Below are 57,671 nucleotides of genomic sequence, written 5' to 3'. Positions count from 1 at the left end.
GCCTACGGCAACCACTTCACCCATGTCTGGTTTTTCAGCTGCGGCGCCCGGCAGAACGATGCCGGAGGCGGTTTTTTCTTCAGCCTCGAGGCGCTTGATAACAACACGATCGTGCAGAGGACGAATTGCCATTTGACTCTCCTAATAGCAGTGGCTGTTGAAAGATGATTACCTATCAATTCAGCGATAGCGGACAGGTGCATTAGCACTCTGCCCTGACGAGTGCTAATCATAGGGACGGCATAGCCGCTTTTCAAGAGGGGGTGCCGCAAGATTTTGTCAGCGGCATGGTGCTGGCATGGCCCTGACAAACGAAAAACCCCTCTTGCCAGGCAAGAGGGGTTGGGTAATACAGCGCGAAGCCGCGCAGGGCTTACCAGACTTGCAGGTAGGACAGCATGCCTTCTGCGGCCTGACGGCCTTCGAATACCGCGCGCACCACCAGATCGGCACCGCGCACCTGGTCGCCACCGGCGAAGATTTTCGGGTTGCTGGTCTGGTGCTTGAAGTGGCCATTGGCCGGGGCCACGGTACGGCCCTGTGCATTGCTGGCAATGCCCTGGCGCTCGAACCAGCTGGCAGCTTCTACCTGGAAGCCGAAGGCGACGATGACGTGGTCGCACTCGATCACTTCTTCGCTGCCAGGCACGATTTCGGCATTACGACGGCCTTTAGCGTCTGGCGCACCCAGGCGGGTTTCGGCCAGTTTCAGGCGCAAGCTGCCATCGGCGGCCTGCTCTACGCCCATAGGCTGGCGGTTCCACAGGAACGCCACGCCCTCTTCCTTGGCGTTGGCCACCTCGCGCTTGGAACCCGGCATATTGGCCTCGTCACGGCGATAGGCGCAGATCACCTTGCTGGCGCCCTGGCGGATGGAGGTGCGGTTGCAGTCCATGGCGGTGTCACCACCACCCAGCACCACTACACGCTTGCCCGCCATGGACAGCGGTGCATCGCCAGCTGGCAGGGTATCCAGGCACTGGCGCACGTTGTTGATCAGGAACGGTAGCGCTTCCAGTACGCCCGGCAGGTTTTCACCTTCAAACCCGCCCTTCATGTACTTGTAGGCGCCCATGCCCATGAATACGGCGTCGTACTGCGCCAGCAGGTCTTCGATTTCCACATCGCGGCCGATTTCGGTATTGAGGCGGAACTCGACGCCCATGCCTTCCATGATCTCGCGGCGACGCTTCACCACGCTCTTTTCCAGCTTGAACTCGGGGATGCCGAAGGTGAGCAGGCCGCCGATTTCTTCGTAGCGGTCAAACACCACCGGGCGCACGCCATTGCGTACCAGCACGTCGGCACAGGCCAAGCCAGCCGGGCCGGCGCCGATGATGGCCACTTTTTTGTCAGTCCACACCACTTTGGACATATCCGGGCGCCAGCCGGCTTTGTAGGCTTCATCGGTGATGAATTTTTCTACACTACCGATGGTCACGGCGCCAAAGCCACCCTGCTCCAGCGTGCACGCGCCTTCGCACAAACGGTCTTGCGGGCACACGCGGCCGCAGATTTCCGGCAGGCTATTGGTCTTGTGCGACATCTCGGCCGCCTCAAACAGCTTGCCTTCCTTCACCAGCTTCAGCCAGTTGGGGATGTAGTTGTGCACCGGGCATTCCCACTCGCAGTAGGGGTTGCCACAGGACAGGCAGCGGCCTGCCTGCTCACCCGCGTCTACCGCGTGCAGCGGGGTATAAATCTCTTTGAATTCGATCTTGCGCACGGCAACTTCTACTTTGTCGCCCGGGTTGCGCGAGAGCTTCATGAACTGGAAAACGTCACCCATGATCACTTGTCCTTTGCCCCTGCGGCCAACGTTGGCCGCAAGGTGCTTTTATTGCTATCAAGGGGCGGACCAACCCGCCCGTCCCTATCAGTCTTTCAGCAGGCTTTCCAGCTTGGCCGCTTTAGGCTTCACCAGCCAGAAGTAGTCGACGTAATCGTCGAAGTTCTCCAGCATGGCGCGGCCGGTTTCCGAGCCGGTCAGCTCCACGTGCTTGGCGATTTTCTCCAGCAGGTAGGCGCGGTACATGCCCATCGCTTCACCGTTGATCAGGTTGATATCCACCAGCTCGTTGTTGAAACGGTAGGCAAACTTCTCGGCACGGTCGTACACGAAGGCAAAGCCCCCGGTCATGCCGGCACCAAAGTTGTAGCCTGTCTCGCCCAGCACAATCACGCTACCGCCGGTCATGTATTCGCAGCAGTGGTCGCCCGCGCCTTCGATCACCGCCAGGGCGCCGGAGTTACGCACGGCAAAGCGCTCGCCCGCCACACCCGCTGCAAACAGCTGGCCACCGGTGGCGCCGTACAGGCAGGTGTTACCGATGATGATGGACTCGTCCGACTGGTACGCAGCGCCTTTTGGCGGGTAGATGGTCACGCGGCCACCCGCCATGCCTTTGCCCACGTAGTCGTTGGCATCGCCTTCCAGCTCCAGGTGCAGGCCCGGCGCGTTCCACACGCCAAAGCTCTGGCCGGCGGAGCCGGTGAACTTCACCTTGAGGCAGCCAAACGGCAGACCGGCTGCACCGTGTACACGGGCGATTTCGCCAGACAGGCGGGCGCCAATGGAGCGGTGAATGTTCTCGATCGGGTAGTTCAACTCCAGCATCTGCTTGTTGTTGATCGCCGGCAGTGCATCTACCAGGATCTGCTCGGCCAGCTCGCCCTTGTCGAAGGACGGGTTGGAGTCGCTCACGCAGAAGCGTGGCACGCTGTCCGGCACGGTGCCTTGCGACAGCAGCGGCGACAGGTCCAGACGCTGCTGCTTGCTGGTCTTGCCGTCCTGCAGGGTGAGCATCTCCATGCGGCCGATCAGCTCTTCCATATTGCGCACGCCCAGCTTGGCCATCCACTCGCGGGTTTCCTGTGCGATGAACAGGAAGTAGTTCATCACCATTTCCGGCAGACCGATGAAGTACTTGGAACGCAGCTTCACTTCCTGGGTGGCCACGCCGGTGGCGCAGTTATTCAGGTGGCAGATACGCAGGAACTTGCAGCCCAGCGCGACCATCGGGCCGGTACCAAAGCCGAAGCTCTCGGCACCCATGATGGCCGCCTTGATCACGTCCAAGCCGGTTTTCAGACCACCGTCGGTTTGTACCCGTACGCGGCCGCGCAGGCCGTTGGCACGCAGTACCTGCTGTGCCTCGGTCAGGCCCAGCTCCCACGGGCTACCGGCGTATTTCACGCTGGTTAGCGGGCTGGCACCGGTACCACCGTCGTAACCGGAGATGGTAATCAGGTCGGCATAGGCCTTGGCCACACCGGCGGCAATGGTGCCCACGCCTGGCTCGGCCACCAGTTTTACCGACACCAGCGCTTTAGGGTTCACTTGCTTCAAATCGAAAATCAGCTGGGCCAGATCTTCGATGGAGTAAATATCGTGGTGCGGCGGCGGCGAGATCAGGCTGATACCTGGCTTGGAGCAACGCAGCTTGGCAATCAGCGGGGACACTTTGTCGCCCGGTAGTTGGCCGCCTTCGCCTGGTTTGGCACCCTGGGCTACCTTGATCTGCAGTACCTCGGCGTTCACCAGATAGTGCGGCGTTACGCCGAAACGGCCGGACGCCACCTGCTTGATCTTGGACATCTTCTCGGTGCCGTAACGCGCCGGGTCTTCGCCACCTTCGCCGGAGTTCGAGCGGCCACCCAGGCGGTTCATGGCGGTCGCCATGGCTTCGTGCGCTTCTGGCGACAGCGCGCCCAGCGACATACCGGCAGAGTCAAAGCGCTTGAGGATGCTTTCCACCGGCTCTACTTCGTCGATGGCAATCGGTGTCACGCCTTCAAAATTCAGCTGCATCAGGTCGCGGAACATGGCCACAGGGCGGGTGTTCACCAGCTCGGCGTACTGTTTGTAAGCGTCGTAGTCGGTGTTCTGTACCGCTTTTTGCAGCGTCATCACCACGTCCGGGTTGTAGGCGTGGTATTCCTCACCGTGCACGTATTTCAGCAGGCCACCGTGGGTCACCGGGCGCATCGGGTTGAATGCCAGGCGCGACAGCAGCTTCTGGTCTTCTTCGAAGTCCTCGAAGCTGGCGCCGGAAATACGCGACACCGTCCCCTTCAGGCACAGCTTCACCAGGTCTTCATGCAAGCCGATGCCTTCGAACAACTGGGCACCACGGTAGCTGGCGATGGTGGAAATACCCATCTTGGACAGCACTTTCATCAGGCCCTTGTTGATGCCTTTGCGATAATGCTGCAGCGCCTCGTTCACGCGCAGGCTCACGTCACCGGTGGCCACCAGGTCCACGATAGTCTGGTAAGCCAGGTACGGGTAAACGGCGGTCGCACCGTAGCCCAGCAGACAGGCCATCTGGTGCGGGTCACGCACGGTGCCGGTTTCGGCAATGATGTTGGACTTGCAGCGCAGGCCGGCGTCGATCAGCGCGTGATGCACCGCGCCAACGGCAAACAGTGCCGGGATCGGCAGGCGGTTGGCCGCAATGGTGCGGTCGGACAGCACCACAATAACGGTACCTTCCTGTACAGCTTCCACCACGTGCGCGGCCAGGCGCTCGATGGCCTGTTGCAGTGTGCGTTCAGCCGGGTCGAAACACAGGTCGAAAGTGGTGGCTTTAAGGTACGGCTCGGTACGCGTGGTGATGCGGATGAACTTCTCGCGCGACAACACCGGGCTGCGCACTTCCAGGCGCTTGGCGTGCTCGGCGGTTTCCTCGAACATATTGCGCTCGGGGCCGAATACGGTGTTCAGCGACATCACGATGGCTTCGCGGATCGGGTCGATCGGCGGGTTGGTCACCTGGGCAAACTGCTGGCGCAGGTAGTCAAACGGCGAACGTACCTTCTGGCTGAGCACGGCCATCGGGGTGTCATCGCCCATGGAGCCCACGGCTTCCTGGCCGTCTTCTGCCAGCACGCGCAGGATCTGGTCGCGCTCTTCAAAGCTGATGTTGAACAGCTTCTGGTAGGTCAGCAGCTGGTCTTTCGGCCACGCTTCCAGACCGGCATCGTCCTCGATGGACAGCTCCAGGCGCGAGCCGGCGTCCTTGATCCACTGGCGGTACGGTTTGGCCGACTTCAGCTGTGCATCGATGTCTTCCGGGTACAGGATCTCGCCGGTTTGCAGGTCGGCAGCAAACAGCTGGCCCGGCTTCACGCGGCCTTTTTTCACCACGTCTTCCGGCTTGTAGTCCCAGACGCCCACTTCGGAAGCGATGGTAAGGATATTGTCTTTGGTCAGCACCCAGCGCGCCGGGCGCAGGCCGTTACGGTCCAGCATACAGCCGGCGTAGCGGCCGTCGGTCAGTACGATACCGGCCGGGCCGTCCCAGGGCTCCATGTGCATGGAGTTGAATTCGTAGAAGGCACGCAGGTCTTTATCGGTGGAGTCCACGTTCTGCCATGCCGGCGGCACCAACAGGCGCAGCGCACGGAATAGCGGAATGCCGCCCATCAGCAGGCCTTCCAGCATATTGTCCAGGCTCATGGAGTCGGAGCCGTCGGTTTGCACGATAGGGCGAATGGCGTCCATATCGATGTGCGGCGAGGTCATGATGCGTTCGCGCGCACGGGCCCAGTTGCGGTTACCCTGAACGGTGTTGATCTCGCCGTTGTGCGCCAGGAAGCGGAACGGCTGCGCCAGCTTCCACTGCGGCCAGGTATTGGTGGAGAAGCGCTGATGGAATACCGCCAGGCTGGACTCGAAACGCGGGTCGGACAAGTCCAGATAGAACTTGTGCAGGTTATCCGGCGTGACCAGGCCCTTGTAAGACAGGGTGTGCGGCGACAGCGTCGGCAGATAAAAATAAGGGTCGTCTGCCTTGTTGGCTTTTTCAGCCTGGCGACGACCCATATACAGGCGGCGTTGGAACGACAGCTCGTCCATGCCGAAGGGGCAGTTTACAAATACCTGGTAGAAGCTAGGCAACGATGCCATGGCCTGCTCGCCACAGGCGCCGATATCGATAGGCACCTCGCGGAAGCCGGCCACCTCCAGGCCCTGGGCTTCCAGGAATTCTTTCAGCCGGTTGCGGCTACGCTCGCCCTGGGCGGCATCCGGGTGGGCAAACACCAGGCCTGCGGCGTACACTGCCTTCAAGGCAAAACCGGCTTCGGCGGCGACTTCACGCAGAAAGCCGTCCGGCTTGCGGAACAGCAAGCCACAGCCGTCACCCGATTTGCCATCGGCAGCGACCGCGCCGCGGTGGGTGAGTTTGGCCAAGGATGATATGGCGGTATTGACCAGCCAGTGCGAAGGCTTGTCGTCCAGTTGGGCGATCAGGCCGAAACCACAGCTGTCTTGTTCGAAATCCGGGCTGTATAAAGTGCCCTCCAGCCAGCGCTGTCTGTCCATCTTTTGTCCCTGCTTATAATGTGATGCGAATGTTTCGATTCTAAGGTCAAGAATGCTGACCCTGCAACCGCTTTTTGTGCGACGCATTATCATTTAATAAACAAAGACTTATTGTAATTTTACCACTACAGAATACGGGATTACCCGCACGTCACTTTACAATTTAGAGACACCAACATTCAAAAAAACGACTTGCCTGGCTGATGGCCGGACCCCTACAAAATAATGGATTTTTAATACTGTCAGACAATAAACAAATGGCATCGCATCATACCGCATCCACACAGGACACACTGTTCCGCCAGCTGGCTGAACAGGCACTGGCGCGCTCGGCTGGCGCACCGTTGGTGGCAGGTAACCAGATCGACGTGCTGTTTGATTCCGAGGCCAATTTCCAGGCCTGGTGGGACAGTATTGCCAGCGCCAGGGACAGCATCCTGATCGAGATGTATTTGTTTGCCGACGACGAATTCGGCCAGCAACTGCGCGGCTTGCTGCTGGAGCGTCTGGCGCAAGGCGTGCGGGTCTATGTGCTGTACGACTGGCTGGGCTGCTGGCGCGAACACTACCGCGGCTTCTTCACTCCCCTGCTAGCGGCTGGCGCACAGGTACGCGCCTGGCAAGCCCCCGGCTGGCGCAGTGGCCTGAGCCTGCTGGGGCGCGATCATCGCAAGCTGATTGTGGTGGATGGCGATACGGCGTTTATCGGCGGATTGTGCATCAGCTCGCACTGGCAAGACTGGCGCGACACGGGGCTACGCCTGCGCGGCCCGCTATTGGGTGACGCCATCGCCGCCTTTGCCGATAGCTGGGCGGCCTGCGGCGAGCCCTTGCCCAGCTTGGCGGCCAACCTTGAGCCAGCGGGTCAGGTGAGCGCACGGCTGATCGCCACCACCCCGTCTACCGCCAAGCTGATGCGGCTGGACCTGCTGATTGCCGGCTTCGCCCGTGAGCGGCTGTGGCTGACCGATGCCTACTTCATGGGCACCAGCGCCTACCTGAGCGCACTGTGCAACGCCGCCCACGATGGCGTGGACGTGCGCCTGCTGGTACCGCGCAGCAGCGATATCGGCTGGATCGCCACCGTCTCGCGCACGCTGTACCGCCCGCTACTAGAAGCCGGTGTGCGCGTGTTCGAATGGAACGGGCCCATGATCCATGCCAAGACCGCCGTGGCAGATGGCCGCTGGGCACGCATTGGCTCCACCAACCTGAATATTTCCAGCTGGCTGGCCAACCGCGAGCTGGACGTAGCGATAGAAGACCACAGCCTGGCCGCGCAGATGGAAACGCGCTTTTTGCAGGACATCGACAACGCTACCGAGGTCGTGCTGAGCGGCACGCACAAGCGGCCAGCCCTGGCCAAACCCCGTCAGCAAGGCCCGCGCCTGCCGCTACGCCAGCACGCAGCCGCCAGCGCCGCAGCTGCGGCCCGCCAGGCCGCACGGCTGGGGGATGCGCTGGATAGCGCCATCCGCGGTACACGCAGTGTGGAAGACAGCGAAGCCAGGGCTTTTGCCAGCATTGCCCTGGTGCTGATAGCGTTGGCCGCAGCCGTCCTGTGGGCTCCCTATCTGGTTGCCCTACCGCTGGCGCTGCTGCTCTTGCTGGCCAGCGGCAGTATTCTGCTGCGCGCCGCGCCCCGGCTGTGGAAAAAGCGCCGCCCCCCCGCCAGCCCGCCCCCGGCGGACACCGACAGCACCGGCTAGCAAACGCTTGTTCCGGCAAGGTTTTTGATCAAATCACACAGCCACCCACCTACCTTGCACGCGCAGACAAAAACTTTTTCTGCCTGTAATACTGCCGTGCAACATAAACGCCCACAATGCCGCTACAATGCGCGCTTTCTTGGGTTATTCGAAGGTGTTTTCCGTTGCGGCCAACCTCATCCAGGCCACCCGGACGACAACACCCTAAGCCGGCAGACGTGAAGGAGGCGAGCCTCCCAGTGCGGACCGCGGTGCAAAGCGCCCCTTTGTTCCGTCGTGCAGTGCATGGCGGATAAACAATCGCGCCTCAAGGCCAGCCATCCAGGGCGGCGGCATCTCGTCGTACGTACAGAACTGTGCCCCAACGCGCACCGAGTGACACTTCCGGCCCCGCCGCGAAGGCCAGCATTGGCGTTACAGGTGCTCAGGACCGCGCCGCCGCACCCGGCGTGGTTCACGCTCTGCCCAAGCAGCCTCACGGCAGCCTGATGTGTCCGAGTTAACAGCAACAAGGACTCAGGTATGCGTTTTCACTTTCCCATCGTCATCATCGACGAGGACTTCCGCTCCGAGAACACCAGTGGTTCCGGTATTCGTGAACTGGCCGCCGCCATCGAAGCCGAGGGCATGAGCGTCATTGGCTACACCAGCTATGGCGACCTCACCTCGTTCGCACAGCAGCAAAGCCGTGCTGCCGGTTTTATCCTGTCCATCGATGACGAGGAATTCCACACCGACGACTCGGCCGAAACCGCGCTGGGCGGCCTGTACGGCTTTGTCGCGGAAATCCGCCGCCGCAACCCGGATATCCCGGTGTACCTGTACGGCGAAACCCGCACCGCACGCCACATTCCCAACGACATCCTGCGCGAGCTGCATGGCTTCATCCACATGCACGAAGACACGCCGGAGTTCGTGGCACGCCACATCATCCGCGAAGCCAAATCCTACCTGGACAGCCTGGCGCCACCGTTCTTCCGTGCGCTGGTGAACTACGCCTACGACGGCTCCTACAGCTGGCACTGCCCTGGCCACTCCGGCGGCGTGGCCTTCCTGAAAAGCCCGGTAGGCCAGATGTTCCACCAGTTCTTTGGCGAAAACATGCTGCGCGCCGACGTGTGCAACGCGGTAGACGAACTCGGCCAGCTGCTGGACCACACCGGCCCGGTAGCCGCCTCCGAACGCAACGCCGCGCGTATTTTCAGCAGTGACCACCTGTTCTTCGTCACCAACGGCACCTCCACCAGTAACAAGATCGTGTGGCACAGCACCGTGGCCGCCGGCGACATCGTGCTGGTAGACCGCAACTGCCATAAATCCAACCTGCACGCCATCATGATGACCGGTGCCATCCCGGTGTTCCTGATGCCCACGCGCAACCATTACGGCATCATCGGCCCGATTCCGAAAAGCGAGTTCTCGCTGGACAGCATCCGCGCCAAGATTGCGGCCAACCCTTTCGCCCGCGAAGCGCTGGCCAAGAACCCGAACGCCAAGCCGCGCATCCTGACCATTACCCAATCCACCTACGACGGCATTCTGTACAACGTGGAAGAGATCAAGGGCATCCTGGATGGTGAAGTGGACACCCTGCACTTCGACGAAGCCTGGCTGCCCCACGCCAGCTTCCACGACTTCTACGGCGACTTCCACGCCATCGGCGAAGGCCGCCCGCGCTGCAAGGAATCGATGATCTTCTCCACCCAGTCCACCCACAAACTGCTGGCCGGCATTTCGCAAGCCTCGCAGATCCTGGTACAGGACCCGGAGAACCGCAAGCTGGACACCATGAGCTTCAACGAAGCCTACCTGATGCACACCTCCACCAGCCCGCAGTACGCCATTATCGCCAGCTGCGACGTCGCCGCCGCCATGATGGAACAGCCAGGTGGCCAGGCGCTGGTAGAAGAATCGCTGGTAGAAGCCCTGGACTTCCGCCGCGCCATGCGCAAGGTAGACGAAGAATACGGCGACGACTGGTGGTTCCGCGTGTGGGGCCCGGATGCGCTGTCTGATGACGGCATCTGCGACCCGATCGACTGGACGCTGAAACCGGAAGACAGCTGGCACGGCTTTGCCGGCATCGAAGACGGCTTCAACATGCTGGACCCGATCAAGGCAACCCTGCTGACCCCGGGCCTGTCGCTGGACGGCAGCTTTGAAGAGCTGGGCATCCCGGCCGCCATCGTTACCAAATACCTGACCGAACACGGTGTGGTGGTGGAAAAAACCGGCCTGTACAGCTTCTTCATCATGTTTACCATCGGCATTACCAAAGGCCGCTGGAACACGCTGATCTCGCTGCTGCAGCAGTTCAAGGACGACTTCGACAAAAACCAGCCGCTGTGGCGCGTGATGCCGGAATTTGTCGCCAAGTACCCGCAGTACGAGCGCGTGGGCCTGAAAGACCTGTGCCTGAAGATTCACAGCCTGTACCGCGAGCACGATATCGCCCGCCTCACCACCGAAATCTACCTGTCGGATATGGAGCCGGCCATGCGCCCGGCAGATGCGTTTGCCAAGATGGCGCACCGCGAGATCGAGCGCGTGCCGGTAGACCAGCTGGAAGGCCGCGTCACCGCCGTGCTGCTCACCCCGTACCCGCCAGGTATCCCGCTGCTGATTCCGGGCGAAGTGTTCAACACCACCATCGTCGACTACCTGCGCTTTGTACAAGCCTTCAATAGCCAGCTGCCCGGCTTTGAAACCGACGTACACGGCCTGGTAGCCACCCTGGTAGACGGCCAGAAAGTCTATTGCGTGGATTGCGTCAAGGCAGGCTAAGCCGACAGGCGTACAATCAAGGCGTGCAGGCTTAGGCCTGCGCGCTTTTTTATTTTCCCCGGTTTTATTGACCCCGGCCCTACGCTAGATGCTGATTCGCCTGCTGACCCTCTTGCTGTTCTGCGCCCCACCCGCCCAAGCCCAAGCCGTGCTACAAGCCTATAGCGTGCTATACCCACCCTTGCACATGGGCAACGCTGCCGGGCAGAAACCCGGCGTAGCCGACGAGATGGTACAACGCGCCGCCAGCCTGGCCGGCATGAAAGCAGAGATCAGCACCCTGCCCTGGCGGCGCGCCCAGCTCATGGCTAGCCAGCAGCGCAATGCCTGTGTTTTCCCGCTAAGCCGCCTGCCTGCGCGAGAAAAGCAGTACCAGTGGGTGGGGCTGATTCTCCCCGGGCAAGTCCGCCTGTACGGCTGGGCGGGCAATGCCCGCCTGGCTAGCCCCCAAGCGGCCGCCGATGCACGCATTACCGTACTGGCAGGCTCATCGGCAGAAATCCGTCTGCAGCAACTACGGCTACCTTACAGCACCACCAATGTGGTGAATGATGGCCTGCGCCTGTTGCAGCTGGGCCAGGCTGACTACTGGGCAGTCCACGATGTGGTGGCACGCTACGAAGCCCGGCTGGTGGGTTTCCCGCTGAAGGCTGTGGCGACACTGGGCGAAGCCGATTCCTGGCTGGCGTGCCACCGGGACTATCCCACGGCGCAACGACAAGCACTACAGCAAGCCTTTAGCCGACTGAATGCACAGGGAGAAGCCGGGCAGATTCTGCAAAACTATCTGGGGCACGATGCGCAGGGCACAGAGTGATACGCACGCTGTTGCGGTTGAACCCTCTTAATCTTCCACCAGCCGTGCAAATGCCTGATGGTGAGTACCGTTTTGCACCAGCTTGCGGTAGTGATAGCGCAGGGTATTCACATGCTCGTAGGGGGTCTTTTTGCTGGCGGCCAGATATAGCGACAGCGTCATCGGTAACGGATACAGCTGCCGGAACTGGCCACAGTCCAGCTTTTGCTGGCGGCAATAGGTTTGCAGGGCAATACGGCTGACCGGTACCGCATCGACCATGCCCCTGCGCAGTTTGAGCATGTTCACGTCGTGATTCTCGGACAGGTCGAGCCCGCCCTCCGAGCTGGGCGTCAGCTCGGTAAAACCGTTGGCCTTGAACCAGTCCAGCCGCACATCCTTATTGATGACGCCGATACGCAGCTGCCGGGCTTGCGCCAGAGACACCACCTGCAGGTTCTGGCGGCCCGCCATGCCATAAAGGTGGACAGGCAGGTCCACCAGTTCACCGATCCAGTGAAAGCGGTGCTCGCGCTCCGGCGTGCGTGCCAAAGCGTAAATCAGCACATTGGGTGCATGCTGGGCCAGCGCCATGCTGCGCGCCCACGGGTAGACACGGTGGGTATAGGGTAGGCCCGCAGCCTGCATGAGTTTATCGATAAAGGGCAAAGCCGGGCCTGCCAGCTCGCCGTTCACCCAATACGTGAAAGGCGGGGCGTCTTCAGTCACCACCACCATGCCAGGCAAGCTGGTGGCACACGCCAGCTGCATCGGCAACCATGCCGCCAATACCCACCTCTGCCATACACGCTTCATGGCCTTGCCGCCCTGTTCAATATTTATTCATTATTGAATCAAGGCGGCATTTAAGCCAAATTACTTATTGCTTACGCCAACGCCTGCGCCAGGTCGGCCAGGATGTCGTCAATATCCTCAATACCGATGGACAGGCGCAGCTGCCCTTCACGAATACCCAGCGCCGCCTTCTGCTCGGGCGGCATACCACCGTGCGACATGGTGTAGCTATGGTTTACCAGCGATTCGACCCCGCCCAGTGACTCGGCCAGCATGAACAGCTGCAAACGGCTGGCCACGCAGCTGGCAGCTTCACGGCTGTTGTCTCTCAGGTACACGGTGACGATGCCACCAAAACGGCGCATTTGGCGTTTGGCCAACGCGTGGCCCGGGTGATCGACCAGGCCGGGGAAGAAGACTTTTTCGATCGCCGGGTGCTGCTGCAAATAGGCCGCAACACGCTCGGCGTTATCGCAATGGCGCTCCATACGCAGTGCCAGCGTCTTGATGCCGCGCAGGGTCAGGAAGCAGTCTTGCGGGCCGGGCACGGCACCGGCAGCGTTCTGGATAAACTTGATCGCCTTGAACAGCGCCTCGTCGTTCACCGCCACCAAGCCCAACAGTACATCGGAATGGCCACCCAAGTATTTGGTGGCCGAGTGCACCACGATATCGGCACCTTGCTGCAGCGGGTTTTGCAGGTAAGGCGTGGCAAAGGTGTTGTCTACGGCCACCTTGGCACCGTGCGCGTGGGCAATGGCCGACAACGCCGCCACGTCTACCAGGTTCAGCAGCGGGTTGGTGGGAGTTTCCAGCCACACCAGACGGGTTTGCGGGCTGATCGCCGCCTGCAGGTTGGCCGCATCGCTCAGGTCGGCAAAGGTCACCTTGATGCCCAGCGGCTGCATGACCTTGTCCAGAATGCGGTAGGCGCCGCCGTACAGGTCGGCTACCGCAATCACTTCATCACCCGGCTGCAGCGTGGCGCGCAGCACGGCGTCCACCGCGGCCATGCCGCTGGCGAAGGCCAGGCCGTGCTGTGCTTCTTCGAGCGCCGCCAGGTTGGCCTCCAGCGCCGCCCGCGTTGGTGTGCCGGTACGGGCGTAGGCAAAATCCAGCTGCTCGCCTACCGCATCGTGCGCAAAGGCCGAGGTCTGGTAAATGGGCGGCATCAGCGCACGGTTGTGCTGGTGGCAGTCAAACCCGGCGTGTATGGCCTTGGTAGCAAATTTCATGGTCTGTTTCCCTTGCGGCCAACCCTGGCCGGTATCTGTCTGCCAGCCTGCACGCGCAGCGCACGCAGGCTGCGTACAGGCTTAACGTTGGTAAGCTTTGGCGTAATGTTGCTCCACGCGCTTTTGTACGCGCTCGAACAGCGCGCTCAGCACCCAGTAGATCGCCGCGGCCATCAGGTACAGCGGCAGCGGCTGGAAGGTCTGCGCGATCATGTCTTTGGTGGCCATCATCAGCTCGGACACGGTAATGACCGACACCAGCGAGGTGTCCTTGATCAGCGAAATCAGGCTGTTGGCCAGGCTGGGCACCGCTAGGCGTATGCCTTGTGGTGCAATGATATGCCGCATGCTCTGCCACCAGCTCAGGCCCAGCGACTGCGCCGCGTCCCACTGCCCCTTATCCACCCCGGCAATGGCACCGCGCAGGCTTTCCGACAGGTAAGCCGCCACGTTTAGCGTCAAGGCCAGTACGCCAGCGGTGACCGGCTCGAATTCGATACCTACCGACGGCAGGCCATAATAGATGACAAAAATCTGCACCAGCAGCGGCGTACCGCGCATAGCGCTCACGTAAAACGCTACCAGCGGTGCCAGCAGCGGCACGCGAGCCAGGCGCACCATGGCCACCACAAAGCCCAATGTCAAACCCAGCACCATGGCGCTAAGGGCAAAGAACACCGTTAGCCCAGCCCCTTTTAGCAGCACGGGCAGCGCCTCTTGCGCCAGACTCAACCATTCCATTTTCGCTCTCCAAAACACAAACGCCCCCGCACACGGCAGGGGCGTGATATTCAAGCTGCAGGATTATCGCGCAGCTGGTGCTTTCGATACATCAATACCGAACCACTTCACCGAAATTTTCTTGAACGAGCCGTCTTTGTGCAGCGCGTTAAGGGCATTGTCGATGGCGGCCTTGAACTTGGGGTTACCTTTGGCAAACGGGATGCCCATCTGCGTGGTGCCACCTACCGGCGCACCGGCTTTCAGCGGCAGCTTGGCTTCTTTCAGCGCAAACGGAATCAGCAGGCTGTCGTTCACTGCCGCATCCACACGGCCCAGCGCCAGATCCTGGAAAATTTCCGCGGCGGACGGGTAGAACTTGGACTCGATACCACCCTGCGCTTTCACCATGTCGGCGTAGTTGCTGCCCTGGGTCACGCCCATTTTCTTGCCGGCCAGGTCGGCCAGACTCTTGAAGCTGCGTTTTTCGTCCTTGCGTACGATCAGCTGTGCGCTGGAAATGGTGTACGGCTGCGAGAAGTCGAACACTTCCTTGCGCTTGTCGGTAATCGACACCTGGTTCAGCACCACGTCGAACTTGCCGCCCTGCAGACCAGCCAGCAGGCCGCTCCATTCACCGGTGGTGAACTCCGGCTTCAACTTCAGCTTTTGTGCCAGCGCATTGCCCAGTTCCACTTCAAAGCCGGTCAGCTTCTGGTCTTTGTCCTTGAAGTTGAATGGCGGGTAGGTGCCTTCCAGCGCGATTTTCAGCGTGCCGCGTTGCTGTACGGTATCCAGCAGGTCTGCAGCGTAAACGTTGGCCGCAAAGCCGATCAGTGTCAGAGCGAACAGGGTTTTTTTCATGATTTTATTCCTTATGGCTATTGATTTAGCAATCAATACAATGAAACGAACTATAACAAACCCGACTTTTTGACTCCAGCATTCGCTTGGAACAATTACCGATAAGTAAATGAAAAAACCGGCCAACAGGCCGGTCTTGAAGGGGCGGACAGTGCTTACACGTTGAACAGGAAGTTCAGCACGTCACCGTCTTGCACCACGTATTCTTTGCCTTCTGCACGCATCTTGCCGGCTTCCTTGGCCTTGGCTTCGCCACCCAGGGTGATGAAGTCATTGAAGGCGATGGTTTGTGCGCGGATGAAGCCACGCTCGAAGTCGGTATGGATCACGCCGGCGGCTTGCGGAGCGGTATCGCCAACACGGATGGTCCAGGCGCGGACTTCTTTCACGCCAGCAGTAAAGTAGGTTTGCAGGCCCAGCAGCTTGTAGCCAGTGCGGATCAGGCGGTCCAGGCCAGGCTCTTCCAGGCCCATTTCAGCCAGGAATTCGGCTTTATCCGCGTCGTCCAGGTCGGCAATTTCGCTCTCGATAGCGGCACACAGCGCCACGACCGGCGCGCCTTCGGCAGCGGCCAGGGCGGTGAGCTTGTCCAGATGCGGGTTGTTCTGGAAGCCGTCTTCAGCCACGTTGGCCACGTACATGGCCGGCTTGATGGTGAGCAGACACAGCGGCTTCAGCAGCGCCTTGTCTTCGTCGTCCAGCTTGAAGCTGCGCAGCGGTTTGCCTTCGTTCAGGTGCGGCAGCACTTTTTCCAGCACGGCTACCAGCTTCTGCGCGTCCTTATCGCCGGATTTGGCTTTTTTGCCGTCACGGGCGATGGCTTTTTCGACCGAGGCCAGGTCGGCCAGTGCCAGCTCGGTGCCGATGGTTTCGATATCGGAGATCGGGTCGACCTTACCGGCCACGTGCACGATATTGTCGTCGTCAAAGCAACGCACCACGTTCACGATGGCGTCGGTTTCGCGGATATTGGCCAAGAACTTGTTACCCAGGCCTTCACCTTTAGAGGCGCCCGCTACCAGGCCGGCGATGTCGACAAACTCGACGATGGCAGGCTGGATTTTCTGCGGGTTGATGATGGCGGCCAGCTGCTGCAGGCGCGGATCCGGCACTTCCACGATGCCCACGTTCGGCTCGATGGTGCAGAACGGGTAGTTGGCCGCTTCGATACCGGCTTTGGTCAGCGCGTTAAACAGGGTGGATTTGCCTACGTTGGGCAGGCCGACAATACCGCATTTCAGACTCATGGTGATTCCTCGAAATATCCGGCCTGCCACCGGGGCAGGCATACACCGCGTGATTGTATCACCCGGTGCCGTGTTCTTTGTTTCCGGCCGCTTGCGGCCAACCTTGGCCGCGCTTTACTTGGCGGCGGTGTGTAGCGTTTTCATGGCGGCAGGCATGTCGCCGGCGATGGCTTGCGCCATGACCTGCATGGCCTTGGCGATAGCGTCGTCGATGGCTTGCTGCTCTTCGGCGCGGGCTTTTTTCAGCACGAAGTTGGCCACTTCGTTGCGGTCGCCCGGGTGGCCAATGCCGATTCGCAGGCGCCAGAAGTTGGGCGAGCCGAGCTTGGCAATGATGTCTTTCAGCCCGTTGTGGCCGCCATGTCCCCCGCCCTGCTTGAAACGTGCGGCGCCGGGCGGCAGGTCCAGCTCGTCGTGCACCACCAGGATTTCCTCTGGCGCGATCTTGTAAAAGCGTGCCAGTGCGCCCACGGCCTGGCCGGACAGGTTCATGTAGGTCATGGGTTTGAGCAGCCACAGGTCGCCGCCGGGCAGTACCGCGCGGGCCACTTCGCCAAAGTATTTGCCTTCGGCACGCAAAGCGGCCTTGTGCTGCCAGGCCAGCTCGTCCACCAGCCAGAAGCCGGCGTTGTGACGGGTTTTTTCGTATTCGGCGCCGGGGTTGCCCAGGCCGACCACCAGACGGATGGCTGTCATTTCCTGTATTCCATGAAAAAGGCCCGCTGCAGGTTTAGCCGCAACGAGCCCAGTACCGTTACCGCCAGGCGGCACGGCTTAATCTATTACACGCGAGCGAAGTCGATGTGCAGAACCAGTTGCTTGAACGGGTGCATCTGGAAAGCAGCGATTTTTACTTGCTCTTTCTGACCGTCGATAACCAGTTCCAGTACTTCATTGTGGAACGCTTCGTTTTTCAGCGCGTAGTACATAGTGTTGTGATCCAGGGTGATGGATACAGCGTCTTTACCAGCGCCGTATACAACAGCCGGGGTCTGACCAGCGATACGCAGGCGGCGGCTCGCACCAGTACCTTCTTGTACGCGCTTGGTAGCGATAACTTCGATTGCCATGTGAAATACTCCAGTTAGCTTTTCAGCTTCATTTAAGTCTCCAGCCCACCGCGACCAGCGGGCTGAACGTTTACGGCAGGCAGGCGCCCGACGAAACCAGATCCTCATTGAAGAGGTAGGACACCGATTCTTCGTTGTTGATGCGACGCAGGGTTTCTGCGATCAGGCCACCAATGGATACCACGCGGATGCGGCTGCACTGTTTGGCCTGGGCCGACAGCGGAATGGTATCGGTGATGACAACTTCGTCGATGTCCGAATTATTGATGCGATCCACAGCCTGCCCGGAGAACACGGCGTGGGAAGCGTAAGCCAGTACACGCTGGGCGCCACGCTCTTTCAGGGCGGAAGCAGCCTTGCACAGGGTATTGGCGGTGTCGATCATGTCGTCCACGATCAGGCAGGTACGGCCTTGCACTTCACCGATGATGTTCATCACCTCGGCCACGTTGGCTTTCGGGCGACGCTTGTCGATGATGGCCAGATCGGTATTCAGCGCCTTGGCCACGGCACGGGCACGTACCACGCCGCCCACGTCCGGGCTGACCACGATCAGGTCGTCAAAACGCTGGCTGCGAATGTCTTTCAGCAGTACCGGGGTAGCGTAAACGTTGTCCACCGGCATGTCGAAAAAGCCCTGGATCTGGTCGGCGTGCAGGTCGACGGTCAGTACACGGTCTACACCGGCACTAGTCAGCATGTTGGCCACCAGCTTGGCGGTAATCGGTACACGGGCGGAACGCGGGCGACGATCCTGACGGGCGTAACCGAAGTACGGAATCGCCGCAGTAATCCGGCCGGCAGAGGCGCGCTTGAGCGCGTCGGCCATGGTCAGGATTTCCATCAGGTTATCGTTGGTTGGGGCACAGGTCGGCTGCAGGATGAATACGTCGCGACCGCGCACGTTTTCCAGCAACTCTACTGCCACTTCACCATCACTGAACTTGCCCACATCGGCACGGCCGAGGGAAATATCGAGGTGTTTCACCACGTTTTGTGCAAGTTCCGGGTTCGCTGTCCCGGTGAAGACCATCAAACTGTCGTATGCCGCCATAACTGGAATGCCTTAGGATCGGTAGATAAAGAAAAAGCGTGTAAGAAATACTTACACGCTCTTTTTCTCACTTCACTCTGGAAGCTTGGCTGAGGAGGAAGGATTCGAACCTTCGCATGCCGGAATCAAAATCCGGTGCCTTAACCAACTTGGCGACTCCCCAGTATTCTTTGTTATGCAGGATAATGGCTGAGGAGGAAGGATTCGAACCTTCGCATGCCGGAATCAAAATCCGGTGCCTTAACCAACTTGGCGACTCCCCAGTATCCTTGCTATTCCCCGTCTGCAACCGGATGCGCTTTTAACCCCTTAGCAACATACACAGTCATTTCACCAGACAAAGAGTGGAATACTTTATTTGCTTGATCTTCATTTGCCAGCTCCAGAAACACACATGCTCCTGAACCTGTCATCAGCGGCGAACCGTATTCACTTAAACGATTCAAAACCTGTTTTACCGCTGGATATATTTCTGCTACGACTGGCTGCAAATCGTTTTGTTTTTGCGTCGCGCCAGACAGGCTTCGCATTATGGAGAACGAAGCTTTGCCTGTCAACAACCTTTGTGAAAATTCTTGGAATACCGGCCCGGTCGCCACGTGAACAGGTGGTTTGCATACCACATACCAGGCATCCGGTAGTGCCAACTCGGTGAGCTGTTCGCCAATACCGGTAGCGCGGGCGTTTTTGCCAAAAATGAATACCGGCACATCGGCACCCAGCTGTACACCCAGCTGCATCAGCGCTTCGCGGCTCAGGCCGCAGCCCCACAGGCGGTTTAGTGCCAGCAGCACCGTGGCCGCATCGGATGAGCCCCCACCCAGGCCTCCGCCCATCGGGATGCGCTTGTGGACACGCAGCGTGGCACCCAGCGGGCTGCCGCTGGCTTGCTGCAGCAAGCGGGCGGCCCGTACGGTGAGGTCGCTGTCGGTCGGCACATCGGGCATGGGGTTAAGCAGCTCGATCACGCCATCGTCGCGCACGGCAATGTCGATGGTGTCACACAGGTCAATGAAACGGAAATCGGTATCCAGCAGATGGTAGCCGTCTTCACGCTTGCCGGTAATCAGCAGCGTCAGGTTGAGCTTGGCGGGTGCGGGAAAGGTATGAAAGGTCTGGGCTTGCATGATGACTCAGGGTTGCGGTGCCGGCTGCCATTGCCAGCGGGAAAAAACCAGGCGGATGCTCATGCCTTCGCGCTCCAGCTCCAGCCTGCGGGGCAGCTGGGTGTCGGCGTCACGGGTATTGCGAATCAGCCAGCCTTGCTGCTGCAGGCGGCCGTCGTCTGCATAACGGGCGGGCCAGCCGGGTGCGGCATGGCCACGCACCCACCAGGCCAGGTTGGACAGCGGCAGCGGCCAACCCAGGGTGGCTTCGGTCAGCGTTTCTACGTCGGCGGCGTGTTGTTCGCGGCCATTGGCTTTCAGTGTTACCCCCTGCGCCGTACGCGTGAGGCTGGCAACCGTGGTGCCGATGGGGGTTTTTACATCCAGCTGGTCGCCGCCGGGCGCGTGCTGCCAGTCAAAGCTGGCTACTTCACCTTTACCCTGATAGTTCACCGCCAGACGGCCACTGGTTTCAAAAGGTTCATCCCGCAGGTTGGCCGCAGGGGCTTGCATGCTGCTGTTGACTTCCGGGGTGCTGGCGCAACCGGCCAGCAGAAGAAGGCCGGCGACTAGCCAGCCATACTGATACTTCATGGTTTCAGTCTGTTCAGGGTTTCGGTAAGAATCGGGTGGTCAGGGCTGCTCTGGCGGGCTTTTTCCCAAATGGCACGGGCTTCGTCCTTGCGCCCCAGGCTCCACAGCACCTCGCCCAGGTGGGCGGCCACTTCGGCATCCGGCAGGCGGGCATAGGAATCCTGCAGCGGTTTCAGTGCTTGCTGGGCATGGCCTTGGCGGAACAGTACCCAACCCAGGCTGTCGAGCACCATGGCGTTATCCGGCTCGGCTTTCAGCGCTTGCTCGATATACCCCTGCGCCTCTTTGAGCTGGCGCCCCTGGTTGGCCAGAATATAGCCCAGCGCGTTCAGTGCCTGCGCGTCGTCCGGGCGGGCTTTCAGGATAGTGCGCAGGTCTTGCTCGGCATCCGCTACCCTGCCCAGCGATTCCAGCAGCAATGCGCGCTCGTACAGCACGTCAGCCTGGCCAGGCAGTATCTTCAATGCCGCATCCAGTAGCGCGACGGCCTGTTCCGGCTGTTTGGCATCTTTGGCCATGCGCGCCTGCGCCAGGCTGATGCGCACGGTGTTTTGCGGGTTGGCTGCCAGCGGGGCCAGGCTATCGATTGCTTGCTGCCACTGCCCGGCTTCCGATTGCAGCTGCGCCAGGCGCACGCGGGCTGGCAGCAGGTTGTCGCCCGCACTTACCTGCGCATACCAGCTTTGGGCCTGGGCGGGCTGTTTACGTTCTTCTGCCAGCTGACCCAGTACATAGCGCAGCTCGTTCGGGTCGTTGAAACCGGCGCTCAGCGCGGCTTCCAGATATTGCCGTGCCTGCTCCAGCTTGCCATTCTGAAACGCCAGCAAGCCGGCCAGGTGCAGCACGCCGGGGTGCTGGCCATAGCGTGGCAACAGGGTCTGCGCGTAGGTTTCGGCTTCGGCGTAGCGCTTTTCACCGGCCAGCAGGCGGATGTAGTTCATGCACAGCTCGACGCTGGCTTGCGGGCGGCGGGCCAGCTCGGCTTTGAGAAAATCAATCGCCGCGGCCGGGCTCTGGCGGCGCAGGCGCTCCAGCTGCCACATCACCGGCAGATCCCACTGCGGGGCAATCTGTGCCAGACGCGCCAGCTCGGCGTCTACCGCATCTTGCTTGCCGGCCTCGGCGGCAACCGCCAGGTGGGCAAAGCGCGCTTCGGGCAAGTCGGGGTAGCGTGCGGCCAGCTCATTGACCAGCTGTTCGGTACCGGCTTTATCGGTCTGGCGTGCGGCCAACCTGGCCAGCTGTACAAAAATGGCGCCAGCACGCTTGGGCTGCTGCGCCAGCATGCTTTCCAGCAGACCGCGGCTTTCAGCCAGCTTGCCGCTGCGCAGCAGGGTGATAAAAAACTGCTCACGGGCCACTTCGTCCGCCGGGTCCAGCGCCAGCCACAGGCTCAGCGCGGCGCTGGCGGTATTGATCTGCCCGGCAAACAGGGCAAATTCGGAGGCGCGGCGGGCCAGGCGCGGGTCCTGGGTGGTACGGGCCAGGCTCAGATAGGTGTCAGCCGCCTGGGCGGCGCCGCCGCGCTGGGCAGAGATTTCAGCCAGCAGGATGCCGTACAGCCATTCCGGCTGCAGCTGCAGCTTGGGGATGGCCGGGTTGTCGGCGTCGGCCAGGGCTTTGGGTTCGTCGTCCTGCTCGGCTACCGGCGCTACGGCGGCAGGCTGGCTAGCCGCGAGTTGCAGGGGGGCTTGCGAGGCGCAGGCAGCCAGTGCCAGCGGCGTGAGTACGGCTACTAGTCTCAGAAGTGCGTTCATGCTGGGCCCAGACATCGATTCAGGCAGGTAGAATACCACGCCATCCAGTTTATTCATGCAGCGCGCAAGGACAGTCATTCATGCCCGAATTGCCAGAAGTCGAAACCACCTGTCGCGGCATCAGCCCGCAGCTCGCCGGCGCCACGCTGCGCGCGGTAGTGATACGCGAGCCACGGCTGCGCTGGCCGATTCCGCCGGAGCTGCCCGCGCTGCTGGCCGGGCGCACGGTGCGCAGCGTGAGCCGACGCGCCAAATACCTGCTGATCGATTTTGACCACGGCACGCTGATCGTGCACCTGGGCATGTCCGGCAGCCTGCGCTTTGTGCCACCCGGCACCACGCCGGAAAAGCACGATCATGTAGACATCGACCTGGGGCAAACAGTTCTGCGCTACCGCGACCCGCGCCGCTTTGGCGCCATGCTGTGGCAGCAGGGGCCGGCCATGGCCCACCCGCTGCTGGCCAGCATGGGGCCGGAGCCGCTGTCGGATGCCTTTGACGGCACGGTGCTGTACGAGGCTACCCGCCGCAAGGGCAGCGCCATCAAGCTGGTGATCATGGACAATCACGTGGTGGTGGGCGTGGGCAATATCTACGCCAACGAGTCGCTGTTCTACGCCGGCATCCACCCGGCGCGTGCGGCCAACAGCCTGAGCCGCGAGGAATGCCAGAGCCTGGCTATGCAGATCAAGCAGGTACTGGCCCGCGCCATCGACGCCGGTGGCAGCAGCCTGCGCGACTTCATGGATGCCAAGGGCAAGCCGGGTTACTTCCAGCAAAGCTACAAGGTCTATGGCAGAGCCGGCCTGACGTGTCATGATTGCGGCTCGCTGATTGGCGAGCTACGCCAAGGGCAGCGCAGCAGCTGCTTCTGCCCGCATTGCCAACCCCTCTGACACGGACCCATACGTGCACGCCCCTACCGCCCTACCCGTTCGCGCGCTCCGCCTGGCGCGCCTGGCCCTGCATGTGTTCCGCGGCGTTGTTGCCGTGGGCACCCGTTACCCCCGGCTATCCCAACCCGCCCGCGCGGTGATTACCCAGCGCTGGTCGCGCCAGCTGCTGCACATCCTGGCCATCAAGGTCAAAGTTAGCGGTACGCCGCCTGGCGTGTACCCGGCCCACACCCTGGTGGTGGCCAACCATGTGTCGTGGCTGGATATTTTTGCGCTGAACAGCGTGACGGTATCGCGCTTTGTGGCCAAGAAAGAGCTGCGCGACTGGCCGGTAGCGGGCTTTCTGGTCAAAAACGCCGGCACGCTGTTTATCGACCGCGCCAATCGCCGCGATGCCAGCCGCGTTAACCAGCAGCTGGCGAAAGCGCTACAGGATGGTGGCTGCATGGCGGTGTTTCCCGAAGCCACCACCTCGGATGGGCGCAGCATGTTGCCGTTCAAGGCGTCACTGTTCGAGGCTGCCCGCCTGGCCGGCGCCACTGTGCAGCCGGTCGCCATACGCTTTACCACCCCGAGCGGGCAGTTTTGCGATGCCGCCGCCTACGCTGGCGATACCACCTTCTGGCAAAGCCTGCGCCAGATTCTGCGTACCCGCGCCATGGTGGTAGAGCTGCACTACGCCGAGCCCATCCCGCAGGGCACCACTGCAGAGCAAACCCGCTTTGCGCTATCCGAAACGTCACGCCAGCGCATTGCCGGCGCACTGGGCTTGCCAGAACCCGCCTCGGACTGCTGACAAAGTATCCTTCAAGGTTTTACCGGCCCCGGCCAAGCCGGGCCGCTTCCACGTAAGCCCTTGCATCCGCAGTCTTGCTGTTGACAGGATACCCTCCGGCCCGACAGGGCAAGCCTGACACCCCGCCAGGCGGGGCTATTGGGGTTTTCCGCAATGCGGAAACACCCAATTCAGCCCGCCGCCCTGCCAGTGCATGATCGACCCAGAGATAGCCGGTGCTGCCTGCAGCGCCGCCATAACACACGAGAGGTCGATATGTCGGGTAAACCGTTTTACAAAACCCTGTATTTCCAGGTCATTGTTGCCATTGTTCTGGGCGTGATGCTGGGCCATTTCATGCCCGAGCTGGGCGCCAAACTGAAGCCGCTAGGCGATGGCTTCATCAAACTGGTGAAAATGATGATCGCCCCGATCATCTTCTGCACCATCGTGGTCGGCATTGCCGGCATGGAAGACATGAAAAAGGTTGGCCGCGTGGGCGGCAAAGCCTTGTTGTACTTTGAAGTAGTCACCACCCTGGCACTGGCCATCGGCCTGCTGGTGGTGAACTTCGTGCAACCCGGTAGCGGCATGAACGTGGACCCGACCACGCTGGATACCGGTGCCATTGCCAAGTACACCGAAAAAGCTGCCGGCCAGAGCACGGTAGACTTCATCCTGCACATCATCCCGCAAAGCGCCGTCGGTGCCTTTGCCGAGGGCGAAATCCTGCAAGTGCTGCTGTTCTCGGTACTGTTTGGTGCCGGCCTGTCGATGATGGGCGAGCAGGGCAAACCGGTGCTGGGCTTCTTTGAAAAAGTGTCGCACGTACTGTTTGCCATGATCGGCTTCATCATGAAGCTGGCCCCGATCGGCGCCTTTGGTGCCATGGCCTTCACCATTGGCAAATACGGTGTCAGCAGCCTGGTACAGCTGGCCTCGCTGATGGGTACTTTCTACCTGACCTGCGTGCTGTTCGTGGGCCTGGTACTGGGCAGCATCGCCCGCTTCTACGGCTTTAGCGTGTGGAAGCTGATCAAGTACATCAGAGAAGAGCTGATGATCGTACTGGGTACCTCGTCGTCCGAATCGGCCCTGCCGCGCCTGATGGTGAAGCTGGAGCAGCTGGGCTGCGCCAAGCCGGTAGTCGGCCTGGTGGTACCGACCGGTTACTCGTTTAACCTGGACGGCACCTCGATCTACCTGACCATGGCAGCCATCTTTATCGCCCAGGCCTGCAATATCGACCTGACGCTGACCCAAGAGCTGACCATCCTGGGCGTGCTGCTGCTCACCTCCAAAGGCGCTGCAGGCGTGACCGGTTCCGGCTTTATTACCCTGGCCGCCACCCTGGCGGTGGTACCGGAGATTCCGGTAGCCGGCCTGGCGCTGATTCTGGGTATCGACCGCTTCATGTCCGAAGCCCGCGCCATCACCAACCTGATCGGTAACGCCGTGGCCACCGTCGTGGTAGCCAAGTGGGAAAACTCGCTGGATACCGAGCAGATGGCCCGCGAGCTGGCCAACCCGACGCCGATCAACCACGGCGCACCGGTAGAGGCCCCGCACCTGGCACGCGAAGTGTCCAAAGAGCTGAGCTAAGCCCAGCGCAGCGTACTGTCAGCAAAAAGCCCCGGCACAGACACCGGGGCTTCAGGCTGCTGACAATATTCAGGCCAATGCTTTACCGGACCCGGCAAAGCCGGGCCGCGCCACATAAGCCTTTGCGTCCGCAGCCTTCCTGTTACAGGGCAAAGCCAGTTTGCCTAGCAAACCGGCTTTGCCGTCCATCTCAAGCCCCGGTGCAGACACCGGGGCTTTTTGGCGTCTGATGCTGCGCCAAAGGTTGGCCGCAGGCTGCGTGCGGCCAACCTTAGCGGCTGATCTCGCGGTAGGCCTGGCACGGCAGCGAGAACACCGCACGGTCTTCCAGCCGCACCGCGGTAAGGCTGCCGCCCCACAGGCAACCACTGTCGATAGCCAGCACGTCGTCTTCCAGATGCAGGCCCAGCGCCGACCAGTGGCCGCAAATGATTGGCGTATCCACGCTGCGCCGGGTCGCCGCCTCGAACCACGGCAGCAGGTGTGGGGGCGCGCCGTCCAGCTCGCCCTTATACGACAAGTCCAGCTCGCCATCCTGGGTGATAAAGCGCATGCGCGTCATGGCGTTCACGATCAGCCGCAGGCGGTCCATGCCTTTCAGGTCGTCCTGCCAGCGCAGCGGCTTGTTGCCGTACAGCTTGCCCAGAAACTGGCGGTGGTGCTTGCCGGACAGCTCGTCCTCCACCTCCTCGGCCAAGCGCAGCGCCTTTTTGATGCTCCACTCCGGCAGCAGGCCGGCGTGCACCATGGCGTAGCCCTGCTCGTAGATCATCAAGGGCTGGCAGCGCAGCCAGTCCAGCAGCACTTTGCTTTCGGCGGCATCCAGAATGGGCTGGATGGTGTCGTCGGCGTGTACCTTGCCGTAGCCTTCAGAGACGGCCAGCAGGTGCAGGTCGTGGTTGCCCAGCACCGTTTGCACGCAGTCTTGCTTGTCGAAGACCCAGCGCAGCACCTGTAACGACTCGGGGCCACGGTTGACCAGGTCGCCGGTGAGCCACAGCGTGTCGCGGCCGGGGTTGAAATCTATCTGGCGCAGCAGCGCCATAAAGGGCGTAAAGCAGCCCTGCAAATCGCCAATCGCATAGGTGGCCATGTGTTTTTCCTGTACTGATCGCGGCCGGGTTGGCCATAGCGCATGCCGCCAGCCAGATGATAATGGATGCGCTGCTTGCCGTCGCCGCTGCGCAGGGGCGGCCATGCGCTACAATGCGCGCTGTCCATGAAAGATTGACGACGGCCCATGTCCCTGCTGCAACTGAACCCGCCCCAACGCGACGCCATCAAATACGTGGACGGCCCCCTGCTGGTGCTGGCGGGTGCCGGCTCCGGCAAGACGCGCGTCATTACCCAGAAAATCTGCCACCTGATCCGCGAATGCGGCTACCAGGCCAAGCATATCGCCGCCATTACCTTTACCAACAAGGCGGCGCGCGAAATGCTGGAACGGGTAGGCAAGCTGATGGACAGCCGCGAGCTGAAGGGCATTACCGTGTCCACCTTCCACTCGCTGGGCATGCACATCCTGCGCCAGGAAGCGCCACACCTGGGCTACAAAACACAGTTTTCCATTCTGGACAGCTACGACGCCGCCAAGATCATCTCGGACATCCTGAAAAGCACGCACAAGGACGAAGTGCGCAAGGTGCAAAGCCGCATCTCGCTGTGGAAGAACGAGCTGCTGGACGCCGACGCCGCGCTGGTAGCGGCCGATAACGAATTCGACCGCATCTGCGCCACCACCTACAGCGCCTACCAGGCCACGCTGATGGCCTACCAGGCCATGGACTTCGACGACCTGATCCGCCTGCCGGTGGGGCTGTTCCAGACCCACCCCGAGGTGCTGATCAAATGGCAGGGCCGCCTGCGCTACCTGCTGATCGACGAATACCAGGACACCAACACCTGCCAGTACCTGCTGGTAAAGCTGCTGGCCGGCGTACGCGGCCTGTTTACCGCCGTGGGCGACGACGACCAGAGCATCTACGCCTGGCGCGGCGCCAATATGGAAAACCTGCGCCTGCTGCAGCACGACTTCCCGGCGCTGAAAATCGTGAAGCTGGAGCAAAACTACCGCTCCACCGCGCGCATCCTGCGTGCGGCCAACTCGGTGATTTCCAACAACCCCAAGCTGTTCGAAAAGCAGCTATGGAGCGAGCTAGGCTTGGGCGAGCCGATTCACGCCGTGATGTGCAAGGACGAAGACCACGAGGCCGAAATCGTGGTGCAGCGCCTGTTGGCGCATAAATTCGAATACCGCACCGAATTTAAAGACTACGCCATCCTGTACCGCGGCAATTATCAGTCCCGCGTGTTTGAAACCGTGCTGCGCAACCAGCGTATCCCCTACCAGATGGCCGGCGGGCAAAGCTTTTTCGACAAGCCGGAAATCAAGGACGTACTGGCCTACCTGCGGCTGATTGCCAACCCGGACGACGACCCGGCGTTTATCCGTGCGCTCACCACGCCCAAACGCGGCGTGGGCGCCACCACGCTGGAAAAACTGGGCGCCAGCGCCGCGCTGTTCGACAAGAGCCTGTTTGCCAGTGCGGGCGAGCCGGGCTTTCGCGTGCAGGTGCAGGATGCCCAGCTCAAGCCGCTGGAGGACTTCTGCCGCTTCATCACCAACCTGCAATACCGCGCCACGCGCGAACCGGCCGGCGAGCTGGTAATGGACATGCTGAAAGTGATCGGCTTCGAGGCCTGGCTATACGACAGCGAAGACAGCCCCAAGGCAGCGGAAAGCAAATGGAAGAACGTGTTCGAGCTGGTGGCCTGGCTGCAGCGCAAGGGCGAGGCCGACAGCAAGAACCTGATCGAGCTTACCCAGACCATTGCGCTGATTACCATGCTGGAAGGCCGCGACGAGGGTGATGTCGACGCGGTGCACATGTCCACCCTGCACGCCTCCAAAGGCCTGGAATACCCGCACGTGTTCCTGGTGGGCTGCGAAGAAGGCATCCTGCCGCACAGCGAATCCGTAGATAACGGCATGGTGGAAGAAGAACGCCGCCTGATGTACGTGGGCATTACCCGCGCCCAGCGCAGCCTTACCCTCACCTACTGCGTCAAACGCCGCCGCGCCGGCGAATGGCTGTTTGTCGAGCCGTCGCGCTTTATCGGCGAGATCAACGGCGACGACCTGCGCCACTTCGGCAAAAAAGGCGGCGAGCCCATCGTCAGCAAAACCGAAGGCAAAAGCCGCCTGGCCAACCTCACCGCCATGCTGGGTAGCAAGGTGCAAAAAACCGACGATAAACCGCAGTAGCGACACCCCTGCCACCCTGGCCCGTAAAAAGACAAACCCTGTTTGCTTACGCAAACAGGGTTTTGTTTTGCACAACCGCACCGCACGGTGGCGGTGCAGCGTATGACTTACTTGGCCGCGTTGGTCAGGTAAGTCACTGCAGCCTTGAATTCTTCATCAGAACCGGTGTAACCACCTTTAGGCGGCATGGCGTTCAGGCCTTTGGTAGCCGAAGCAACCAGACCATCCAGGCCTTTACCCAGACGCGGAGCCCAGGCAGCCTTATCGCCAAATTTCGGTGCGCCAGCGGCACCGGTAGCGTGGCAGGCTACGCATACGCCTTCATACACTTTCTTGCCGACAACGGCCGGATCCAGCGGTGCACCGGCAGCAGCAGCGCCCCCTACCGGCGGCTCGGTAAACTTGCCACCTGCAGCGTTACCCATATAGGCCACGGCGCGTTTCACTTCATCGTCGGTCAGGTCTGCCGCACCGCCTTTGGCCGGCATGGCGTTAAAGCCTTGCAGGGCATGAAGTGTCAGGGTGTCCCAGCCTTTGGCTACACGAGCACCCCAGGCACCGGCATCACCGAACTTGGGCGCGCCAGCCAGGCCGGCGCCGTGACAGGTAATACAGATACCTTCGTAAACTTGCTGACCGGTTTTCATGCCTGGAGGCGCATCGCTGGCCTTGGCTTCACCAACCGGCTTCAGGCGGGCGGCGACAGCTTCCTTGGTCATCACTTCTGCGTTGACATCAAAGCCGCCGGTGGCCAATTTGGCCAGCAGATACACTGCTACTACCAACAGCACGACAACACCCAGCAAAACCGGCACGATCTTGCCTGGGGCTTTGGTTTCGTTGCTCATTCCTGCCTCACCTGAATTAATAATGACAATCCGAAGAATAGGGAAATTATACGGCAAAGCCCTGCTGCGGCAAAATGTCCCATCGATAATGTTTGCGCAAACGCAATGGCGCTAGACGAAAACACCATGCATGGGCTATATTGCGCGGCTTGTGTGTACCCGTAGCTCAGTTGGATAGAGTGTCAGCCTCCGAAGCTGAAGGTCGCTGGTTCGACTCCAGTCGGGTACGCCAACCCATTCAATGACTCGTAAGCATCTCCGTTTGCGATCCCATCACCAAAGCCTATTTGGGGTACCCTTCAGGGTACCCTCTACGTCGCACCAAGCGCCTTGTGGTTTCTTTCTCGCCATACCTTCCAGCAAGCTCTGGCCGAACATTGTCTTTGCCGCTTCACACCGGTGGGCGCTGAGCACCACACACCCGCTGCGTTCCGGCGTGTGCATTGCACCCTGATGCGCTACCTACGGCCTTGCCCCCTGCGCACAGACAAGCGCCATGACAATGCGGTTGAATGCGCGCCATCCCGCCCTCCCCCACCAGTAGCAGACTGTCAGCAGGCTTGGTTGGCCAGGCCAACAAGCCACACCTCCCTACCGGATGAGCATCCTGCGCCATCCTCGCACTTCACGCTTATTGCATATTCCCGATAGTCATGCGATACAGATATAGCTTTATATAAAAACGATACGGGGTAGCAGCCTGCGTTGCTTCTGGCACCCCGCTCACAAAGGGAAATTCATGCAATCGATCAAGTTTCTACAAAACGGCCTGCTGAGTGCCGTCGTCTGGAGTGTCTCGCAAGGGGCGATGGCCGCGCCGCTGGCCGCCGGCGCGGTGGCTGCGCCTGATCAATACGGGGCTGCAGTAGCCGAACAGATTCTGCAAGCCGGTGGTAACGCGGTAGATGCTGCTGTCGCCACCGCCTTTGCCCTGGCGGTGACCTACCCGGAAGCGGGGAATATCGGAGGCGGCGGTTTCATGACCATCTTCTACGAGGGCAAGCCGTATTTCCTGGACTACCGCGAAATCGCCCCCAAGGCAGCGACACGCGACATGTATCTGGACGCCAAAGGCGAGGTCATCGAGAACCTGAGCCTGGTCGGCGCCCGCGCAGCGGGTGTACCGGGAACCGTGATGGGTATGTGGGACGCGCACAAGCGTTTTGGCAAGCTTAAGTGGGCGCAACTGGTACAGCCGGCGATCAAGCTAGCCGAGCAGGGCTTTGTAGTCGCCCCCGGGCAGTTTCAATACCGCGAAGATGCAGTGAAGTTCTTCGGCGATAAGACCAATTTCTCGACTTACTTCGGCGCGATGAAGGCTGGCGAAAACTTCAAGCAGCCGGAGCTGGCGCAAACGCTACGCCGCATCGCCCGGTATGGCGCGCAAGAGTTCTACCGTGGCAAAACGGCCGACTTGCTGGTCGCGCAGATGAAAGCTGACAATGGCCTGATCTCCGCAGCCGACCTGCGAGACTACCGTACCAAGTGGCGCGAGCCGATCAAGATCAACTGGCGCGGTAACATGATCTATACCGCACCACCGCCTAGCTCGGGCGGTATTGCCCTCAAGCAGCTGCTGACGATCAAGGAGCAGCGCGCGGCAGACTTCAAGGGCGTGGCACATAACTCGACTCAGTACATCCACCTGCTCTCCGAGATCGAAAAGCGGGTGTTTGCCGACCGTGCAGACTACCTGGGCGACCCGGATTTCTCCAAAGTACCCACCAAGGCGCTGACCGATGACGCCTATCTTGCCAAGCGGGCGTCCGAGATCAACCCGAAGGCCATTTCCCCTACCGACAAGGTGAAGCCTGGGCTGGAAACCCGGCAGACCACGCACTACTCTATCGTCGATAAATGGGGTAATGCCGTCGGTAACACCTACACACTGAACTGGGATTTTGGCAGCGGAGTAGTAGTAAAAGGCGCCGGCTTCTTGCTGAACGACGAGATGGATGACTTCAGTGCCAAACCCGGCGTGGCCAATGCCTTCGGCGTGGTGGGCAAGGATGCCAACGCAATTGAACCTGGCAAGCGGATGCTGTCATCGATGAGCCCGACCATCGTCACACGCGACGGCAAGGTGATGATGGTGCTGGGTACACCGGGTGGCTCGCGCATTTTCACGTCCATCTTCCAGGTGCTGAACAACGTGTACGACTACAACATGCCACTGCAACAAGCGGTTGCGGCGCAGCGTGTCCATCACCAGTTGCTGCCCAAAGATACAATCTATTTTGATGCCTACGCGCCACTGCAAGGCAAAGAGGCCGACGGTCTGAAGGCCATGGGATACACGCTGGAAGACCAGGGCTGGAATATGGGCGACATCCAGGCCATCCGCATCAACGGCACGCTCCCGGAAACAGCGTCTGACCCGCGTGGCCGTGGCGTTGGCCGCATCGTGAAATAAGGCAGGCTAGCGCACGGGTCGGTGCGCTGCTTCTGCCTCCTGTGCGCGGATGATTCTGTTCACGCCAGCAAAGGCACCGTTTGTCAGCTATGGCAAACGGTGCTTTTTCATGGTGTCACTGGGATGGTTCCAGCACACCGACCAAGCGGGTCAACCGAAAACGGTCATCCACAAACTGGCGGATCTCGGCCCGCACCGGGTAGGAATGAATGCAGAGCATCACCTGCGCCGCGCGCAGCGCGTCCTCTTGCGTGGCGTGGATGGGGCCACCCTCGTCCACCCCGAAATAGTCGGAAATCAAGCGCACACGAAACATGGCAAGCTCCTGCTGTTATTTTATTGCGGCCAAGCTACCTGGCCCACAATACAGGCTTGCTATTGCTTCTATAATTCGCAGCTTTGACCCCCATTGAGGCAAAGCCCGCCATAAACAAAAAAGCCAACACAATGCTGGCTTTTTGTCTGCTTGCGCCGGGCAAGGGCTTATTTTCCCTGCACGTTTTGCCCTACCGTACCGCGCACCTCGTGCAGCAGCGCCTGCACAGGCGCCACCTCGCCACCCCAGTAACCCAGGCGCGCCATGCAATCGATGGCCACCAGCGCAGCATCGCTCATGAATTGCCCGTTGATGATGTGCTGCTCGACCTCGGCCAGCGTCATCAGCACGTGCTCGGCCACTTCGCCGTCCTGGTTTTGTGGGGTAGCGTCCTGCGCCAGCCAGATATCGTAGACAAACAGCCATTCGCGGTGCAGGCCACGGGCTACCGGGCGGGTCGCCAGCAGCACTGCCTGCTGCTGCAGCGGTGACAGCTGCGCTGCCTGCATGCCGGCTTCTTCCCAGCCTTCGCGCAGCAATGCATCCATGATGCTTTCGCCGGCAGCCACGCCACCGCCCATCAGATTATCCAGCCGGTTGGGCGCCACGTCCTTGAACGGGCTGCGCCGGCCTATCCACATGCGCACTTCGCCATCGGGTAGGCGTGTGAGACCGTTCAGGTGCACGGCACGGCTGGTAAGGCCCAGCGGGCGGAAGGCGGCGCGTTCCAGCTCGAAACAGGGAGTGCCGTCTGGCAGGTAGGCGATGAATTTTTCGTTGCGCCAGCCGCTAAACCAGCCAGCGTCGCGCCAGGCTTCGGCGGCGGCCTGCAGCAGGGTGCTGCGTGCGCTATAGGACATATCGGTGGCTAGCAGCTGCATCACACCCGCTTCTAGCGCAAACAGCTCGCCGTGGTGTGCCAGCAGGCGCTCGCGCCAGACTTGGTTGATAAAACCGATAGGCGCACCACCAAGCGCCAGTGGGATAAACGCCGTTTGATCGTAGCGGATGGTTTTTTCCAGCAATCCGGCAACGCCTTGCACCTGCATGACAACTCCCTGCTGCTTTCGTGAAGGCGCCATCTTACGGAGATTGTGCAGGCTGTGCCTTGCTTTGGCGGGTGCTGGCGGGCTGTCTGCCGGCCTGCGTGCGCGGATGCAACACTTCTATAAAAATGACATGCAGCTTTGCTGACACATTGCCGGGCACAATGCAAAAAGCCGCAGTCGTTTGACTGCGGCTTTTTTAATTCTGGTCGGAGTACAAGGATTTGAACCTTGGACCCTCTGCTCCCAAAGCAGATGCGCTACCGGGCTGCGCTACACTCCGAACAAGACCCGAACTATACAGATGCCTTTTCAGACCGTCAAGCCCCTGCCCCATATTTTTTCAGCCAGGCCGGACTGGCGTGCCGGGGCGTACTGCACGGCGGCCTGCAGCACCGCCAGGCTACCTGCCAAAACAAAGCGCTGCCGCGCACGGGTAATGGCGGTGTACACCAGCGAGCGGGTTAGCGTGGCGGTGGGTTGCGGCGGCAAGGCCAGCCACACGCTGCCGAATTCGGAGCCCTGCGATTTATGCACGGTCATGGCGTAGACGGTGTCGTGCTCCGGCAGGCGGGCGGGCGATACCTCGCGCCAGCCACCGTCGGTGGTAGGGAAGATCACACGCAGGCGGCCGTCGCGCGGCACAGTCAGGCCGATGTCGCCGTTGAACAGGCCCACGCTGTAGTCGTTGCGCGTAATCATGACCGGGCGGCCGGGGTACCAGTCGCTATCGGCCGGCTTGCGCCCCAGGCGCACCAGCTCGGCGCTGATCTGTTCGTTGATCTGCGTGACCGCGTGGCGCTCTGCGGCCAACAGCATGCACTGGTTGAAGGCGGCAAACAGCGCAGCCCAGTTGTCGCCCTCGCCCAACGCGTCCAGCGCTTGCCAGTAGACAGCGCGCAGTGCGTGCAGGCCGGCAGCGTCGGGCAGCTGCGGCTGGCTGGCAATGTCCAGGTTGGCCGCATCGGCCAGCAGTGCGCCCACCTGCGCCGTGTCGCCGGCGTTCACCGCACGGGCCAGGCGGCCAATGCCGGAGTGCTCGCCAAAACGGTGGCTTTTTTCCAGCACCACCACGCTGTCGGCCAGCATGGCGCCATCGTCCACCTGCCCTGGCGGGGTAATGCCCGCCGCCTGCAGCTGCGCCGCCGTGGCCGTGCGCCAGGCCTGCTGGCTGCACAGGTCCCCCAGCACGGCGCCGGCGTCTACCGAGGCCAGCTGGTATTTGTCGCCCAGCAGGATCAGCCGAGCATGCGGCGGCAGCGCGGCCACGGTTTGTGCCATCAGGGTAAGGTCGACCATCGAAGCTTCATCCACCACCAGCACGTCCAGCGGCAAAGGGTTGGCCGCATGGTGGCGCGGGCGGGCGGTGCCGGGCAGCAGGCCGATGAGGCGGTGCAGGGTTTGCGCCTTGTCCGGCAGCTGGGCGCGGGTGGCCTCGGCCACCGGCAGCGCGTCGCGCGCGGCGCGTACCGACTCGGTAAGCCGCGCAGCGGCCTTGCCGGTGGGCGCGGCCATGGCCATCACCAGCGGGCGGCCGGACAGCGCCGCCAATGCTGCCAGCAGACGCACCACGGTGGTGGTTTTGCCGGTGCCGGGGCCGCCGGAAATCACCATGAAACGGTGCTGCGTAGCCAGCCATGCGGCCAACCTTTGCCAGTCGCCACGCGGGGCGCCGGCAAACAGGCTGTCCAGCACGCCGTCCACGTCGCCGGCCAGCGGCTGCGGGTCGGCGGCCAGCGCCTGCAGGGCGGCCACCAGGCGGGTTTCGTCCTGCCACTGGCGTGCCAGATACAGGCGGCCACCGTCGTCCACGATCAGCGGGGCGTAGTCGCCGGGGCGGCCCGCCAGCGGGCTGCGGCGCAGCAAGGCGTAGTCGTCCCGCGTTAGGCCGGCCAGGCACACGTGCCCGCTGGCCAGTGCGGCCAACAGGCGCTGCATCACAGGCTGCAGCGCAGCGCCGTGCTGCGGGTCCAGCCGCGCCATCAAGCCGGCCAGCTGGGCCGGCAGCAGGCTTTCCGTGGTGGCCATCTGCTCGCTCATGCTTTACCCAGCCTGGCTTCCAGCGCTTCGCACACGGTGCTCAGCACCTTGATGCGGGCGTAGTACTTGTTATTGGCCGGCACCAGTGTCCACGGCACGGCGCTGGTACTGGTGCGGTCGATCATGTCGCACACGGCAACCTTGTAGGCGTCCCATTTGTCGCGGTTACGCCAGTCTTCCTCGGTAATCTTGAAGCGTTTGAAGCCGGTCTCCTCGCGCGATTTGAAGCGGGCCAGCTGCTCGTCGGCGCTGATGGCCAGCCAGAACTTCAGCACGATGGCCTTGTTGTCGGTGAGCTGGTGCTCGAAGTCGTTGATCTCGTAATAACCGCGCATCCAGTCGGCGGTGTCGGCAAAGCCTTCTACCCGCTCCACCAGCACGCGGCCGTACCAGGTGCGGTCGAAGATGGTGACTTTGCCCTTGCCCGGCACCTGGCGCCAGAAGCGCCACAGCCACGGCATGGCGCGTTCTTCTTCGGTCGGTGCGGCCACCGGCACCACGCGGTACAGCCGCGCGTCCAGCGCCTGGGTAATGCGGCGGATGGCACCGCCCTTGCCCGCCGCATCGTTGCCCTCAAACGCCAGCACCAGCGAATGCTCGGCAAAGCGCGGGTCACGCGTTAGCCCGTTGAGGCGGCCTTGCAGCGCGGCCAGCTGCTGGCGGTAGTCGTCTTTGGATAGCGGCTGTTCCAGCTGTAGCGATTCCAGCAGCAGCTTGTTGTCTGCCGGCGGCGTGATGGGGGCCACGTCCGAGCGCGGGTGCCACGATTCGGCCATGGCCAGGCGCTGCTGCAGCGCCTGCAGCAGCGCGCGCCCTACCGCCAGGCTGCGGTAGTTGGCGTCTTCGCCGTCCACCACCAGCCACGGCGAATAGGCGGTATTGGTGAGGCGCATCATGTGCTCGGCGTTATCGCGAATACGCTTGTACTGCTGGTGGTGCTGCCAGTCCGCCTGGCTCACACGCCAGGCGGTGGCCGGGTCTTTTTCCAGTGTTTTCAGGCGTTTTTTCTGTTTTTCTTCGGTCAGGTGCAGCCAGAATTTCAGCACCAGCACGCCGTCGTTGGCCAGCATGCGCTCGAAACGCAGGATATCGAACAGCTGCTTGTCGAAGGTGTCGCGGTTGATCTTGCTATCCACACGATCGAACAGCGCGTCGGAATAATAAGACCCAAAAAACATGCCGATGCGGCCCTTGGCCGGTAGCTCGCGCCAGTAGCGCCACATCCACGGGCGCTCGCGGGCGTCGTCGTTGGGGGTGTCAAAGGCAGCGGTGTGGATCAGGCGCGGGTCCAGCCATTCGTTGATCTGGTTCAGCATTTCGCCGCGCCCGGCGCCATCCATACCGTGAATCAGGATCAGCACCGGAAAGGCGCTACGCTCTTGCAACTCGTACTGCGCTTCCAGCAGCGCTTCGCGCAGGCTGGCCTCTTCGGTTTTATAAGCCGCCTTGTCGATGGCGTGGCCGATCTCGGCTGATTCGAACATGGTGTGTATTCCTGTCTGGTTGGCCGCGCAGCGGCGGCACGGCATGACATGATTGTAAGGCCGGAGCGGGCTGTGCAGCCAACCCGGTTTCAGCCCGCCACAAACAGCGCGTCCAGCGCCGCCAGCAGTGCCTCGTCTGGCGCATCGCACCACACACCCTGCCCGCTGCCATCGATACCGCGCAGGTACAGATAGCGCACGCCGCCCAGGCGCAGCTGCGGGGCGCGCTGCGCAATGTAGCGGCGCAGCGCCACGCAGTAGATCAGGTACTGCAGGTAGTAATGTTCGCGCGCAATGGACGCGGCCAACTGTGGCGTGCCGTAGTCGGCGTAGCTGTCGCCCAGGTGGTTGGACTTGTAATCCACCAGCCACAGCGCGTCGTCGGCGATAAACACCAGGTCGATAAAGCCTTTCAGATAGCCCTGTACCCGCTCGAAGCTGAGCTTGGCGGCGGCCTCGCGCAGCGGCGCGGCCAGGCCGTGCGCCGGGTGGCACAACACGGCCTGCAGGGCGGCCAGGTTCAGGCCGTTGGCCGGCAGGGTGAATTCCATCTCCACACGGCGGCGTGCCGGTGGCACGTCGGCCAGGCGCACGCCGGGGGCCAGCCCGGCCTGGATGGCCGACTGCAGCATGGCCAGCGCGGCGTCTTGCCACTGCGCGTCAAAGCCATGGCGCTGCAGCGCCTCGGCCACCACCTGCGGCCAACCCTGCGGCCGGGTAAAGTCCACCCGCTCGAACATATCGTGCAGGCAGGTACCGGCGCGGGCGCCACGCGGGAAGGCAAAACGGTCGGCCAGCTGCTCGACCGCGGCCACGTCCTGCAGCGGGCCGTGGTCGTGGTCCAGTGCCTCGCCTGCCTGTGCCGCGCCGCCACCGTGCAGATGGCGGGTCAGGCTGCTAAAGCTGCTTACCCACCATGGTGTGCGCAGGCGGCGGCTGACCGTGGCCAGCTGCGGGGTAAAGCTGTCGGCCTGCAGCGCGGGCAGCGTGTTCATGGCCACGTTCACGCTGCGGCAGTGCACCGCGCCGGGCTGGCTGCGGGCGTAGGCGGCCAGGTCGGCGCTGATGGCAGCGTCGGACAGCGGCGTGTCCTCCAGGCTAGCCAGGTTGGCCGCATGCCGCCCGTGCAGCAGCCACGATAGCGCGGCGGTCTGCATCTTTTGCACGTGGCCCCACACTATGTACTGGCGGTGCTCGGCGCGGGTGAGCGCCACGTACAGCAGGCGCAGTTTTTCGGCCAGTATCTCGCTGCGGGCGGCGTCGCGCGCGGCGTCGCTTACCAGCTCGCCGGGGGCCAGCCAGGACTCGCCACCGTCGCGGTAGCGCCAGAAGGTGGTATCGCGCCGCTCCAGCGCGCCGTCCCACAGGAAGGGGCAGAACACCAGCGGGTACTGCAGGCCTTTCGAGGTGTGAATGGTGACGATCTTCACCAGCTCAGCGTCGCTTTCCAGCCGCAGCAGCGCCTCCTCGCCAGCGGGCGGGCTGGCCACGGCGGCCTCGAACCACGCCAGCAGCGGGGCCTGGCCGGCGATGCGCTCGGCTTCCTGCTGCAGCAGCTCGGCCAGGTGGCCCAGGTTGGTCAGGCGGCGTTCGCCGTCCGGCAGCGGCAGCAGGCGCGCCGCCACACCCTCGCGCGCCATAAAGCCACGCCAGGCGGCCATGAAACCGCGCTGCTGCCACTGCTTGTGGTCGTCGTGGTTGGCCACCAGCCGTGCTTCCCACGCCGCCTCGTCCTCGGCCAACTGCAACAGCTGCGCCGCGTCCAGCCCCAGCAGTGTAGTGGCGCACAGCACTTTCAGCCGCGTTTCGGACGCGGGCTCGGCCCAGGCGCGCAGCAGCGCCAGCAGCTCGCCGGCCTCGTGGCTGGCAAACACGCTTTCCTGCGTCAGCGCTACCGCCTTGACGCCGCGTGCGGCCAAGGCATCGCGCACGGCGTCGCCCTGACGGTGGGTGGCCACCAGCACGGCCATATCGCCACCAGCCAGCGGGCGGCGGCTGCCGCCCTTTTCCAGCTGCGCCTTGTCCTGGCGGGCCAGCGCCAGCAGGCGGGCGATCTCGTGGGCGGTGGCTTCGGCGGCGTATTGCGTGGCCTCGGCCTTGTTTACGCCTTTATCGCTATCGCTGGCGGGAAAGGCCAGCACGGTGAGCGCGCCGTCGTCGTCGGCAACGTGCAGGGTGCTGCCGCCGCTGGGCGCGGCGTCGACCTGCGGGTAGTCGATGCCGTCCAGCAGAAACGGCTGCGGCCGGTCAAACAGCTGGCTCACCGCGGCCACCAGCGGCGGCTGGCTGCGGCGGTTGGTCAGCAGGGTGTATTGCTTGTCGGCGGGGGCGTCGTCGCGCGCGCTCAGGTAGGCAAAAATGTCGGCGCCGCGAAAGCTGTAAATGGCCTGCTTGGGGTCGCCCACCATGAATACCGGCCGCGCCTGCTGCACAAAGGCGCGGCGGAAGATGCGGTACTGCAGCGGGTCGGTATCCTGGAATTCGTCGATCAGCGCGATGGCAAAGTCGGCGGCAATGCGTGCGGCCAACCGTGCACCGTGCTCGGGGTCGTCCAGCGCCGTGGCCAGGTCGGTGAGCAGGTCGTCAAAGCCGCGGCTGCGCGTGGCGCGGCGCTGCGCCACGGCGTGCTGGTCTATCCACGCGATCATGGCCAGCTTGAGCCCGGCGATGTTCTGCGCCAGCTGGCGGCTGTAGCTGTCCCACGCGGCCAGCCAGCCATCTACCAGCGCAAACAGCCGGTGCTGCGGCGCGCTGTGGCCTTTGTTCATGCCCTTGTCCAGCTGGCTTTGCCCCAGGCGCGCCAGGTCTTTGGCCTGGGTGGACGATAGCTGCGGCAGGCTGGCGTCGGCGGCCAGCATCTGCAGCAGGCGCACATAGCGCTGGCACTGCGCCGGCTTGTAGCTGGTCTGCTTCAGCCCCTCTGCGGCCAACAATAGCGCGCAGCCTTCGGCCAGCGTGGCGCTATCGGCCTGCAGCGGTGCCCAGGCTGCGGCGGCGGCTTCGCGTGCGGCTAACAGTGCAGCGCTGTCGATGCTTGGGGTGCGCAGATAGGGTTTGGACAGATACGGCCGCACCTCGGCCAGCCAGGCGTCCGGCGTGTCGCCGTTTTCGGCCAGCACCTGCGCCAGCGCGGGCTGCGCCACGATGTGCGTGCGCCAGAAATCGTCGGCCAGCTGCTGCAGGTCGGCGTGGTTGTCGGTGGCCAGCTCGGCGGCGAAGGTCTGGCCGCTGTCGAAGGCGGCGTCGGTGAGCACGCGCTGGCAAAAACCGTGAATGGTGTAGATGGCCGCCGCGTCAAAGTCGTTGATGGCCGCCCGCAGGCGCTGCTGCGCCAGCTGCATATCGCCTGCGGCCAACCTGTGCGCCATGGCCTGCAAGAACGGGTCGCCCGTCACACCACCGTCCAGCACCTGCTGCAGCTCCACCAGGCGGCGGCGCAGGCGCTCGCGCAGCTCGGCCGTGGCGGCCTTGGTGTAGGTCACCACCAGCAGGCGGTCCAGCGTGGGCGGCGACGTGCCGTCCGGCGCATCCTCCAGCAGCAGGCGCGTGTACAGCGCGGCGATGGTCCAGGTCTTGCCGGTACCGGCCGAGGCTTCGATCAGGTTGATGCCCGACAGCGGGCAGTTCAGGGCGTCTAGGGCTTGCATGCGGGGCGACCGTAAAGGGATTTCAATAAAATTTTGCGGCGAGCGTCAGAAAATCAAAGGCTGTTTTTGCCACGAAAACCACGAACCAACACGAAAAACTGCCTGATAACACTCATCTCACTGACTGCTTTCGTGTCTTTTCGTGGGGTTCGTGGCTAAGAAAGCTTTTAATCTTTTTCCAGCAGTAGCGCCCCCACCAGCGGCGCCAGCAGCGTATCGGCCAGCTGCGCGAACAGCGGGTCGGACAGCGGCTCCAGGTGGCGGAAGGCCAGCAGGTTGGCCGCGTCGTCACGCTGCGGGGTGCGGCCCAGGCCGGTGAAGTCGGGCGACCATTCGTTTTGCGCGGCGCCCATTTGTTTGCCTGGCTCGGCGCGGGCGTAGGCCAGCGAGGTGCGGGCAAAGAACGGCAGCGGCTGGCTTTGGCCCTGCAGGTAGCGCGCCATCCACGCTGCCAGCAGCGCGTGGGCGTCCAGCGGCGCACCGTCGCGGCTATTGGCACACAGGCGGTGCACGCCGTCGTCGGCGTACAGCACGCTGTCGGGGGCGATGCCGGGCAGGCCTGCGGCCAACCTCACTAGGTGCTCCAGCCACAGGGTGATGAACTCGGTGGCGTAGGCCTTGCGCGGTACCACGCGCAGCAGGCCTTCGGGGCGCAAGCCGGCCAGCTCGCCGCTGAGCATCACCCCGCCCAGCTGTAGCCGTACCGGCTGCGGCGGCAGGGTATCGGCCAGCAGGCTGGATGGCAGGCGCGCGGCAAAGCGGGCGCTGGCGGCGCGTTCTTGCGCCAGGCAAGCGTCGCCCAGCGCGGCATCGGGCAGCAGGCCCTGCCCGGCCAGGCGGGCTTCGGCGTGGCGTAGCGGCTTGCCGGCCAGCAGGCTGCCGACTAGGGTGTCGCGGATGTCACTGCGGCTGTCGCGGTCGATGGCAAACGGTTCGCGCACCGGTAGCTCGTCGGCGTGGCGCGCCAGCTTTAGCCCCAGGCGGTCAGCCAGCCAGGCGCGTACCGGGTTGCGCCAGAAGCGCAGAAAGTCGGCCAGCAGCACGACCTGTGGTGCCACAGCGGGCAGCGTGGTGGCAAACGGCTGCGCGGCGGCGGCCGGCTGCGCCAGGGCAGCGGCCCACAGCGGCTCGTAGCTGGGCAGGCTGCCGTCGTAGCTGCGGCGGCTGAAGGGCTGCAGCGGGTGGCGGGTGGTGATGGCAGGCGCGATATCCCCCCCGCACATGCTGGCCAGGGTATCCAGCAGCTCGGCCACCAGCGGCGACGGCGGCAGCGGCTCGTCGCTGCGCACGCTGCGGCCAACCCAGCTCAGGTACAGCGCGTCGCGGGCGGACAGGATGGCTTCCAGAAACAGGTAGCGGTCGTCGAAGCGGCGCGAGCGGTCGCCACGGCGCGGGTTGCGCGCTACCAGGTCGAAGCTGACCGGGCGCTCGTCGCGCGGGTAGGCGCCGTCGTTCATGCCCACCAGGCACAGCACGCGGAACGGGATGGAGCGCATCGGCACCATGGCGCAGAAGGTGAGCCCGCCGGTAAGGAAGCCGCCGCTGGACGACATGTCCAGCTGGCGCAGCACGGCGTCGCGGATCACCGCCAGCGGCAGCGCGCCGTCAAACTGCGCCAGCGCGGCGTCGGCGGTGAGGGTGTCGGCAATGCCGTGCAGCAGCTGCAGCGCGGCTTCGTCGGCTTCGTCTACCAGAAACAGTTGCGCGGCGGCGTCGCGCAGGCGCTGGGCCCAGCCGGCCATGCTGGCGGGCTGCGCCCAGTCTGCGGCCAACCCTGCCAGCACGTCGTACAGGCTGGCCAGGCTGGCGAGCTTGTCGGCGGCCTGGCCCTGGGCGGCGCTATCGGGCAGCAGGCCGGCAAACAGCGGTGCGCCGTCGCCGGCCAGGCTGGCGGGCAGCATGGTGCCCAGCAGCAGGCGGTCCAGCCCCCAGCGCCAGGTGTGCGTGGGCTCGGCGGGCAGGCCGAGCTGGGCTTTGTGCGCGGCGTCGCGCCCCCAGCGTATGCCGGCCTGGCGTACCCATTGCGCCAGCAGGCTGACGTCGTCGTCGGCCAGGCCAAAGCGCGCCAGCAGCGCCGGGCAGTCCAGCAGGGCCAGTACGTCGCTGGCGGCAAAGCGCGAGTCGGCCAGCTGCAGCACGGCGCCAAAGGTAGCCAGCAGCGGCACCTCGCGCGCCAGGCGGCGGTCGGCAATGCTGTAGGGGATGGACGGCGCGTCGCTGCGGTAGCCGAATACGGCGTCGATGTACGGCGCGTAGGCGTTGATATCGGGGGTGAGCACGGCGATATCGGCCGGGGTGAGCGTGGGGTCGGCGGCCAGCATGGCCAGTAGCTGGTCTTTCAGCACCTCCAGCTCGCGCATGGGGCTGTGGGCGATATGGCAGCGGATGGACGCATCGCCCGCGCTGCAGGGTGCCACGTTGGCCGCAGGCGGGGTGAGCGTGAGGATGTCGTGCTGCAGGCGCGCCAGCAGGCTGTGGCCGTCCGGCGCCATGAAGGCCGACATGGGCTGCGCGATGCCACCGGCCAGCTCGTCGAAAAAGTCGCGCCCCTGCTGGCCCAGCGACGCCAGTAGCGGGTGGCCGCCGGCGCTGGCGTCGTCGCCAAACAGCGTTGCCTGGCGGCTGCGGGCTTGCAGATCGCCCCAGTAGGCTTCGCTGGGGTTGAGCAGGAACACATTCACCTCGGTGAGCTCGGCCATGCGCTGCAGCAGCGCCAGGTACATGGGTGCCAGCGTAGCAATGCCGAACACCGACACGCGCTGCGGCAGGTGCTCGCTGCGCAGGCGGGCAAAGAAGTCGTCCAGCATCATCACACGGTGGCGGCCGGGCACCTCGGCGGCCAACCTTTGCCACAGCGCGGCCTGCCAGGCTTCGTCCTCGCCCAGCCCCAGCAGGCGGCCGGCTTCCCAGGCGCGTATCCAGTCGGGGCGGAACACCAGGTATTGGTCGTAGATATCGGCAATCTTGCCGGCCAGCTCGAAGCAGGCCAGCGGGCCGCCCTGCAGGTAGCGCTGCAGCGGGGTAAACGGCTCGCCGGCCAGCGTGGGCAGCACGTCCATCAGCCGCCAGCACAGCACGTCGGGGGCAAAGGCGGATTTGGGCGGCAGCTCGGGCAGCACGGCCTGCATCAGCCGCCAGCCAAAACCGGCCGGCAGCACGAATTCCAGGTTGGCCGCCAGGCCGCGCTGCTGCGCCAGGTTCAGCGTGAGCCAGCGCCCCATGCCCCGGCTTTGTACCATGATGACTTCCGGCGCGAACGCATCGGCCAGCGGGCTGTCTGTGAGATGGCTGTACAGAATGCCCAGGGCTTCCAGGCGGTTGGATTGATACAGGTTCAGCGGCATGGCGCAGGCTATGGCGTGGTCATCGACCCCGGCAGTTTAGCATTCTGCCTGCGGTACAAAGCGGTATGATCGCGCCGCATGACATTTATCTACATTGAGGCTTCACCATGGATTATCAGGTTCTGAAACACGCGCACGCCGGGCTGGCGTATCTGTCGCTTACCCTGTTTGCTGCCCGCGCCGTGCTGTCTTATACCCGCCCGGCCCTGCTGCAGGCGCGTGCGCTGAAAATCGCGCCACACATGATCGACACCGGCTTGCTGGCCGCCGCCATCACGCTGGCGGTAATGGCCGGCCTGTCGCCGCATAACCAGCCCTGGCTGGCGGCCAAGATCGCCGCACTGCTGGCGTACATCGCGCTGGGCACCATCGGCCTGAAAAAACTGCACGGCTCGCCCCTGCGCGCGGTGGTGCTGGCCGCCGCCGTGGCCATGCCGATATACATGATTGCGGTAGCCAAAACCAAGCTGGTGTGGCCGTTCTAGGCCGCACCTGGCGCGCGATGCTGGCGGCCTGCCCTGCCTGTATCTGGCAGGCCCGCTCGCGGGCGTGTGGCGATTTATCTAACGAAAAACCTGCCGTCACGGTATTTTTTGCATCGCGATAAAACCCTGCCCTGTTGCCTGGCCAGCGTGACCATTACAAGACAGTTTTGGTCATGACAAGGGATAAGGGGGCAGCATGCAAACCAGACACATCATCACACTGGCCACTGCCGTACTACTGACCGCCTGCGGCGGCGGTGGCGGGGGCGGTGGCACAACGACGGCGAACACTGCCAATACGGGGGGCAGCAACGCATCAGGCAGTACAAGCGGCAGCACAGCGTCCGGTACCAGTAGCGCCAGCACCATCAACGACCCGCTATTTGCCAAACAATGGCACCTGAAGAATACCGGACAAGAAGGCGGCACCGCCGGGGTGGATATCAATATGCAGCCAGTCTGGCAGGCCGGGCTGGACGGCAGCGGGGTAAACGTGGCCGTCATCGACGATGGCCTGGACATCAACCATGAAGACCTGGTTCTGAATACCCTGCAAGGCAGCTCGCTGAACATGGCCAGCAATGGCAAAGCCAGCACGGACCCCACACCGGTGAATGCTAGCGACGACCACGGTACCAGCGTAGGAGGCTTGATAGCCGCGGTGGCGAATACCTTGGGCGGCCGGGGCGTAGCGTATGGCGCCAAGCTGCTGGGGGTGAATCTGCTGACCGCCAACAGCGCAGACAGCAACGACGCCACGGCCCTGCTGCACGGCAAGGGCATGATTGCCATCAGTAACAACAGCTGGGGCAACCCCGATAGCGATAACGAGCTGGGTTACAGCGGCCCTTTGGCCAAGGCAGCCATCGAGCAGGGCGCCACCACAGAGCGCGGCGGCAAAGGCATTGTCTACCTGTTTGCCGCAGGCAATGGTGCCACACAGTTTCAGTCGGATGGCAGCGTGCTGCAAACCGGCCAGCGCTCCGGCTACGACAGCTTCAACAATACCCCGTACGCCCTGAATATTGCTGCGGTGCAGGCCAATGGCACACCCTCCGAATACAGCGAGCCCGGCGCCAATGTGCTGGCAAGCGCGCCGTCCGACAGCACCGGTTCCACCCTGCCCGGGCTTTACACCACCACCGTCAGCCTGGCCAAGCTGAACAGCCTCTATCGCGGCCAAAACTGGTTGTTCCCTAACTACCGCCCGGACTTTGGCGGCACATCCGGCGCCACCCCCATTGCCGCCGGGGTAGTCGCGCTGATGCTGCAGGCCAACCCGTCCTTATCCTGGCGCGACATCCGCTGGATCCTGGCCAGCACCGCCCGTAGCGTAAGCAATGCTACCGAGACCGGCGCCTCGGCCATTGGCCACGGTGTTTACAGCCACAAAGCAGGATTCGGGCTGATTGATGCCAATGCGGCCGTGGCCATGGCCAAAATCCATACCGGCTTGCCGGCAATGAAAACCTGCACACTGACATTAGCCAGCAGCACGCAAAGCCCGGACAACAACGGCCAGCTGCAACTGGCCGCCAGCAGCGGCAACTGCACCATCAGCAAACTGGAAAGCGCAGACCTGAGCCTGCAGCTTAACCAGCCTGGTAACCCCAACCCGGCCGAGCAGCTGGCCATCCAGCTGGATAGCCCGAATGCGCGCACCAGCATATTGGCCACGCCGCACACCTGCCTGGCCAAAAATGCGCAAGGTGACTTCCTCGTGAACAGTTGCAGCAAGACCTATAGCGACTGGGCATTTCACAGCGTACGCCATATGGGGGAAAACCCGGCAGGCCAATGGACCTTGAAAATTAGCGGCATGCTGGCCAGCGACAATCTCGCAGGCAGCCAGCTGGTGCTACGCGGTTTCTGATTACCAGGAGATGCATCACATGAAAAAGTTTATTTTTGCCGCACTGCTGCTGGGCCTTGCCGGGCCATTGCTGGCCGCCGGACAAACCTTCCGCTGGCTGGAAAACGGCATTGCCCGTCACGCCATCATCGACCCCGATACCCGCGCCAGCATCACCACGACTGCCGCCAATGGCCTGACGGTGAGCAAGCAAGATAAGGGCGTCCGCTTCTACCGCACCGACACCGCACGAAGCCGCCAGCTGGCGGCCAGGCAGCCCGACCTGCTGCCGGTCTTGCGCGAGGGCAAAACCAATAAAGGCCCGTGGCTACTGCCGGTGGGCGGCGTTGTCGTCCGTACCCAGGACGAGGCGGCGCTCGCCGCGTGGGCAAAACAGCAAGGGCTGAGTGTGCAAGCCAGCGCGGTAAACGGTTACTGGCTGGTGGAAACCGCACCGGGCGAGGCTGCATTGAAGGTAACCAGCCAACTGCTACAGCTGCCTGGTATCCTGACCGCCGCCCCCAACTGGTCAGGCCCGAAAGAAAAACGCTAGCCCGCCTGGCGTTACACGCAAAAAAACGGCTGGCACAAGGCCAGCCCAGGATGGACAGAGCGTAAGGCAGGTGCGCGCCACCTGCCGGTATTACAGGCCCAGCTTGTCGCGCATGCCGTACCACCAAGCACCCAGCGTGAGCATGGGCACGCGGAACAGGCGGCCGCCCGGAAACGGGTAATGCGGCAGGCTGGCAAAGGCGTCAAAGCGCTCGCTCTGGCCGCGAATGGCTTCGGCCATGATGCGGCCGGCCAGGTGGGTGTAGGTGACACCGTGGCCGCTGCAGCCTTGCGAGTAGTAAATGTTGCTGTCGATACGGCCAGCCTGTGGCAGGCGCGTGAGCGTGAGCGAGAAGTTACCGGTCCAGCCGAATTCGATTTTCACGTCTTTCAGCTGCGGGAAGGTTTTCAGCATTTTCGGGCGTACCAGGCTTTCGATCTCGCCCGGGTCGCGCGCGCCGTATACCGTGCCGCCGCCGTATAGCAGGCGGTTGTCGCCGGTGAGGCGGTAGTAATCCAGCAGGAAGTTGCAGTCTTCCACGCAGTTGTCACCAGGCAGCAGGCTGCGCGCCAGCTCGGGCGACAGGCGCTCGGTGGTAACGACCTGCGTGCCGCACGGCAGGGTTTTCTCGGCCAGCACCGGAATCAGGTTGCCCAGGTAAGCGTTACCGGCCACCACCACGAAATCGGCAGTAACCTGGCCAGCGGCGGTTTTCACCACGGCAGGTTGGCCGCGTACTACGTCGGTAACGGCGGATTGCTCGTAGATACGGCCGCCCAGCGACTCAAACGCGGCGGCTTCGCCCAGCGCCAGGTTCAGCGGGTGGATGTGGCCGCCCCAGTTATCCAGCAGTGCCCCCACGTACTCGTTGGAGTTCACAATGCGCTGCATGCCGGCTTTGTCGATCATCTGGATGCCGGTGTGGCCGAAGCTTTCCCACAGGCGGCGCTTGGCGTCCAGCTCGTCCAGCTGCTTCTGGGTAAAGGCTGCAAAGACGTTACCGTCTTTCAGGTCGCACTGGATGTTGTACTTGGCAATACGCTCGCGGATGATCTTGCCGCCTTCAAAGGCCATGGCGCCCAGGCGCTTGGCGGCTTCCTTGCCATGACGCGCCTCGATCACATCCATATCACGGCTGTAGCTGTTAACGATCTGGCCACCGTTGCGGCCCGATGCGCCCCAGCCCACGCGGGCGCTTTCCAGCACCACCACGCTAAAGCCGGCTTCCGCCAGGTGCAGTGCGGTAGAGATACCGGTGTAGCCGGCGCCAATCACGCAGACATCTGCCCGCACGCTACCCGCCAGCGCCGGGCGCTCGGGGCTAGGGTTGGCAGAATAGGCGTAGTAGGAATTAGTGTGTTCGATGCGCTGACTCATGATGTATCCCATCCATTTTTTAAACACTTGCGGCCAACAGGCGCGGGTTTATGGCTGGATTATGCGCAACCGCCTGTGCTTTGTCTAATATGTTAAACGCCAATGTCGCAAAAAAGCCCGGCAAGCCGGGCGGTTGGCGACACTGCAGCAGGTTTACAGGCCCAGGTGCATGCGCAGTGCTTCGCGCTTGGCAGACAGGTCCACGCCCGGCAGGTCGGCGATAATGTCCGGGTGGTCCAGCAGTTTTTCCACCGCGAAATCCACAAACACGCGAGTACGCGGCGCAATGTGGTCGCGGTGCGGGAAGCAGATATAAATGGAGCGCTCCATCGACACGTAGTCGGTCAGCACGGCCTGCAGGCGGCCAGCACGTACATCGGCCAGCACTTCGTGGCCAGGCAGCTGCGCCACGCCCAGGCCCAGGCGGGCCATTTCTACTACCGAATCCACATCGTTAACGGTGTAGGTACCGGTGACTTCCAGCGGGATACGCTCGCCGTTACGCTCGAATTCCCACTTGTACAGTCGGCCCGAGGTCGGGAACTGGAAATTGATACAGTCGTGCGCCGACAGCTCTTCCGGGCTACGCGGTTTGCCGTGCTCGGCCCAGTATTCCGGCGAAGCCACCACATACTGCGGAATATGCGCCAGATGACGTGCCACCATACGGCTGTCCGGCATCATGCCGACACGTACACCCACATCGTAACCGTCTTCTATCAAGTCGCTAAAGTGATCGTCCATACCAAAGAACACACGGATCTTCGGGTAGCGCTGGCAAAATTCTTCCATCAGCGGCAGGATGAAGCGGCGGCCAAAGGCATTGGGCAAGCTGATACGCAGGTGGCCGGCGGGTTCGTCGCGGCTGGCTTTCAGCTGGTTGATGGCGGAATCCAGGTTATTTACCGGACCGCGACACTGAGCATAGAAGCGGCGGCCGTCTTCGGTGAGTGTCAGCTGGCGGGTAGTGCGGTTGAACAAGCGTACTTCCAGCTCTTGCTCCAGGCGGGCAATGCTCTGGCTGACGGCAGCTGGCGAGACGCCCAGCTTGCGAGCAGCATCGGAAAAGCTGCCGTTCTCAGCAGTGGTCATGAAGACCATTAGCGCTTTTAATGTATCCATTGGGCAATCTCGCAGATGACATATGGCGGGTGGGGTAAAACACCCTATTTAAAAATGGCCTTGGGGTAAAGCTTGGCAAAATTGACAGTTTCGCTGACAAATAATAGGACAAAACCAGATTCACTTAAAGATATTTTCGTGTTTCCTGTCAAATGACTTCCTATCACGTGGCAATGCCCACAGTGACTCGCCATTAGGCCAGTGTCTCCCCGTCCAAACAGCCAGTTTTCAAAATGATGCGCTTTTGCAACAAGCACCAGGGGCGCAAAGGCCGGTTTTCCGTGACGGCAATACCCAGCCAGATAGCACCCATCAGCTTTACTCATGCCTAAGTGAAGAAACCTTGGGACAGCTTCGACCCTTGGTTAAGATAAGCGTTCAATACATAAAACATAACAGGGGAACAGCATGTCGAAAGGGATACCTTTTGCTTCTGGCTCAATCTCCGCGGGTCTGTCACACACTCAGCTCTGCCAGCTGCTCGAGTGGATTCACAGCCTCCCGCAGATGGCAGACGAGAGAGAACTTCACACCTTCCTGCACACGCTAGGCAGCGACCACGCGGTAGCTGCCCTATGGATTATTCATGGCTCGGCCACACCACAAGGCTGGACCGCCCCCCCGCGCACGCTAGGCCAACCCGCTGCCTGCCATAGCCACGACTGGCAGCGCCTGCCAGCCGATATCGGTAGCCAGGTGCAATTTACCTGGCTGGCGCATACCAGCCCCGCTACCGCCTGCTTTGCCATGCAGCGTGATGGCCAGGCCACGCTGCTGTACGTGCAGCCGCGCCAGGCCGACGACGCCGCCACCCTGCGCATGCTGGGCGGCCTGCTGCCACACCTGCACCCCACCCTGCAGCGTCTGGCACCGGCAAGCAGTGGCAGCAACCCGCTATCGCACCGCGAAAAAGACATTTTCCACTGGATGATGCGCGGCAAGACCAACTGGGAAATTGCCACCATCCTGGACATCAGCGAGCGTACGGTGAAGTTCCACGCGGCCAACATCATCCGCAAGCTGGAGGCCAATAACCGTACCCACGCCATTGTGCTGGGCATCCAGAAAGGCCTGGCGGCCTGATGAGGGCCTGCTAACACTATTTCTTGCTGCGGCGCAGGCCCTAGACAGGACATTGCCCTATCCGGCCGTGCTTGACCCACGTCAACGCACGGCTTTTTTACGCTTATCACAATCGTGCGCCTACTCTATTTCTGTTGAAAGCACGCATGCCCCGCTCACTTTTTTCCCCCCTCGTTATCCGTGGTCGTGAACTCCTGCCTATCGTACAAGGGGGTATGGGCGTGGGTATCTCGGCCAAACAGCTGGCCGGCGCCGTGGCCCGTGCCGGCGGCCTGGGTACCGTGGCCAGCGTAGACCTGCGCCACCTGCACGACGACCTGATGGCCGATGCGGCCAACCAGCAGGGCCAGGAAGGCATTAACCGCCTGAACCTGATTGCGCTGGACCGCGAAATAAAAGGCGCACTGCAGCGTGCCGATGGCCACGGCATGGTGGCGGTAAACGTGATGAAGGCGGTAGACAACCACGCCGCGCTGGTACGCCAGGCTTGCGAATCCGGCGCACAGGCAGTGGTAATGGGAGCCGGCCTGCCGCTGGACCTGCCGGAAATGACCGCCAGCCACCCGGACGTAGCGCTGATTCCCATCCTGTCCGAATCGCGTGGTATCGGCATTGTGCTCAAACGCTGGATGAAAAAGGGGCGCCTGCCGGACGCCATCGTGATCGAGCACCCCAACCACGCCGGCGGCCACCTGGGCGCAGCCCGCATCAGCGACGTAGGCGATGCCAAGTTTGACTTTGCCCGCGTACTGGAAGAAACCTTCGCGCTGTTCAAAGACCTGGGGCTGGAGCGCGAACGCGTGCCGCTGATTGTGGCCGGCGGGGTAAACAGCCACGAAAAAGTGCAGACTTACCTGAACACGTACGGCGCCAGTGCGGTGCAGATCGGCACCGCGTTTGCCGTGACCAGTGACGGCGACGCCCATATCAACTTCAAGCGCACACTGGCTGGCGCCAGCCGTGACGACATTGCCGAGTTCATGTCGGTGGCCGGGCTGCCGGCACGCGGCGTGCTGACCCCGTTCCTGAAAAGCTACCTGAAGCGCGAAGACAAACTACAGGCCAACGCCAAGGCCGACCCGGCGCGCTGCACCCAGGCGCTGAACTGCCTGACCGTCTGCGGCCTGCGCGACGGGCTGGCCAAGGTGGGCCAGTTCTGCATCGACCTCAAACTGGCCGCCGCCTTCCGTGGTGAAGTCAGCAAGGGGCTGTTCTTCCGCGGCGCTGACCCGCTGCCGTTTGGCGACGCCATCCGCAGCGCCAGCGAAACCATGCACTATTTCCTGACCGGCGAAAAACCGCTGGACCTGCAGCCCGCCTGAACGGCAAGCTCCGCATACCGTGCGGCCAACCTTACCCGTGCTGCGGCAGCGTGGTCAGGGTTGGCCGCATTTGTTACAGTGGGCTGCTTCTGTCATGTAACCCCTTTACTACGCCCTGCCATGACCGCCTTCACCAGCTGTAACCCCGCCACCGGCGAAGTCGTCTTTACCCGCCCCATCAGCAGCCATGAACAGTTGGCCAGCCAGCTGGCCAGCCTGCGCCGTGCCCAGCACGCCTGGGCCCACCTCGATACCGCCACCCGCGCCGCACGCCTGCTGCGCCTGGCCGACGCGCTCAGCGCCCACCGCTACGCACTGGCGGCGCTGGTATCGCTGGAGGTGGGCAAGCTGGAGCGCGAATGCCTGGCCGAGATCGACAAATCGGCGCAGCTGATCCGCTATTACGCCGAGCTGGCGCCCACGCTGTTGGCACCGAAAGACATTCCCACCCAGGCCAGCCGCAGCGGCGTGGCGTTCGAGCCCTTGGGCCTGGTGCTGGCCATCATGCCGTGGAACTACCCGGTGTGGCAGGTGCTGCGCTTTGCCATTCCGGCGCTGATGGCTGGCAACGGCTGCCTGGTGAAGCCGGCACCGTCGGTACCGCAGTGCACCGCGCTGCTGCTGGATATCGTGCACGAGGCCGGGCTGGATGTACTGGACGTGGCCTGGATCAACCATGACATGGCCGAAGACGCCATCAAAGGCTGCGACGCGGTCGCGTTTACCGGCTCCACCACCGCGGGCCGCCAGGTGGCGGCGCTAGCCGGACGGCACCTGAAAAAAACCGTGCTGGAGCTGGGCGGCAGCAACCCGTTTATCGTGCTGGCCGACGCTGACATCGACGCCGCCGCGCAAGAAGCCGCCCACTCGCGCTACCGCGACGCGGGCCAGAGCTGCAACGCCGCCAAGCGCATGATTGTGGTGCCGGAGATTGCCGACGCCTTTGTCGCGCGCTTTCTCGAACACGTGGCCGCGCTGCGCCCCGGCCACCCGGCAGACGACCACACCACGCTGGCGCCGCTGGCGCGCGCCGACCTGCGCGAGGCGCTGCACGCCCAGGTGCTGGACGCTGTCAGCCAGGGTGCCAGCCTGCTGGCCGGCGGCGTCATGCCGCACGGTGCCGGCTTCTTTTATCCCGCCACGGTGCTGGACCACGTTAGCCCCGCCTGCCGCGTGTACCAGGAAGAAGTGTTCGGCCCGGTGGCTACCATCCTGCGCGCCCGCGACGAGGCCGACGCGCTGCGCCTGGCCAACGACACGCCGTTTGGCCTGGGTGCCAGCATCTTCAGTGCCGATGTCGAGCGCGCCTGGCAGCTGGGGCGCGAGATCGAAGCCGGTGCGGTGTTCATCAACCGCTACACCAGCTCCGACCTGCGCCTGCCCTTTGGCGGGGTCAAGGCGTCCGGCTACGGCCGCGAGCTGTCCGAGTTCGGCCTGTACGAGTTCGTGAACGTGAAAACCTACTGGCAAAAATGAACCGGCAAGCCCGGGCATGGTCGCATGGCACTGTTTGCCCCTTACCGAGCCTGCCATGCTGCCTTCACGCCCTGCCCGCCCCACCCCACGCCGTAGCTGGCTGCGCATTGCGCTAGCAGCCCAGCAGCTACAGCACGGTTCGCTGGGCCAACTGATAGGCCGCCACCCGCGCCAGCAGCTCACCTGGCTGGGGCTGTTGGCCGCACCGCTGCTGCTGCCGGTGGCCATCCCCGGCATGGCCACTACCGTGGGCGCGTTTTGCCTGCTGGTGGCGCTGTCTGTTGGGCTGGCACGCCCGTTTCCGCTGCCCGCCTGGCTAGGCCGCCGCCATGTGCCCCACGCCCTGCACGGCCCGCTACACCGCGTACTGCACCGCCTGGCCGGCCTGCTGGGGCGCATCAGCCAGCCACGCCTGCTGGCGCTGAGCGGCCCGCGCTGGCGCTGGCTGAACGGCGGCATGCTGGCGCTGGCCGGAGCATCGATGATGACGCCGATGCCGCTGGTGTCGTTTGATAACGTGGTGCCCGCCGCCGCCATCGCCCTGCTGGCCTGGGGCCTGCGCGTGCGCGACGGCGGCCTGCTGCTGGCGGGCTACGTGGCTACCGTGCTGGCCTGGCTCTACGTGGGGCTATTGTGGTGGGCCGGGGCAGAAATCCTGCTATGGCTGGCGCAGCGCCTGCCTGCCGGCTGGCTGTAGGGCTGCCACCGCCCGCGCCTTGCGCGTATCATCGTGCTTTTATGCATACGCCCAAGCAGGCACAGGAACCCCACATGAGCAAGATCACCCTGTTCGGCAACCGTCTTTCCGGCCACAGCTACAAAGTGCGCCTGGCCCTGGTACTGGGCGATGTATCGCACGAATACCGCCACGTATCGCTCAGCCTGCCACGCGAAGAGCGCGAGGCCGACTTCCGCGCTGCCAGCCGCTGGGACGAAGTACCGGCACTGGTAGTGGACGGCGAGCCCATGGTGCAGTCCAACGCCATCCTGCAATGGCTGGCCGAAAGCGAAGGCGTGCTGGCAGGCCAGCCCGGCGAGCGCCAAGGCATACGCGAATGGCTGAGCTGGGAGGCCAACCGCATCGGTTTCTCGCTGCCCAACCTGCGCTACGCGCGCAAATTTGCCCCGCTGGATGCGGGCGCCGACGCCTGGCTAGAAGCCCGTACCCGCCGTGACCTGGACGTACTGAACGCCCACCTGGCCCAGCACGCTTACCTGCTGCCCAGCGGCCTCACCATTGCCGACCTGTCCGCCAGCGCCTACCTGTGGCTGATCGACGAAGCCGGCCTGACGCTGGACGCCTGGCCGCACGTGGCCGCCTGGCTGGCGCGCATCGCCGCGCAGCCGGGCTGGGAACACCCGGCCACGCTGATGGCACCGGATATCGACGAGTAAACCCCGCCATGGCGCAGCCACAGCGCATCTGGCTACAGCACGAAGCACCGGTCAAACCCATGCCGGGTACACCGTGTAACGGCTGTGGCGTGTGCTGCGCCGCCGCGCCCTGCCCGCTGTCGCGCCTGCTGCTAAACCACCGCCACGGCCCCTGCCCGGCGCTGCAATGGCAGGCCGCCACGACGCGCTACGGCTGCGGCCTGCTGTTGGCCCCGCGGCATTACTTGCGCTGGCTGCCTGCTGCTGCCGAACCGCTATTCCACCGCCTGGCACGGCGCTACCTGGCCATCGGCCACGGCTGCGATGCCTATGTAGAGGCGCAGCCAGAACACGCTGCGGAGCCCCGAGATGACTGAACTGCACGCCCGACTAGCCGCCATTGTGGGTGCGGCCAACCTGCTGACTACCCCGCACGAACTGGCACCGGCTGTTACCGACATGCGTGGCCGCTACACCGGCCTGCCACTGGCCATGGCCCTGCCGGCCAGCCGCGAAGAAGTGGCCGCACTGGTGGCGCTGTGCGCGGCCGAGGGCATCGCCATCGTGCCGCAGGGCGGCAATACCTCGACCTGCGGTGCTGCCACACCGGACACCAGCGGCCGCCAGCTCATCATCGGCCTGCGCCGCATGCAGCGCGTGCGCAGCATCGATGCGGCCAACCTGTCCATCACCGTGGATGCCGGCTGCACGCTGGCGCAGGTACAGCAGGCCGCCGCCAGCGTGGGGCGGCTGTTTCCGCTGTCACTGGCTAGCGAGGGCAGCTGCCAGATAGGCGGCAACCTGTCCACCAACGCCGGCGGCCTGGCCGTGCTGCGCTACGGCACCATGCGCGAGCTGACGCTGGGGCTGGAGGTGGTATTGCCGGACGGCACGTTGCTGGATGCACTATCAGCGCTGCGCAAAGACACCACCGGCCTGGACGTGAAGCAGCTGTTCATCGGCGCCGAAGGCCAGCTGGGGCTGATTACCGGCGCCACGCTCAAACTGTTTGCCCTGCCCACCGCCTACAGCACCGCCCTGTTGGCCGTAGACAGCGCCGACGCGGCCATCGACACGCTGAATGCGCTGCAAGCGCGCTTTGGCGACCGCCTGACTACTTTTGAAATGATGTCGGACCTGTGCCTGCGCATCTCGGACAAGCACAAACCCGGCTGCGTACCGTTTTTTGCACCGTGGGTGGTGCTGGTAGAGCTGTCTGACGGCGGCGAGCCGGCCGCGCTGCAAGCCAGCTTCGAACAATGGCTGGCCGGCCAGGCATTCAGCGACGGCGTGCTGGCGCAAAGCGAGGCGGAGCGGGCGCGGCTATGGCAGCTGCGCGAGGATATCTCCGACATGCAAAAGCGCGAAGGCCCCAGCATCAAGCACGATATCGGCGTACCCAGCTCGGCCATCCCGGCGTTTCTGGCCAGCTGCGGCGCAGCGCTGGACGCCGCCTTCCCCGGCGTGCGAATCGTCGCCTTCGGCCACGCAGGCGACGGCAACCTGCACTACAACATCAGCTACACCCGCCCTGGCAACGCCGAGCTGTTTGCCGACGAAGACGCGGTGAATGCCATTGTTTACGACCACGTGTACCGCTACCGCGGCACGCTGGCCGCCGAGCACGGCATCGGCCAGCTGAAAGCACACTGGCTGACACGCTACAAAGACCCGGCCGCGCTGGCCATCATGCGCGGCGTCAAACAGCTGCTGGACCCGCATAACATCATGAACCCCGGGCGCTGGCTGTAGGCACCCGAACCCGGTCTGTGAGCCATGACGCTGGCCTGCCGCAAGGCCAGTAGCCAGGTGGACACTATCGGCCGTGCCTATTCACGGACTTGGCGCGCCAACACCGCGATACGCCAACGGAGGCCCGCCGCAGCCATGCGCAGCCTTTGAACAAGCGCCAGGCACAACGTGCTACAGACTAACGGCATGGCAGCAATACAACACCTTCGACACTCGTATTTGAAAAGCATTGTCTTGTCAGGACAAATGGCTATTCTGAATACTGGTTATTTCGATAGAAGGTGGCGCAATGTCCTGCCTACCCGATCCATCAGGGCTGGTAAACACCCTGCTCAATAGCGTGCCGATAGGCATTGCGGTGCTGGACGCCGATTTTCGTTATCTGCATATCAACCAACGGTTGGCCAGCTCTAATGGCCAGCCGCCGGAAGCCCATATCGGCCGCCGCCCGCGTGACGTGATACCCGATGCCGGGCCGGCACTGGAATCCATCATGCAGGCAGTACAGAGCAGCGGCGAGGCACGCACGCGCTTTGCCGCCAGCGCCGAAATCCCGCCCGGCTCCGGTCAGCTGCGCCACTGGGAAGCCAGCTATCACCCGCTGCCCATGCCGGATGGCCAGCCGTGCGGGATTCTGGCCATGGTGGAAGATGTCACCGCCCGCTACGAAGCCGAGCGCATACAGCGCGAAAACGAAGGTCATCTGCGCCGCGTGCTGGACAACCTGTTTACCTTTGTGGGTGTACTGACGCCGGACGGCACCCTGCAAAGCGCCAATCGCGCCCCGCTGGAAGCCGCTGGCATACGCATAGAAGACGTACGCGGGCTGAAGTTCTGGGACTGCCCCTGGTGGAACTATTCGCCGCAGATACAGGCACAGATACAGCACGCAGTACTGCGCGCTGCCTGCGGCGAAGTATCCCGCTTTGACGTGGTGGTACGCATGGCAAATGATGTGCTGACCCCCATCGACTTCATGCTGGCCCCGCTGCGCGACGAATACGGCCGCATTACCCACCTCATTCCATCCGCCATTGATATCAGCGCACGCACGCGCAGCGAAGACGCACTACGCCAGAACGAAGCCCTGCTGCGCCAAGTGGTAGAGGCGATTCCGGACGGGCTGATGATGGTAGACGAGGCCGGGCTGATCAAGCTGGTGAACAGCCGCATGGAAAGCCTGTTCGGTTACCCGCGCGCCACCCTGCTGGGCCAGCACTTCAGCTACCTGCTGTCGGAGACACAGCGCGAGCAGCACCATGACAAGATGAAGCACTACCTGCAAGCCCCGGTGAGCCGGCATATGGCGGATAGCCAGGTACTGCAAGCCAGGCGGCGTGATGGCAGCCTGTTTCCCTGCAGGATCGGCCTGTCGCCGCTGCTGGTGGGTAACAAGCCGCATGTGCTGGCGTCCATTAGCGAGCTTGACCAGGCTGACAGCAACAAGACACACAAGCCCGACCCTGCCTGAGATAGGGCATGGCTACTAAAAAAGGGGGGCAAAAACGGCAGGCAAAAAAAATCCCCTGAGGGTCCTCCA

The 57,671-nt window shown here is 62.8% G+C and carries 44 protein-coding genes and 4 tRNA genes (1 of these 48 only partly in view); 20 read left to right on the top strand and 28 right to left on the bottom strand.

Annotated features, from left to right (window positions below; genetic code table 11):
* The 3 genes from groES to gltB all read right to left on the bottom strand — a co-directional run.
* Positions 1–132, bottom strand: partial view of a co-chaperone GroES gene (groES, locus tag ACZ9XP_RS07435; protein ID WP_147682539.1) — the beginning only. Its footprint begins 156 nt before the window's first position; 132 of the gene's 288 nt are visible here — the first part of the coding sequence; the start codon lies at positions 130–132; the stop codon falls past the left edge of the window.
* 241 nt (positions 133–373) lie between these two features.
* Positions 374–1,789: an FAD-dependent oxidoreductase gene (locus tag ACZ9XP_RS07430; protein ID WP_465188224.1), complete on the bottom strand. Its 1,416-nt coding sequence runs from the start codon at positions 1,787–1,789 to the stop codon at positions 374–376.
* 87 nt (positions 1,790–1,876) lie between these two features.
* Positions 1,877–6,328, bottom strand: coding sequence for a glutamate synthase large subunit (gltB, locus tag ACZ9XP_RS07425; RefSeq protein WP_147682537.1), 4,452 nt, complete (start codon positions 6,326–6,328; stop codon positions 1,877–1,879).
* A gap of 257 nt (positions 6,329–6,585) precedes the next feature.
* Between gltB and ACZ9XP_RS07420 the strand changes: the two genes are divergently transcribed.
* From ACZ9XP_RS07420 to ACZ9XP_RS07410, 3 genes are all read left to right on the top strand, one after another.
* Positions 6,586–8,037, top strand: a complete 1,452-nt coding sequence (locus tag ACZ9XP_RS07420) for a phospholipase D-like domain-containing protein (RefSeq protein WP_147682536.1) — start codon at positions 6,586–6,588, stop codon at positions 8,035–8,037.
* A gap of 522 nt (positions 8,038–8,559) precedes the next feature.
* Positions 8,560–10,821, top strand: a complete 2,262-nt coding sequence (locus ACZ9XP_RS07415; protein WP_147682535.1) for an arginine/lysine/ornithine decarboxylase — start codon at positions 8,560–8,562, stop codon at positions 10,819–10,821.
* An 88-nt stretch (positions 10,822–10,909) separates the two neighbouring features.
* On the top strand, positions 10,910–11,638 hold the full coding sequence (locus ACZ9XP_RS07410) for a substrate-binding periplasmic protein (protein WP_147682534.1): 729 nt from the start codon (positions 10,910–10,912) through the stop codon (positions 11,636–11,638).
* A gap of 27 nt (positions 11,639–11,665) precedes the next feature.
* On the opposite strand, the gene ACZ9XP_RS07405 is transcribed toward ACZ9XP_RS07410, so the two are convergent.
* The 13 genes from ACZ9XP_RS07405 to ACZ9XP_RS07345 all read right to left on the bottom strand — a co-directional run bounded on the left by ACZ9XP_RS07405 (position 11,666) and on the right by ACZ9XP_RS07345 (position 22,059).
* The gene (locus tag ACZ9XP_RS07405) at positions 11,666–12,433 is read right to left on the bottom strand and encodes a type 2 periplasmic-binding domain-containing protein (protein ID WP_147682533.1); all 768 of its coding nucleotides are present in this window, start codon (positions 12,431–12,433) and stop codon (positions 11,666–11,668) included.
* Between the two features lie 71 nt (positions 12,434–12,504).
* On the bottom strand, positions 12,505–13,647 hold the full coding sequence (locus ACZ9XP_RS07400) for a trans-sulfuration enzyme family protein (protein WP_147682532.1): 1,143 nt from the start codon (positions 13,645–13,647) through the stop codon (positions 12,505–12,507).
* 81 nt (positions 13,648–13,728) lie between these two features.
* On the bottom strand, positions 13,729–14,388 hold the full coding sequence (locus ACZ9XP_RS07395; RefSeq protein WP_147682531.1) for an amino acid ABC transporter permease: 660 nt from the start codon (positions 14,386–14,388) through the stop codon (positions 13,729–13,731).
* Positions 14,389–14,451: 63 nt separating this feature from the next.
* Positions 14,452–15,231 (bottom strand): transporter substrate-binding domain-containing protein, encoded by a 780-nt coding sequence (locus ACZ9XP_RS07390; RefSeq protein ID WP_147682530.1) that lies wholly within the window; start codon positions 15,229–15,231, stop codon positions 14,452–14,454.
* 155 nt (positions 15,232–15,386) lie between these two features.
* Positions 15,387–16,478: a redox-regulated ATPase YchF gene (gene ychF, locus ACZ9XP_RS07385; RefSeq protein ID WP_147682529.1), complete on the bottom strand. Its 1,092-nt coding sequence runs from the start codon at positions 16,476–16,478 to the stop codon at positions 15,387–15,389.
* A 114-nt stretch (positions 16,479–16,592) separates the two neighbouring features.
* Positions 16,593–17,174 (bottom strand): aminoacyl-tRNA hydrolase, encoded by a 582-nt coding sequence (gene pth, locus ACZ9XP_RS07380; RefSeq protein ID WP_147682528.1) that lies wholly within the window; start codon positions 17,172–17,174, stop codon positions 16,593–16,595.
* A gap of 86 nt (positions 17,175–17,260) precedes the next feature.
* Positions 17,261–17,548, bottom strand: a complete 288-nt coding sequence (rplY, locus tag ACZ9XP_RS07375; RefSeq protein ID WP_017508751.1) for a 50S ribosomal protein L25 — start codon at positions 17,546–17,548, stop codon at positions 17,261–17,263.
* Positions 17,549–17,618: 70 nt separating this feature from the next.
* Complete coding sequence (locus tag ACZ9XP_RS07370; protein ID WP_147682527.1) at positions 17,619–18,602, bottom strand: ribose-phosphate pyrophosphokinase; 984 nt, start codon at positions 18,600–18,602, stop codon at positions 17,619–17,621.
* A gap of 86 nt (positions 18,603–18,688) precedes the next feature.
* A tRNA-Gln gene (locus ACZ9XP_RS07365) sits at positions 18,689–18,765 on the bottom strand.
* A 23-nt stretch (positions 18,766–18,788) separates the two neighbouring features.
* Positions 18,789–18,865, bottom strand: a tRNA-Gln gene (locus tag ACZ9XP_RS07360).
* A gap of 9 nt (positions 18,866–18,874) precedes the next feature.
* Positions 18,875–19,729, bottom strand: a complete 855-nt coding sequence (ispE, locus tag ACZ9XP_RS07355) for a 4-(cytidine 5'-diphospho)-2-C-methyl-D-erythritol kinase (protein WP_147688679.1) — start codon at positions 19,727–19,729, stop codon at positions 18,875–18,877.
* 6 nt (positions 19,730–19,735) lie between these two features.
* Positions 19,736–20,302, bottom strand: coding sequence for a lipoprotein insertase outer membrane protein LolB (gene lolB, locus ACZ9XP_RS07350; protein WP_147688677.1), 567 nt, complete (start codon positions 20,300–20,302; stop codon positions 19,736–19,738).
* Positions 20,299–22,059, bottom strand: coding sequence for a tetratricopeptide repeat protein (locus ACZ9XP_RS07345; protein WP_147688675.1), 1,761 nt, complete (start codon positions 22,057–22,059; stop codon positions 20,299–20,301). Before ACZ9XP_RS07345 ends, lolB begins: the two co-directional genes overlap by 4 nt.
* Positions 22,060–22,139: 80 nt before the next feature.
* Between ACZ9XP_RS07345 and mutM the strand changes: the two genes are divergently transcribed.
* The 3 genes from mutM (at position 22,140) to ACZ9XP_RS07330 (ending at position 25,332) form a co-directional block, all read left to right on the top strand.
* Positions 22,140–22,955, top strand: a complete 816-nt coding sequence (gene mutM, locus ACZ9XP_RS07340; RefSeq protein ID WP_147688673.1) for a bifunctional DNA-formamidopyrimidine glycosylase/DNA-(apurinic or apyrimidinic site) lyase — start codon at positions 22,140–22,142, stop codon at positions 22,953–22,955.
* A 13-nt stretch (positions 22,956–22,968) separates the two neighbouring features.
* Positions 22,969–23,751, top strand: coding sequence for a lysophospholipid acyltransferase family protein (locus tag ACZ9XP_RS07335; protein WP_465188222.1), 783 nt, complete (start codon positions 22,969–22,971; stop codon positions 23,749–23,751).
* 255 nt (positions 23,752–24,006) lie between these two features.
* Positions 24,007–25,332 (top strand): dicarboxylate/amino acid:cation symporter, encoded by a 1,326-nt coding sequence (locus tag ACZ9XP_RS07330; protein WP_465188220.1) that lies wholly within the window; start codon positions 24,007–24,009, stop codon positions 25,330–25,332.
* A gap of 271 nt (positions 25,333–25,603) precedes the next feature.
* Here the strand turns inward: ACZ9XP_RS07330 and ACZ9XP_RS07325 are convergent, their stop codons facing one another.
* Positions 25,604–26,425, bottom strand: a complete 822-nt coding sequence (locus ACZ9XP_RS07325) for a symmetrical bis(5'-nucleosyl)-tetraphosphatase (RefSeq protein WP_147688668.1) — start codon at positions 26,423–26,425, stop codon at positions 25,604–25,606.
* Positions 26,426–26,572: 147 nt separating this feature from the next.
* Between ACZ9XP_RS07325 and ACZ9XP_RS07320 the strand changes: the two genes are divergently transcribed.
* Positions 26,573–28,597, top strand: a complete 2,025-nt coding sequence (locus ACZ9XP_RS07320) for a UvrD-helicase domain-containing protein (RefSeq protein WP_465188219.1) — start codon at positions 26,573–26,575, stop codon at positions 28,595–28,597.
* A gap of 107 nt (positions 28,598–28,704) precedes the next feature.
* Here the strand turns inward: ACZ9XP_RS07320 and ACZ9XP_RS07315 are convergent, their stop codons facing one another.
* Positions 28,705–29,445 (bottom strand): c-type cytochrome, encoded by a 741-nt coding sequence (locus ACZ9XP_RS07315; RefSeq protein ID WP_147688663.1) that lies wholly within the window; start codon positions 29,443–29,445, stop codon positions 28,705–28,707.
* Positions 29,446–29,600: 155 nt separating this feature from the next.
* Here ACZ9XP_RS07315 and ACZ9XP_RS07310 point away from each other — a divergent pair.
* Together ACZ9XP_RS07310 and ggt are read left to right on the top strand one after the other, a co-directional pair.
* A tRNA-Arg gene (locus ACZ9XP_RS07310) sits at positions 29,601–29,677 on the top strand.
* Positions 29,678–30,184: 507 nt separating this feature from the next.
* On the top strand, positions 30,185–31,858 hold the full coding sequence (gene ggt / locus ACZ9XP_RS07305; protein WP_240803508.1) for a gamma-glutamyltransferase: 1,674 nt from the start codon (positions 30,185–30,187) through the stop codon (positions 31,856–31,858).
* A gap of 115 nt (positions 31,859–31,973) precedes the next feature.
* Here ggt and ACZ9XP_RS07300 read toward each other — a convergent pair whose 3' ends face one another.
* The 7 genes from ACZ9XP_RS07300 to recC form a co-directional block, all read right to left on the bottom strand.
* Positions 31,974–32,174, bottom strand: a complete 201-nt coding sequence (locus ACZ9XP_RS07300) for a hypothetical protein (RefSeq protein ID WP_147688662.1) — start codon at positions 32,172–32,174, stop codon at positions 31,974–31,976.
* Between the two features lie 167 nt (positions 32,175–32,341).
* Entirely contained in the window at positions 32,342–33,223 is an 882-nt protein-coding gene (locus ACZ9XP_RS07295) for an NUDIX hydrolase (protein WP_465188218.1), read from the bottom strand.
* 203 nt (positions 33,224–33,426) lie between these two features.
* Positions 33,427–33,503 (bottom strand) — tRNA-Pro (locus ACZ9XP_RS07290).
* A gap of 29 nt (positions 33,504–33,532) precedes the next feature.
* A complete protein-coding gene (gene recD / locus ACZ9XP_RS07285; RefSeq protein ID WP_465188217.1) occupies positions 33,533–35,260 on the bottom strand; it encodes an exodeoxyribonuclease V subunit alpha in 1,728 nt (575 codons plus the stop codon).
* Positions 35,257–36,744, bottom strand: coding sequence for a polyphosphate:AMP phosphotransferase (pap, locus tag ACZ9XP_RS07280; protein WP_465188216.1), 1,488 nt, complete (start codon positions 36,742–36,744; stop codon positions 35,257–35,259). Before pap ends, recD begins: the two co-directional genes overlap by 4 nt.
* An 89-nt stretch (positions 36,745–36,833) precedes the next feature.
* Positions 36,834–40,391, bottom strand: a complete 3,558-nt coding sequence (recB, locus tag ACZ9XP_RS07275) for an exodeoxyribonuclease V subunit beta (RefSeq protein ID WP_147688656.1) — start codon at positions 40,389–40,391, stop codon at positions 36,834–36,836.
* 167 nt (positions 40,392–40,558) lie between these two features.
* Entirely contained in the window at positions 40,559–43,735 is a 3,177-nt protein-coding gene (recC, locus tag ACZ9XP_RS07270; RefSeq protein WP_465188215.1) for an exodeoxyribonuclease V subunit gamma, read from the bottom strand.
* Between the two features lie 107 nt (positions 43,736–43,842).
* Here recC and ACZ9XP_RS07265 point away from each other — a divergent pair, with 107 nt between their 5' ends.
* The 3 genes from ACZ9XP_RS07265 (at position 43,843) to ACZ9XP_RS07255 (ending at position 46,625) form a co-directional block, all read left to right on the top strand.
* Positions 43,843–44,220 carry a SirB2 family protein gene (locus tag ACZ9XP_RS07265; protein WP_147688652.1) on the top strand — a complete coding sequence of 126 codons (378 nt, stop codon included), beginning with the start codon at positions 43,843–43,845 and terminating at the stop codon, positions 44,218–44,220.
* Positions 44,221–44,416: 196 nt separating this feature from the next.
* Positions 44,417–46,093, top strand: a complete 1,677-nt coding sequence (locus tag ACZ9XP_RS07260; RefSeq protein WP_147688651.1) for a S8 family serine peptidase — start codon at positions 44,417–44,419, stop codon at positions 46,091–46,093.
* Between the two features lie 19 nt (positions 46,094–46,112).
* The gene (locus ACZ9XP_RS07255; protein WP_147688649.1) at positions 46,113–46,625 is read left to right on the top strand and encodes a hypothetical protein; all 513 of its coding nucleotides are present in this window, start codon (positions 46,113–46,115) and stop codon (positions 46,623–46,625) included.
* A 90-nt stretch (positions 46,626–46,715) separates the two neighbouring features.
* On the opposite strand, the gene ACZ9XP_RS07250 is transcribed toward ACZ9XP_RS07255, so the two are convergent.
* The 3 genes from ACZ9XP_RS07250 to ACZ9XP_RS07240 all read right to left on the bottom strand — a co-directional run bounded on the left by ACZ9XP_RS07250 (position 46,716) and on the right by ACZ9XP_RS07240 (position 49,450).
* Positions 46,716–48,002: an NAD(P)/FAD-dependent oxidoreductase gene (locus tag ACZ9XP_RS07250; RefSeq protein ID WP_147688647.1), complete on the bottom strand. Its 1,287-nt coding sequence runs from the start codon at positions 48,000–48,002 to the stop codon at positions 46,716–46,718.
* 153 nt (positions 48,003–48,155) lie between these two features.
* Positions 48,156–49,124, bottom strand: coding sequence for a LysR family transcriptional regulator (locus tag ACZ9XP_RS07245; protein ID WP_147688645.1), 969 nt, complete (start codon positions 49,122–49,124; stop codon positions 48,156–48,158).
* A gap of 44 nt (positions 49,125–49,168) precedes the next feature.
* Entirely contained in the window at positions 49,169–49,450 is a 282-nt protein-coding gene (locus ACZ9XP_RS07240) for a hypothetical protein (protein WP_147688643.1), read from the bottom strand.
* A 181-nt stretch (positions 49,451–49,631) separates the two neighbouring features.
* Between ACZ9XP_RS07240 and ACZ9XP_RS07235 the strand changes: the two genes are divergently transcribed.
* The 8 genes from ACZ9XP_RS07235 (at position 49,632) to ACZ9XP_RS07200 (ending at position 57,602) form a co-directional block, all read left to right on the top strand.
* Entirely contained in the window at positions 49,632–50,207 is a 576-nt protein-coding gene (locus ACZ9XP_RS07235) for a response regulator transcription factor (RefSeq protein ID WP_147688641.1), read from the top strand.
* A gap of 146 nt (positions 50,208–50,353) precedes the next feature.
* Positions 50,354–51,529, top strand: coding sequence for an NAD(P)H-dependent flavin oxidoreductase (locus tag ACZ9XP_RS07230; protein WP_147688639.1), 1,176 nt, complete (start codon positions 50,354–50,356; stop codon positions 51,527–51,529).
* A gap of 120 nt (positions 51,530–51,649) precedes the next feature.
* Positions 51,650–53,005, top strand: coding sequence for an aldehyde dehydrogenase family protein (locus ACZ9XP_RS07225; protein ID WP_147688638.1), 1,356 nt, complete (start codon positions 51,650–51,652; stop codon positions 53,003–53,005).
* Between the two features lie 55 nt (positions 53,006–53,060).
* Complete coding sequence (locus ACZ9XP_RS07220) at positions 53,061–53,702, top strand: exopolysaccharide biosynthesis protein (RefSeq protein ID WP_147688636.1); 642 nt, start codon at positions 53,061–53,063, stop codon at positions 53,700–53,702.
* Positions 53,703–53,776: 74 nt separating this feature from the next.
* Complete coding sequence (locus tag ACZ9XP_RS07215; protein ID WP_147688634.1) at positions 53,777–54,400, top strand: glutathione S-transferase family protein; 624 nt, start codon at positions 53,777–53,779, stop codon at positions 54,398–54,400.
* Between the two features lie 8 nt (positions 54,401–54,408).
* Positions 54,409–54,756, top strand: coding sequence for a hypothetical protein (locus ACZ9XP_RS07210; RefSeq protein WP_147688632.1), 348 nt, complete (start codon positions 54,409–54,411; stop codon positions 54,754–54,756).
* Complete coding sequence (locus ACZ9XP_RS07205; protein ID WP_147688630.1) at positions 54,749–56,131, top strand: FAD-binding oxidoreductase; 1,383 nt, start codon at positions 54,749–54,751, stop codon at positions 56,129–56,131. Before ACZ9XP_RS07210 ends, ACZ9XP_RS07205 begins: the two co-directional genes overlap by 8 nt.
* Before the next feature lie 289 nt (positions 56,132–56,420).
* A complete protein-coding gene (locus tag ACZ9XP_RS07200; protein ID WP_465188214.1) occupies positions 56,421–57,602 on the top strand; it encodes a PAS domain-containing protein in 1,182 nt (393 codons plus the stop codon).
* The last annotated feature ends 69 nt before the right edge of the window (positions 57,603–57,671 follow it).

The sequence above is a fragment of the Vogesella perlucida genome (assembly GCF_979366545.1).
This window is presented reverse-complemented; position numbering and strand designations above follow the sequence as displayed.

Excerpts from the sequence above, each read along its gene's own strand:
- ACZ9XP_RS07225 (WP_147688638.1), top strand. The coding sequence starts at position 51,650 with ATGACCGCCTTCACCAGCTGTAACCCCGCCACCGGCGAAGTCGTCTTT.
- ACZ9XP_RS07200 (WP_465188214.1), top strand. The coding sequence starts at position 56,421 with ATGTCCTGCCTACCCGATCCATCAGGGCTGGTAAACACCCTGCTCAAT.
- ACZ9XP_RS07215 (WP_147688634.1), top strand. The coding sequence starts at position 53,777 with ATGAGCAAGATCACCCTGTTCGGCAACCGTCTTTCCGGCCACAGCTAC.
- lolB (WP_147688677.1), bottom strand. The coding sequence starts at position 20,302 with ATGAAGTATCAGTATGGCTGGCTAGTCGCCGGCCTTCTTCTGCTGGCC.
- ACZ9XP_RS07240 (WP_147688643.1), bottom strand. The coding sequence starts at position 49,450 with ATGAGTAAAGCTGATGGGTGCTATCTGGCTGGGTATTGCCGTCACGGA.
- ACZ9XP_RS07330 (WP_465188220.1), top strand. The coding sequence starts at position 24,007 with ATGTCGGGTAAACCGTTTTACAAAACCCTGTATTTCCAGGTCATTGTT.
- gltB (WP_147682537.1), bottom strand. The coding sequence starts at position 6,328 with ATGGACAGACAGCGCTGGCTGGAGGGCACTTTATACAGCCCGGATTTC.
- ACZ9XP_RS07315 (WP_147688663.1), bottom strand. The coding sequence starts at position 29,445 with ATGAGCAACGAAACCAAAGCCCCAGGCAAGATCGTGCCGGTTTTGCTG.
- ACZ9XP_RS07400 (WP_147682532.1), bottom strand. The coding sequence starts at position 13,647 with ATGAAATTTGCTACCAAGGCCATACACGCCGGGTTTGACTGCCACCAG.
- recC (WP_465188215.1), bottom strand. The coding sequence starts at position 43,735 with ATGCCGCTGAACCTGTATCAATCCAACCGCCTGGAAGCCCTGGGCATT.
- ACZ9XP_RS07325 (WP_147688668.1), bottom strand. The coding sequence starts at position 26,425 with ATGGCCACCTATGCGATTGGCGATTTGCAGGGCTGCTTTACGCCCTTT.
- ACZ9XP_RS07250 (WP_147688647.1), bottom strand. The coding sequence starts at position 48,002 with ATGAGTCAGCGCATCGAACACACTAATTCCTACTACGCCTATTCTGCC.
- ACZ9XP_RS07430 (WP_465188224.1), bottom strand. The coding sequence starts at position 1,789 with ATGGGTGACGTTTTCCAGTTCATGAAGCTCTCGCGCAACCCGGGCGAC.
- ACZ9XP_RS07300 (WP_147688662.1), bottom strand. The coding sequence starts at position 32,174 with ATGTTTCGTGTGCGCTTGATTTCCGACTATTTCGGGGTGGACGAGGGT.
- ispE (WP_147688679.1), bottom strand. The coding sequence starts at position 19,729 with ATGCAAGCCCAGACCTTTCATACCTTTCCCGCACCCGCCAAGCTCAAC.
- ACZ9XP_RS07405 (WP_147682533.1), bottom strand. The coding sequence starts at position 12,433 with ATGAAGCGTGTATGGCAGAGGTGGGTATTGGCGGCATGGTTGCCGATG.
- ggt (WP_240803508.1), top strand. The coding sequence starts at position 30,185 with ATGCAATCGATCAAGTTTCTACAAAACGGCCTGCTGAGTGCCGTCGTC.
- ACZ9XP_RS07390 (WP_147682530.1), bottom strand. The coding sequence starts at position 15,231 with ATGAAAAAAACCCTGTTCGCTCTGACACTGATCGGCTTTGCGGCCAAC.
- ACZ9XP_RS07420 (WP_147682536.1), top strand. The coding sequence starts at position 6,586 with ATGGCATCGCATCATACCGCATCCACACAGGACACACTGTTCCGCCAG.
- ACZ9XP_RS07295 (WP_465188218.1), bottom strand. The coding sequence starts at position 33,223 with ATGCAGGTGCAAGGCGTTGCCGGATTGCTGGAAAAAACCATCCGCTAC.
- ACZ9XP_RS07345 (WP_147688675.1), bottom strand. The coding sequence starts at position 22,059 with ATGAACGCACTTCTGAGACTAGTAGCCGTACTCACGCCGCTGGCACTG.
- ACZ9XP_RS07210 (WP_147688632.1), top strand. The coding sequence starts at position 54,409 with ATGGCGCAGCCACAGCGCATCTGGCTACAGCACGAAGCACCGGTCAAA.
- ACZ9XP_RS07235 (WP_147688641.1), top strand. The coding sequence starts at position 49,632 with ATGGCAGACGAGAGAGAACTTCACACCTTCCTGCACACGCTAGGCAGC.
- ACZ9XP_RS07265 (WP_147688652.1), top strand. The coding sequence starts at position 43,843 with ATGGATTATCAGGTTCTGAAACACGCGCACGCCGGGCTGGCGTATCTG.
- recB (WP_147688656.1), bottom strand. The coding sequence starts at position 40,391 with ATGCAAGCCCTAGACGCCCTGAACTGCCCGCTGTCGGGCATCAACCTG.
- ACZ9XP_RS07205 (WP_147688630.1), top strand. The coding sequence starts at position 54,749 with ATGACTGAACTGCACGCCCGACTAGCCGCCATTGTGGGTGCGGCCAAC.
- ACZ9XP_RS07415 (WP_147682535.1), top strand. The coding sequence starts at position 8,560 with ATGCGTTTTCACTTTCCCATCGTCATCATCGACGAGGACTTCCGCTCC.
- ychF (WP_147682529.1), bottom strand. The coding sequence starts at position 16,478 with ATGAGTCTGAAATGCGGTATTGTCGGCCTGCCCAACGTAGGCAAATCC.
- ACZ9XP_RS07220 (WP_147688636.1), top strand. The coding sequence starts at position 53,061 with ATGCTGCCTTCACGCCCTGCCCGCCCCACCCCACGCCGTAGCTGGCTG.
- ACZ9XP_RS07410 (WP_147682534.1), top strand. The coding sequence starts at position 10,910 with ATGCTGATTCGCCTGCTGACCCTCTTGCTGTTCTGCGCCCCACCCGCC.
- ACZ9XP_RS07370 (WP_147682527.1), bottom strand. The coding sequence starts at position 18,602 with ATGGCGGCATACGACAGTTTGATGGTCTTCACCGGGACAGCGAACCCG.
- recD (WP_465188217.1), bottom strand. The coding sequence starts at position 35,260 with ATGAGCGAGCAGATGGCCACCACGGAAAGCCTGCTGCCGGCCCAGCTG.
- ACZ9XP_RS07320 (WP_465188219.1), top strand. The coding sequence starts at position 26,573 with ATGTCCCTGCTGCAACTGAACCCGCCCCAACGCGACGCCATCAAATAC.
- pth (WP_147682528.1), bottom strand. The coding sequence starts at position 17,174 with ATGACAGCCATCCGTCTGGTGGTCGGCCTGGGCAACCCCGGCGCCGAA.
- ACZ9XP_RS07245 (WP_147688645.1), bottom strand. The coding sequence starts at position 49,124 with ATGGATACATTAAAAGCGCTAATGGTCTTCATGACCACTGCTGAGAAC.
- ACZ9XP_RS07230 (WP_147688639.1), top strand. The coding sequence starts at position 50,354 with ATGCCCCGCTCACTTTTTTCCCCCCTCGTTATCCGTGGTCGTGAACTC.
- ACZ9XP_RS07255 (WP_147688649.1), top strand. The coding sequence starts at position 46,113 with ATGAAAAAGTTTATTTTTGCCGCACTGCTGCTGGGCCTTGCCGGGCCA.
- ACZ9XP_RS07260 (WP_147688651.1), top strand. The coding sequence starts at position 44,417 with ATGCAAACCAGACACATCATCACACTGGCCACTGCCGTACTACTGACC.
- rplY (WP_017508751.1), bottom strand. The coding sequence starts at position 17,548 with ATGGCAATCGAAGTTATCGCTACCAAGCGCGTACAAGAAGGTACTGGT.
- mutM (WP_147688673.1), top strand. The coding sequence starts at position 22,140 with ATGCCCGAATTGCCAGAAGTCGAAACCACCTGTCGCGGCATCAGCCCG.
- ACZ9XP_RS07395 (WP_147682531.1), bottom strand. The coding sequence starts at position 14,388 with ATGGAATGGTTGAGTCTGGCGCAAGAGGCGCTGCCCGTGCTGCTAAAA.
- pap (WP_465188216.1), bottom strand. The coding sequence starts at position 36,744 with ATGTTCGAATCAGCCGAGATCGGCCACGCCATCGACAAGGCGGCTTAT.